This is a genomic window from Micromonospora sp. NPDC005206 (genome assembly GCF_040608175.1).
Lineage (GTDB): Bacteria > Actinomycetota > Actinomycetes > Mycobacteriales > Micromonosporaceae > Micromonospora.
Genome location: NZ_JBEXHU010000021.1, coordinates 57025 through 114695, shown reverse-complemented (window position 1 = coordinate 114695; position 57671 = coordinate 57025). Strand labels below are relative to the sequence as shown.

47 protein-coding genes and 1 pseudogene (2 of these 48 only partly in view) are annotated in these 57671 nt (G+C 71.4%); 8 read left to right on the top strand and 40 right to left on the bottom strand.

What is annotated here, in order from left to right:
• Positions 1–137 carry the start of a TetR/AcrR family transcriptional regulator gene (locus ABZU69_RS28910; RefSeq protein WP_354967463.1) on the bottom strand. The gene continues 469 nt to the left of window position 1, outside the view, so only the first 137 of its 606 coding nucleotides appear in the window; the start codon lies at positions 135–137; its stop codon lies off the left edge, out of view.
• A gap of 143 nt (positions 138–280) precedes the next feature.
• On the opposite strand from ABZU69_RS28910, the gene ABZU69_RS28905 reads away from it, so the two are divergent.
• Positions 281–1384 carry an aldo/keto reductase gene (locus tag ABZU69_RS28905; RefSeq protein ID WP_354967462.1) on the top strand — a complete coding sequence of 368 codons (1104 nt, stop codon included), beginning with the start codon at positions 281–283 and terminating at the stop codon, positions 1382–1384.
• 103 nt (positions 1385–1487) lie between these two features.
• Here the strand turns inward: ABZU69_RS28905 and ABZU69_RS28900 are convergent, their stop codons facing one another.
• Positions 1488–2006: a hypothetical protein gene (locus ABZU69_RS28900; RefSeq protein ID WP_354967461.1), complete on the bottom strand. Its 519-nt coding sequence runs from the start codon at positions 2004–2006 to the stop codon at positions 1488–1490.
• A 122-nt stretch (positions 2007–2128) separates the two neighbouring features.
• Here ABZU69_RS28900 and ABZU69_RS28895 point away from each other — a divergent pair, with 122 nt between their 5' ends.
• Entirely contained in the window at positions 2129–2806 is a 678-nt protein-coding gene (locus ABZU69_RS28895; protein ID WP_354967460.1) for a TetR/AcrR family transcriptional regulator C-terminal domain-containing protein, read from the top strand.
• A 93-nt stretch (positions 2807–2899) separates the two neighbouring features.
• On the opposite strand, the gene ABZU69_RS28890 is transcribed toward ABZU69_RS28895, so the two are convergent.
• The 4 genes from ABZU69_RS28890 to ABZU69_RS28875 form a co-directional block, all read right to left on the bottom strand.
• Entirely contained in the window at positions 2900–3916 is a 1017-nt protein-coding gene (locus ABZU69_RS28890; RefSeq protein ID WP_354967459.1) for an alpha/beta fold hydrolase, read from the bottom strand.
• Positions 3917–4045: 129 nt separating this feature from the next.
• Complete coding sequence (locus ABZU69_RS28885) at positions 4046–4978, bottom strand: acetyltransferase (protein WP_354967458.1); 933 nt, start codon at positions 4976–4978, stop codon at positions 4046–4048.
• Positions 4979–5177: 199 nt separating this feature from the next.
• Complete coding sequence (locus ABZU69_RS28880) at positions 5178–6377, bottom strand: low temperature requirement protein A (RefSeq protein ID WP_354967457.1); 1200 nt, start codon at positions 6375–6377, stop codon at positions 5178–5180.
• Between the two features lie 216 nt (positions 6378–6593).
• Positions 6594–8129 (bottom strand): NAD(P)/FAD-dependent oxidoreductase, encoded by a 1536-nt coding sequence (locus ABZU69_RS28875; protein WP_354967456.1) that lies wholly within the window; start codon positions 8127–8129, stop codon positions 6594–6596.
• Between the two features lie 245 nt (positions 8130–8374).
• On the opposite strand from ABZU69_RS28875, the gene ABZU69_RS28870 reads away from it, so the two are divergent.
• The gene (locus ABZU69_RS28870) at positions 8375–9328 is read left to right on the top strand and encodes an AraC family transcriptional regulator (RefSeq protein ID WP_354967455.1); all 954 of its coding nucleotides are present in this window, start codon (positions 8375–8377) and stop codon (positions 9326–9328) included.
• A 28-nt stretch (positions 9329–9356) separates the two neighbouring features.
• Here the strand turns inward: ABZU69_RS28870 and ABZU69_RS28865 are convergent, their stop codons facing one another.
• From ABZU69_RS28865 to ABZU69_RS28805, 13 genes are all read right to left on the bottom strand, one after another.
• Positions 9357–10298 carry a sensor histidine kinase gene (locus tag ABZU69_RS28865; RefSeq protein ID WP_354967454.1) on the bottom strand — a complete coding sequence of 314 codons (942 nt, stop codon included), beginning with the start codon at positions 10296–10298 and terminating at the stop codon, positions 9357–9359.
• Between the two features lie 127 nt (positions 10299–10425).
• The gene (locus tag ABZU69_RS28860) at positions 10426–11643 is read right to left on the bottom strand and encodes a GAF domain-containing SpoIIE family protein phosphatase (RefSeq protein WP_354967453.1); all 1218 of its coding nucleotides are present in this window, start codon (positions 11641–11643) and stop codon (positions 10426–10428) included.
• 209 nt (positions 11644–11852) lie between these two features.
• Positions 11853–12380, bottom strand: a complete 528-nt coding sequence (locus ABZU69_RS28855) for a hypothetical protein (protein WP_354967452.1) — start codon at positions 12378–12380, stop codon at positions 11853–11855.
• Between the two features lie 14 nt (positions 12381–12394).
• Positions 12395–13177 (bottom strand): hypothetical protein, encoded by a 783-nt coding sequence (locus ABZU69_RS28850; RefSeq protein ID WP_354967451.1) that lies wholly within the window; start codon positions 13175–13177, stop codon positions 12395–12397.
• On the bottom strand, positions 13174–14427 hold the full coding sequence (locus ABZU69_RS28845; RefSeq protein WP_354967450.1) for an MlaD family protein: 1254 nt from the start codon (positions 14425–14427) through the stop codon (positions 13174–13176). Before ABZU69_RS28845 ends, ABZU69_RS28850 begins: the two co-directional genes overlap by 4 nt.
• Positions 14424–15842 (bottom strand): MCE family protein, encoded by a 1419-nt coding sequence (locus ABZU69_RS28840; protein ID WP_354967449.1) that lies wholly within the window; start codon positions 15840–15842, stop codon positions 14424–14426. Before ABZU69_RS28840 ends, ABZU69_RS28845 begins: the two co-directional genes overlap by 4 nt.
• Positions 15839–17089, bottom strand: a complete 1251-nt coding sequence (locus ABZU69_RS28835) for an MCE family protein (RefSeq protein WP_354967448.1) — start codon at positions 17087–17089, stop codon at positions 15839–15841. Before ABZU69_RS28835 ends, ABZU69_RS28840 begins: the two co-directional genes overlap by 4 nt.
• Entirely contained in the window at positions 17089–18069 is a 981-nt protein-coding gene (locus ABZU69_RS28830) for an MCE family protein (RefSeq protein ID WP_354967447.1), read from the bottom strand. The genes ABZU69_RS28835 and ABZU69_RS28830 overlap by 1 nt, the downstream gene beginning before the upstream one ends.
• Positions 18066–19097, bottom strand: coding sequence for an MCE family protein (locus ABZU69_RS28825; protein WP_354967446.1), 1032 nt, complete (start codon positions 19095–19097; stop codon positions 18066–18068). The genes ABZU69_RS28830 and ABZU69_RS28825 overlap by 4 nt, the downstream gene beginning before the upstream one ends.
• On the bottom strand, positions 19094–20377 hold the full coding sequence (locus ABZU69_RS28820; RefSeq protein ID WP_354967445.1) for an MCE family protein: 1284 nt from the start codon (positions 20375–20377) through the stop codon (positions 19094–19096). Before ABZU69_RS28820 ends, ABZU69_RS28825 begins: the two co-directional genes overlap by 4 nt.
• Before the next feature lie 2 nt (positions 20378–20379).
• Positions 20380–21183, bottom strand: a complete 804-nt coding sequence (locus ABZU69_RS28815) for an ABC transporter permease (RefSeq protein WP_354967444.1) — start codon at positions 21181–21183, stop codon at positions 20380–20382.
• A gap of 1 nt (position 21184) precedes the next feature.
• Positions 21185–21955, bottom strand: coding sequence for an ABC transporter permease (locus ABZU69_RS28810; RefSeq protein ID WP_354967443.1), 771 nt, complete (start codon positions 21953–21955; stop codon positions 21185–21187).
• A 5-nt stretch (positions 21956–21960) separates the two neighbouring features.
• Complete coding sequence (locus ABZU69_RS28805) at positions 21961–22947, bottom strand: ABC transporter ATP-binding protein (RefSeq protein ID WP_354967442.1); 987 nt, start codon at positions 22945–22947, stop codon at positions 21961–21963.
• 163 nt (positions 22948–23110) lie between these two features.
• On the opposite strand from ABZU69_RS28805, the gene shbA reads away from it, so the two are divergent.
• The 3 genes from shbA to ABZU69_RS28790 all read left to right on the top strand — a co-directional run bounded on the left by shbA (position 23111) and on the right by ABZU69_RS28790 (position 26087).
• On the top strand, positions 23111–23683 hold the full coding sequence (gene shbA, locus ABZU69_RS28800; protein WP_354967441.1) for an RNA polymerase sigma factor ShbA: 573 nt from the start codon (positions 23111–23113) through the stop codon (positions 23681–23683).
• Positions 23680–24564 (top strand): anti-sigma-D factor RsdA, encoded by an 885-nt coding sequence (locus tag ABZU69_RS28795; protein WP_354967440.1) that lies wholly within the window; start codon positions 23680–23682, stop codon positions 24562–24564. Before shbA ends, ABZU69_RS28795 begins: the two co-directional genes overlap by 4 nt.
• Before the next feature lie 365 nt (positions 24565–24929).
• Positions 24930–26087 carry a D-alanyl-D-alanine carboxypeptidase gene (locus tag ABZU69_RS28790; protein ID WP_354967480.1) on the top strand — a complete coding sequence of 386 codons (1158 nt, stop codon included), beginning with the start codon at positions 24930–24932 and terminating at the stop codon, positions 26085–26087.
• Between the two features lie 35 nt (positions 26088–26122).
• On the opposite strand, the gene ABZU69_RS28785 is transcribed toward ABZU69_RS28790, so the two are convergent.
• From ABZU69_RS28785 to ABZU69_RS28695, 19 genes and pseudogenes are all read right to left on the bottom strand, one after another.
• Positions 26123–26962: an amino acid ABC transporter ATP-binding protein gene (locus tag ABZU69_RS28785; protein WP_354967439.1), complete on the bottom strand. Its 840-nt coding sequence runs from the start codon at positions 26960–26962 to the stop codon at positions 26123–26125.
• A gap of 5 nt (positions 26963–26967) precedes the next feature.
• A complete protein-coding gene (locus ABZU69_RS28780; protein WP_074311141.1) occupies positions 26968–27762 on the bottom strand; it encodes an amino acid ABC transporter permease in 795 nt (264 codons plus the stop codon).
• A gap of 76 nt (positions 27763–27838) precedes the next feature.
• Positions 27839–28657, bottom strand: coding sequence for a basic amino acid ABC transporter substrate-binding protein (locus ABZU69_RS28775; RefSeq protein WP_354967438.1), 819 nt, complete (start codon positions 28655–28657; stop codon positions 27839–27841).
• 210 nt (positions 28658–28867) lie between these two features.
• Positions 28868–29470, bottom strand: a complete 603-nt coding sequence (locus ABZU69_RS28770) for an LUD domain-containing protein (RefSeq protein WP_354967437.1) — start codon at positions 29468–29470, stop codon at positions 28868–28870.
• Positions 29467–30900, bottom strand: coding sequence for a lactate utilization protein B (locus tag ABZU69_RS28765; RefSeq protein ID WP_354967479.1), 1434 nt, complete (start codon positions 30898–30900; stop codon positions 29467–29469). Before ABZU69_RS28765 ends, ABZU69_RS28770 begins: the two co-directional genes overlap by 4 nt.
• Before the next feature lie 17 nt (positions 30901–30917).
• A complete protein-coding gene (locus ABZU69_RS28760; protein ID WP_354967436.1) occupies positions 30918–31694 on the bottom strand; it encodes a (Fe-S)-binding protein in 777 nt (258 codons plus the stop codon).
• A 2-nt stretch (positions 31695–31696) separates the two neighbouring features.
• Positions 31697–32146, bottom strand: coding sequence for an FGGY-family carbohydrate kinase (locus ABZU69_RS28755; RefSeq protein ID WP_354967435.1), 450 nt, complete (start codon positions 32144–32146; stop codon positions 31697–31699).
• A gap of 84 nt (positions 32147–32230) precedes the next feature.
• A complete protein-coding gene (locus ABZU69_RS28750; protein ID WP_354967434.1) occupies positions 32231–35302 on the bottom strand; it encodes an alpha-L-rhamnosidase C-terminal domain-containing protein in 3072 nt (1023 codons plus the stop codon).
• A 124-nt stretch (positions 35303–35426) separates the two neighbouring features.
• Positions 35427–35615 carry a hypothetical protein gene (locus ABZU69_RS28745; RefSeq protein ID WP_354967433.1) on the bottom strand — a complete coding sequence of 63 codons (189 nt, stop codon included), beginning with the start codon at positions 35613–35615 and terminating at the stop codon, positions 35427–35429.
• Between the two features lie 877 nt (positions 35616–36492).
• Positions 36493–36747 (bottom strand): annotated as a pseudogene (locus tag ABZU69_RS28740) ((Fe-S)-binding protein); the annotation flags it as partial.
• A 2-nt stretch (positions 36748–36749) separates the two neighbouring features.
• A complete protein-coding gene (locus ABZU69_RS28735; RefSeq protein ID WP_354967432.1) occupies positions 36750–38180 on the bottom strand; it encodes a rhamnulokinase family protein in 1431 nt (476 codons plus the stop codon).
• Positions 38177–38377 carry a LuxR C-terminal-related transcriptional regulator gene (locus tag ABZU69_RS28730; RefSeq protein WP_354967431.1) on the bottom strand — a complete coding sequence of 67 codons (201 nt, stop codon included), beginning with the start codon at positions 38375–38377 and terminating at the stop codon, positions 38177–38179. The genes ABZU69_RS28735 and ABZU69_RS28730 overlap by 4 nt, the downstream gene beginning before the upstream one ends.
• Positions 38378–38411: 34 nt before the next feature.
• Positions 38412–40445: a bifunctional aldolase/short-chain dehydrogenase gene (locus ABZU69_RS28725; protein WP_354967478.1), complete on the bottom strand. Its 2034-nt coding sequence runs from the start codon at positions 40443–40445 to the stop codon at positions 38412–38414.
• Positions 40446–40482: 37 nt separating this feature from the next.
• Positions 40483–41664, bottom strand: a complete 1182-nt coding sequence (gene rhaI, locus ABZU69_RS28720; protein ID WP_354967430.1) for an L-rhamnose isomerase — start codon at positions 41662–41664, stop codon at positions 40483–40485.
• Positions 41661–42038 (bottom strand): L-rhamnose mutarotase, encoded by a 378-nt coding sequence (locus tag ABZU69_RS28715; protein ID WP_354967429.1) that lies wholly within the window; start codon positions 42036–42038, stop codon positions 41661–41663. The genes rhaI and ABZU69_RS28715 overlap by 4 nt, the downstream gene beginning before the upstream one ends.
• A 64-nt stretch (positions 42039–42102) precedes the next feature.
• Positions 42103–43188 carry a rhamnose ABC transporter substrate-binding protein gene (rhaS, locus tag ABZU69_RS28710; protein ID WP_354967428.1) on the bottom strand — a complete coding sequence of 362 codons (1086 nt, stop codon included), beginning with the start codon at positions 43186–43188 and terminating at the stop codon, positions 42103–42105.
• 37 nt (positions 43189–43225) lie between these two features.
• Positions 43226–44281 (bottom strand): ABC transporter permease, encoded by a 1056-nt coding sequence (locus tag ABZU69_RS28705; protein ID WP_354967427.1) that lies wholly within the window; start codon positions 44279–44281, stop codon positions 43226–43228.
• Positions 44271–45332, bottom strand: a complete 1062-nt coding sequence (locus ABZU69_RS28700; protein WP_354967426.1) for an ABC transporter permease — start codon at positions 45330–45332, stop codon at positions 44271–44273. Before ABZU69_RS28700 ends, ABZU69_RS28705 begins: the two co-directional genes overlap by 11 nt.
• Entirely contained in the window at positions 45329–46852 is a 1524-nt protein-coding gene (locus tag ABZU69_RS28695; protein ID WP_354967425.1) for a sugar ABC transporter ATP-binding protein, read from the bottom strand. Before ABZU69_RS28695 ends, ABZU69_RS28700 begins: the two co-directional genes overlap by 4 nt.
• 309 nt (positions 46853–47161) lie before the next feature.
• Here ABZU69_RS28695 and ABZU69_RS28690 point away from each other — a divergent pair, with 309 nt between their 5' ends.
• Positions 47162–48193 carry a LacI family DNA-binding transcriptional regulator gene (locus tag ABZU69_RS28690; RefSeq protein ID WP_354967424.1) on the top strand — a complete coding sequence of 344 codons (1032 nt, stop codon included), beginning with the start codon at positions 47162–47164 and terminating at the stop codon, positions 48191–48193.
• Positions 48194–48470: 277 nt separating this feature from the next.
• Here the strand turns inward: ABZU69_RS28690 and ABZU69_RS28685 are convergent, their stop codons facing one another.
• Entirely contained in the window at positions 48471–53111 is a 4641-nt protein-coding gene (locus ABZU69_RS28685) for a family 78 glycoside hydrolase catalytic domain (protein ID WP_354967423.1), read from the bottom strand.
• 65 nt (positions 53112–53176) lie between these two features.
• On the bottom strand, positions 53177–55987 hold the full coding sequence (locus tag ABZU69_RS28680; RefSeq protein ID WP_354967422.1) for a family 78 glycoside hydrolase catalytic domain: 2811 nt from the start codon (positions 55985–55987) through the stop codon (positions 53177–53179).
• A gap of 251 nt (positions 55988–56238) precedes the next feature.
• Between ABZU69_RS28680 and ABZU69_RS28675 the strand changes: the two genes are divergently transcribed.
• A protein-coding gene (locus ABZU69_RS28675; protein WP_354967421.1) for a sigma-70 family RNA polymerase sigma factor crosses the window boundary here: on the top strand, positions 56239–57671 show its 5' portion. It continues 451 nt past the right edge of the window; 1433 of the gene's 1884 nt are visible here — the first part of the coding sequence; it begins with the start codon at positions 56239–56241; its stop codon lies beyond the right edge, outside the window.

Sequence of the window (57671 nt, the reverse complement as noted above, 5' to 3'; positions counted from 1 at the left end):
CCCTTGCTGGTGCCGGTGCGGGCCATCACGTCCTCGAGGCGTGTCTCGTCGACGCCGCGCTCGCGGATCTCGGCGGCGGCGCCGGCGACGATCCGCGCCCGGGTCGCCTCGCCCTTGCGGGTCAACGCGCGCGTCATGAAACCTCCGTCACCGCCTCCTCGTCTGGACCTGGCGGTTCAACCGTAGCTCGCTCTTTGGACTTGCGGGTCCATTTTTGCCGAGCAAAAGTCTGGGCCACGCGGTCCGCTCCGGGCCGGCGAGCGATCGGAAGGACGCAACGATGAACCAGTACTACCTGCTCGGGCGGTCCGGTCTGCGGGTGAGCCGACTGGCGCTGGGCACGATGAACTTCGGCGTGGACGGGTTCCACGCCGCGTACGGCAGGACCGAGGAGGAGGCGGAACCGATCTTCCGCCGTTACCTGGAGGCGGGCGGGAACCTCATCGACACGGCGGACTTCTACACCGCCGGTGAGAGCGAACGCATCCTCGGCCGCCTGATCGACCGGGCCGGTGTCCGGGATCGGCTCGTGCTCACCAGCAAGGCCACCAACACCATCGACCCGACCGACCCGAACGCCAGCGGCAACGGTCGCAAGCACATCGTGCGGGCCGTGGAGGCCTCGCTGCGCCGGCTCGGCACCGACTACATCGACCTGCACCTGCTGCACACCTGGGACCGGATCACACCGGTCGAGGAGGTCGTGCACACCCTCGACGACCTGGTACGCGCCGGCAAGATCCGGTACGCCGGGCTCTCCGACGTACCGGCCTGGTACGCGGCACGGGCGCAGAGCTACGCCGAGGCGCGCGGGCTGGCCCCGATGATCACCGTGCAGCTTCCGTACTCCCTGGTCGCGCGCGACATCGAGGCGGAGTACGTGTCGATGGCCCAGACCCTCGGCATGGGCCTCACGGCGTGGAGCCCGATCGGCGGCGGTCTGCTCAGCGGCAAGTACCGGCGGACCGGCGAGGGCATGAGCGGGACCGGCCGGTTGACCAATCCCGACGCCCCGGGTCGAGAGATCAACCCCAGAGACTGGCAGGTGATCGAGGCGCTCGAGGAGGTGGCGGCGGAGCTGGGCCACAGCATGGCCCAGGTCGCGATCAACTGGGTGGCGACCCAGCCGGCGGTCGCCTCGGTGGTCATCGGGGCGAGCAGCCCGGAGCAGCTGGACAGCAACCTCGGCGCGCTCGACTTCGAGATCCCGGCGGACGCGCGTCGCCGGCTCGAGGAGGCCAGCGCACCGCAGGTCGGGATGCCCTACGGGATGTTCACCCCGCAGTACCAGTCCTGGGTCGTGAGCCCCGGCCTCGGCATCGGCGACAAGCCAGCGGGATACGCCCCGCCGGTGTTCAACGGCGCCACCCCGCCCGTCAACTGACGGAGCACGACAATGGCACAGGGCCTTCGCGGCGACAGCATCGCCGCGAAGGCCCCGTTGCGTGCACCCGCCGGCTCGCCGCCGCAGGATCGGGAGCGAAGGGTCAGACGACGGAGACGGCGACCAGGGCGACGGCGGAGCCGGCGAACACCACCGCGTTGCGGAGGTAGGTCTGGGCGCGCACCCAGCGCGGGAAGGCGCCCTCGGCGGCCGCGAGGAAGGGCTCGACCTGGATGCGGGTCAGCTCCGGGTCGCCCTTGCGGCGGAAGGCGGCCTGGACGGACTTCACGGCGGTGCGGTTGCTGTAGACGATCACCACGTTCATCAGCACGACCAGCGAGGAGAAGATCCAGGTCAGCAGCTGGGCCGGGTCGGCGCCGGCGAGGTTCAGGGCCGCGGTGGCGGTCATCACCGCGGCGACGGCCACCGGGGCGGCGGTCTCGTGGCCACCGGCGTCGAACCGGAGCCTGTTCTCCTCCAGGATCCCCGGGCGGACGTTCTGGCGGCGGAGCTCGGCCTCCGCGGCGGCCTTCGCGACCGGGCCGAAGCGGTGACGGACCAGCGGGATGCTGACGAAGGCTGCGGCGACGAGCAGTTGCATCACGGCGGCGAGGGTGTTCACGAGGGTCTCCCTTGAGTTGCACATTGTTCAAGTAGCTGGCGGTGATGACGGTAGCGGACGAATTGAACAATGTGCAAGACGGTCGTTGAACTTTGTGCAAGCGGGTGCGTACCGTGAGGGGCATGGCACGCGACACCCTCACCCGAGACCAGATCGTCCGCACCGCCGTCGAACTCCTCGACGACGAGGGCCTCGAAGGCCTGAACATGCGCGCCCTGGGCAAACGCCTCGACTCGGCTGCCACGGCCATGTACTGGCACGTCAAGAACAAGGACAACCTCGTGCTTCTCGCCACCGACCGGGTGTGGGGCGAGCTCACGCTGCCCGACCTGGACGCGGTCGACTGGCGGACCGCGGCCACCGCCATGGCCGTCGACCTGTACGAGATGTTCACCCGGCACCCCTGGCTGGTGCAGGCCTTCGCCGCACACGTCCTCTACGGGGAGGGCAAGGCACGGCACGACGACCACACGCTCGCCGTCTACGAGGCCGCCGGCTTCCGCGGCGCCCAGGCCGACCAGGCCGCCTCCACGGTCTTCACCTACGCCCTCGGCAACGCGGCCGGCGCCGCCGCGACCGCCTCGCTCACCCGGAAACTCGCCCGGGACGACACCACCGCCGAGGAACAGTTCCAGGACGCCATGACCAGGGCCCAGGAGATCGCCATGCGCTATCCCCGCCTGCGCGCGCGCCTGGAGACCCCGGCGGCGGCCACCTATGCCGCCGCTCCCGACCGGGCCTTCGAGTTCGGTCTCCAGGCCCTCCTCGACGGCCTGGAGCGGCAACGGGCTGGGAGTTGAACAAGGCCCAGACGCGACCTCGCCGGCCGGTTTTTCCAGCGTGTCCCCACGACCGTGGGCCAGCAGGCGCCCAGTGCCGCCGTCGTCCGACGGCTACTCGGCCGCGCCGGTCGTCCGGGCGAGTCCGGACGTCGGCACCGGGTCTCCCTCGTACAGCGCGACGTACCGCCGGCGCAGGTCGGATCCGTCGGTGCCGAGCGCGCCGAGGTCCAGCACGTCGTGGCGGACGCCCAACGACTCCGGCAGTTCGCAGACCCGCAGTGGGATCGCGTTCGCCTCGGCGATCCGGGCCGGCACCGTCACCGCCGCACGCCGGTCCACCACCCCGTCGAGGGGACTGATCGCGACCGCCGCGGTCAGCAGACCGGTCCGTCGTGGTGGGCGCGGGAAATCGCGCGCGATCGCCAGGTACTGCGCGACCGCGGACAGGGAGTAGCCGCGCGAGGTGACACGGTCGGGCAGGATGCGGCGCCCGTACAGCAGGATGAGCGGCTTGACGGCGAACGCCGGCGCCTGACGCGGGTCAGGGCCGAAGAACGGCGACAGCAGCAGCAGACGCCGCACGACGTCGCCGCGGACCTGGGCCAACCAGGCGGCCAGAACCCCGCCGCCGGAGATCCCCACGACACCGACCTCGTCCCCGAGACCCGCCGCGACGGTCAGCGCCTCGGCGGCGTACGCGGTCAGGTCACCGGCCTCGACCTGATGATGGGCCCGCCGGTCCACCGTGCCGTGGTGGGGAGCGCGCGGAACCCAGACGTTGTAACCACGGGCGAAGAGCTCCTCGGCCATCTCGTCGAACTGGTCCGGCGCGTGGGTGTATCCGTGCAGCAGCAGCACCGCCCGGTCGGTACGGGAGCCGTGGCTCAGCAACCGGCTGCGCGACTCCGGCCGGAGCAGCGGATCCGCGGCCTCGGCCGAGACGATGGTCTCGGCGACGCGGGTGGCGGCGGCGAAGTCGAGCGCGTCCGCGGGCGCGCTACGCGGCTCACGGCGGCGCGACGGCCAGAGAAGGCGCCCGACGACTGCCGCCACGACGAGCGTCAGCCCGTCGCCGATGAGCGCGACCCAGTAGTCGAGGAAGGTGTGGTGCCCACCGAACAGGTCCATCGACGTCAGGCCTGGTGGCAGGGGTTGACAACGATCTTGGACACGGCCAGATCCTCCCACCGGCCGTTCGGTCGATGCGGCGGTGGGTAGGGGTACGCCCTGGTGGCGCCAGGGCGTACCCCCGGTCGGTCAGCCCAGGCGGCCGGCGGCGGCGACCGCCGGATCGGGCGGCGTGCCGGTCGCCGGCGCGAAGAGGACCCGCGAGCGCAGCTGTCGGAACCCGGTCCGTTCCAACTCCGCCAGCACCGCCACCCGGTGGGCGTCCACGTCGGCGATCACCTCCCGCGCGCCACCGGCTGCCAGCACCCGGACCGCCTCGACCAGCAGCTCACTCCGGACGGCCTCGTCGAGCAGACCGAGGTAGGCGATGAGCGGGTAACAGGCGTCGCCCGCTGGTCCGACAAGCCCGACCGGCACGCCGTCGTCCAGCGCGACCCGCCAGTCCCCCGCCGGACCCCGCAGCCAGGCCAGCGGGTCGGTGGCCAGGTCGACGCCGCCGACCGCCCGCGCTATCTCCACACCGGTCAGCACGTCCGGCTCGGCGATCCGGGCGACCAGTGCGTTGATCTCGGTCGGGTCGGCGGCCGGGCGGAAGGCGTACCGCCCGGAGGTGGCCGGCAACGGCGTGCCCGTCCAGGAGCATCTCAGCCGCTCCCCCCGCTCGACCAGCCCGGCGAGCCGAGCCGCCGCCATCGGCGCCTCCACCACGGCCAGCACCTCGGGCCGCCGCCGCCAGTGCGCCGGCATGGCGGCGAAGTACAGGCCGGGACCGCCCAGCGCCTCGTGGGCGGCGCGCAGCAGTGCCGCGCCCACCTCCGGCTCGGCGTCCAGGTCGAACCGCTCCAACCAGGGCGCACCGACGGCACCCGGCGGAAGGAGCCAGGCCGCCCGGGCGACCACCCGGCCGCTTCGGAGGGCGACCCAGGTGGTCTCGGGTCGGTAGCCGCCGCCGGCGATCCCGTCGGCGTAGCCGACCTTGCGCAGTTGGGGCAGCGGATCGGGCATGGAGTCGAACATGTGTTCCTCGCCCGCGACGAGCGGACGGATGACCAGGTCGGTCATAGGTTGATCCTCCGGAAAGCGAGCGCCCCGGGTCAGATCCGCGTGGACGCCGGGGCGCGGAGGGGGCGCAGAACATCGGACATTGTTCTGACCTCCTCCCGGCTCGACGGCGTGCCCCAGAACCTATCCGAGGTTCTCGCCGGCGGCAAGACGCGCTCGGGCTGCCGTGCCCGCGCGGAGAGGTGTACCCCGAGGCCGGCTACAGCTGCGGATTGGTTTCCGGTCCGCGCCGGTGGGCGAACCCGTCGGAGATGGCGATCCCGGCCAGGATCGACCCGGCGGTGACAACCGCCGCGATCGGCGGAAGGAACACCATCGGCGGCGCGGCCACGACCAGCGCCAGCGCCCCGAGCAACAGCACCCGGCAGCGCGCCCCGGTGCGGGACAGTTGCTCCAGGTAGGTCCGCCCGATCAGGAACAGCGCCGGGCCGCCGAAGATGACGACCACCAGGGCCCAGTCGATCGGCGGATCCGGGTCCTCCATGATCTGTCCGAAGCCGACCGCGAGGCAGATGATGCCGCCGACGATGAGCAGCAGGCTGAAGCTCGCCCACCGGGACAGTTGCATCCCCTCCCCGGCCGAGCTGGCGGTCGTGTCCCGACCCGGGCCCGCGTGGTAGAAGTAGATCCGCCAGAACGCCACCACCGCCACGAACGCGGCGACAAGGGTGATGGTCCGCAGGGTCGAGAAGCCCGGGAAACTGATGGTGAGGCCGGCTTCGAGCACCACCTCGGCGAGCGCGATCATGAAGAACTGGTTGTACCGCTCGGCGAGGTGCATGTAGGAGACCCCGGACAGGGCGTTGCGGCGTGCCCCGGCAATCCCGAGGGCGGGCCAGTTGGTGGCCGCCCCGACGACCTCGATGGAGAGGGCGACGGTCCAGAAGACGCCGCGGCCGAGCCCTCCGCTGATGCCGCCGCCGATCCACAGCACGCCGGACACCGCGTGCCAGCTCAGCACCCGGGCCGAGACCTCCCGTATCGGATGGCCTCGCAGGGCCCACGTCAGGTAGAGCGGGCGGCCGACCTGAATGAGGACGTACGCGCACGCGAAGATCACACCGCGCTGCCCGAACGCCTGGGGCAGGGTGACCGACAACACCAGCGTGCCGAACATCGTCGCGAGCAGGAGGATCTGGATGTCGGTTCGGCGCGGGTCGTAGGTGCTCGCCATCAGGGCGTTCAGCGACCAGATCATCCACATCGCCGCGAAGAACAGCAGCGTCTGACCCGCCTCCGACAGCAGCGAGTGCCGGACGATGGTCAGGTCGTCGGCGACCCGTCCGGCGAGACGGGCGAGCGCGAAGACGTAGACGATGTCGAAGAGCAACTCCAGGACGGTTGCCCGTTGCGGGCTCCTGCTGTCCCCGAGCCCTCGGAACGCCGCGCCCGTCAGCACGGAGGGGTTCAGCTACCGGCCAGGGCCGCCGGCACGGGCACCGGGACGTCCAGCTTCCAAGCCTGGTGGCGATGCTCGGTGCTCTGCCCCGCCGCCATCGCCCCCGCGCCTCCTCGCCGACCGGTCCAGCCTCATCTGTGATGAGGCATTTTATCCCGGTATTTACCCCGCCTTGACGGTTATCGCGAATACGCCTTCGGTGACGGTCCAGCCCCCTCACCGCGCTGCGCGAGGGGCCGGGGTCGGTTCGACCCGGTCCGTCGCGCGGCCCTCGGCGGTACGCCGGATCATGCGGGTCGTCACCCTCCGGTAGGAGCGCGGGTCGACGGGCAACAGCCACTGTCGGGCCCGTGCCAACCGGCCGAGGTTGAGCCCCAGCTCATCGAGCACCTCGTCGATGTTGTGCATCGAGAACGGGATGACGTTCGTGCCCCGGGCGTGCCGCCCGCTGGTCCGCGCCGCCATCCAGGCCACCCGCGTGCGAACCTCCTCGCGCATCCGCTCCCGGGGCGGCAGTGCGATCCCGCCCCGCAGGTGGGCGGCGGTCCAGACCGCGGCCATCTCCGCGCTCAGCGGACTGAAGAACGAGGAGTTGTAGCCGGCGAAGGTCAGGCGTGGGACGTCGATCGGCAGGATCTGCCGGTAGAGCATGAAGTTGCCGGCGGCGTCCTGGAGCCGGGCGTGCAGCGCGTCATCGAAGAACGGAACGTGCTGCCGGAAACCGGTGCCACAGATCACCAGGTCCGCGGCGAGCACCGTGCCGTCGTCGAGGCGGGCGGCCGGTCGACCGTCGTCGACCAGGAGTTCTCTGATCGTCCGGTCCCGGTGGACGGTGATGTGGCCGTCCGCGACGCGCTCGAAGAAGCCCTCCGTCGCGAGGCTGACGGTGCTGCGGGCGATGTCCTGGAAGGTGCCGTTCGGCACGAGGCCCAGCTCGCGCAGCTTGAGCTGCCTGGTCGCGACCGACCCGACGCTGTCGAGCATGGTACGGCGCAGACCGTCTCCCGGACCGTGCAGGAACCACTCGACGCCCTTCAGGCTGAGGTAGCGGAACAGCGCCTCACCCATCCTGGTGAGCAGGAGGTACTTGTAGTTGAGTAAGTTGCCGAGCTTCCTGGGCATCTTCCAGAGCAGCTCGCGGGCGACGAGGTGGGTCTGGGCGGCGACGTCGCTCAGCGGGACCGCCACGTCGCAGGAGGACTTGCCGTAGCCGACGACGAGGACGTTCTTTCCCCGGGCCGCCGCGAGGTCGTGGAAATCGCCCGCGGCCAGGACCCGTCCTCCGGCGGCGGTGAAGTCCTCGCGTCCGTCGAAGGACGGGACGAGAGGATCGGAGAAGATGCCGTTGGCGACGATGAGGTGGTCGTACCGCTCCACGGTCACCGGGTCCTGACCCGTCGGGCGCGACGCGAGCAGCCACCCGGTCTCGTCGTCCAGGAGTGCCGCGGAGACGACCTCCGTGGAGAGACGCAGGACAGCGTCGAGCCCGAACATCTCCACGTAGCTTTCCAGGTACTGCTGGACCTGCTCGCCCGTCGGCCACTGCGGGTAGTGCGCGGGCATGGGGAGGTCGGAGAGGTGGTAGGTGCCCTTGTCGTTCTGGGTACGAAGGCCGGGATACCGACGGGTACGGCTCCACACTCCGCCGACGTCGGGCGCCTTCTCGAACACGGTGACGTCGAAGCCACTCTGCCGCAGCACCTTCGCTGCGCTCAGGCCGGCGAATCCAGCGCCGACGACGGCGATCCTCATGGCAGCCTCCGGAGAGTGTGTGTGACCCGCTGGCGAGGTACCGCGGCAGCAGAGGCGCTGGCGGTGTCAGCACGCTAACGGGCACGGCGGACGGGCCGCTATCCGCCGTGCGCGAGGTGTGTCCGCCGCGCGCAGCCGGCACCCGAGCCGTTCCTTGTCGGGTCGGCGGCTTTCCCGTGCTGCCCGCCCGGGTCGCGTCCTAGGGTCAGCGCAGCGGGACGCCCGGGAGGTGTCGGATGGATGCCGTGACGGTCAGGACCGACGACGTCGAGCACGCTCGTGCCGAGGTGGGTCGCGTCTTCTGCCCGCACCGGCTCACACCACAGGCGGGTGTCCGCGACGTTCGACTGCGGATGGCGGCCCGTCGCGCGGGAGGCGTGGGCGTCATCGACCTCGACTACGGCCAGGCGGTCCGGATCCAACCCGGCCCGCTGGAGACCTTCTACCTCGTGCAGATCCCCCGCAGCGGCAGCACGATGGTGCGGCACGCCGGCCATAGCGTGACCTCGACGCCCGACGTCGCCTCCGTCCTCTCCCCCTACGACGCGTCCGACATGCACTGGTCCGCGGGTTCGCCGCACCGGATCTTCTACGCCGACCGGCGCACCGTCGACCGGGAACTCGCCCGCCTGCTGGGCCGGCCGGTGGACGGCCCGGTCCGCTTCGACATCGGCATGACCATGACCACGGCCGCCGCGATGGCGTGGGCACGCGGTGTGGACTTCCTCGCCGACGAGCTGTCGCAGCCGATGGACGCCTCCCTGCTCGACCACCCTCAGGTCGCCGCTCGGTTCCAGCAGGGACTCATCGGCAAGTTGTTGCTGGCCCACCGGCACACCCATTCCGACCAGCTCGCCGAGCCGGCACACCACACGGCCGCCGGGCGCCTCGTGCGCCGGGCCTGCGCCCTGATCGCGGACCACCACGGCGAGGCGCTGACGGTCGGGGATGTCGCGGAGGCGCTCCGGGTGAGCGTACGAACGCTGCAGGACTGCTTCCGCCGCGAGTTGCAGACGACGCCGACGGCGTACCTGCGCGCATGCCGGCTCGATGCGGTCCACCGTGCGCTGCGCGCGGCCGGCCCCGGCGCGTCCGTGACGACCGTTGCCCTGCACCACGGGTTCGTCCATCTTGGCCGCTTTGCCGGCGACTACCGGGTGCGCTTCGGCGAGTCGCCGTCCACGACCCTGCGCGGCTGAGGTCTCCGGCTGCCGGGTCGCTCGGCCGTCAGCGGTGCATGTGCAGGCGGATCGTGGTGGCACCCGGCACGGTGTGGACGCGCACGAGATCGCAGAGCTGGTTGACCAGGAGGAGCCCGCGGCTGCCGGGCTGCTGCGGCGGCACCGGGATCCGGCCGGCGAGTGGATTCGTGATGTGCCCGGTGTCGGTGAGCTGGCAGACCAGCCGGGTGTCGTCGGTCCAGACCGCGAGGGTGCCGCCGCCGGCGGTGTGCTTGATCGTGTTCGCGGCCAGTTCGCTGACCGCCAGGGTGAGGTCGGAGACCCGGTCGGGGGGCAGGCCGGCCGCGGTGGCCTCGGCGGTCACCACCCGACGGATGGCCGAGAGGGCGTGCAGGTCGATGGTGATGGTGGTCGCCTGGGCGGGCGGGTCCTGCAGCGGCAGATTGAACCCCGCGGCCACCGCGACCGGGTCGGCGTAGTGCGGGCTCTCCCGCACCACGCTGCCCAGCTGGACGACGGGATGGGTGCGGTGGGCGTCGTCGAGCCAGCGTCGGTCCAGGTGACGGGTGTCGTAGGGGCAGAGGATGGTGGCCGGCCGGCCGGCGAACGCGGCGTTGATCAGTGCCTCGTGCTGGGCGCAGGCGGGGTACTCGGTCGCGGTACGGCCGGCCCAGATCGGTTCGCCGATGATGCGCACCCGCTTCCCGGCGTGGGCGGCGGCGAAGGCGAGCAGGACACCCGGAATGATCCGGCCCGGGTTGCGCCCGGCCACGCTCATGTCGTGCAGCTGCACCCTGCCCGCGTCGGTGCCGAGCGCGGCGCGGATGTGGTCGAGGTTGTCCCCCGGGACGGCGACCATGACCGGCTCGTCGGCGGCGAGGCCGGCCTGGATGAACGGCAGCGTGCCGGCCAGGTAGTCATCGCGGTAGGCGTAGAAGAGAGCGGGGTGCGCGAAGCTGTCGGTCCTGGTGGCGACGGAGATACTCAAGCTGCGGCCTCCGAGGTGCGTGATCCGGCCGCCGCGTCGGCTCCGGCAGGATCAGTCCGGGGACCTGCGTGGCACCGGTCAGGTGCACTGTATGGGCGACAGCTCTGGAACAGCCGGTCAGAGTCGTTCACGGGACACGTCTGTTGGCCGAGTGGATGGCGAGCAGGGCGATGTCGTCGGTGGCCTGCTCGCCGGCGAGTGTGGTCATGACACGGGCGCAGACTTCCTCGGCGAGACCTGGTTCAACGGCTGCACAGAGCCGGTCGATGCCGACGTCGATGACCTCGCCGCGGCGTTCGACGAGCCCATCGGTGTAGCAGATCAGCAGGGCGTCGGAGGGGAACGCGACGTCGGTGCACCGGCGGGCCGGCTGACGTGAGCCGACACCCAGGGGAAGATCGACGGGAATCTGCAGCGTCTCGGCGGGGTGTCCTGGCCCGGCCAGGACGGGTTGCAGGTGGCCGGCGAGGGAAACCCGGATGACGGTGCGGTCCGGGGAAATCATGGCGTAGAGGACCGTGGCGAGGTTGCCGGTCTCGAAATGCTGGATCTTGCGGTCGAGCAGGGTCAACGCAGTGGCCGGGTCGTCGCAGACCAGCGCGTAGGCGCGCAGTGCGCTGCGGAGACGCCCCATGACGACCGCCGAGCGCAGGCCGTGCCCGGACACGTCGCCGATGACGACACCCAGCCAACCGGAGGGCAGGGTGAACACGTCGTACCAGTCGCCGCCGACGCCGGCGTCGTGGCCGGGCACGTAGCGGGCTGCCATGTCCACACCTGGCGCGTCGGGCAGGTGGGTGGGTAGCAGGCTTCGTTGCAGTGCGAGGGCGGCGCTGCGGTCGAGGCCACTGGCCCGGGTCCGGCTGGCGAGGCTCGCCCGGTCGGCGGTGAGTTGCAACAACTGCACGTCGTCACCGGTGAATTGGTGCCGCCGCAGGCAGCCGACATGCAGGACGCCGATCAGCTCGCCGCCGGCGAACATCGGCACACCCAACAACGAGCGGACTCCGCGACCGAACAGAGCCGGGTCGTCCGCGGCGGTGACGTTCTCCACCAGGACGGGCTGCTTCTCCTGGGCGATCCGGCCGGCGAAGCCGCTGCCGACGGGGATCCGCGCACCTTCGCGGACGTCGTCCCCCAGGCCCTTCGTCGCGGTGGTCACCAACTGCTGGGCGTGCAGGTCCAGCAGCAGGATGGCCGCGGTGTCAACGCCCAGCACCTCGCGGATACGATCAACCAGCTCTTCCAGAAGGTCGTTGACGTCGAGCTGGGACAGCGCGGCGTCGGTAACCGCCTCGATGCGACGCAGCCGCTCGTCGCTCCCGCTCCCCTGCACGTCAATCACGGCAGGAAGCCTAACCCTTGCCCGGCCAGGAGCAGGTCATGAGGACGTCCCGTATCGGTCCGGCCCGTCGAGCGCCCATCAGTCACCCTGGGAGACGGAACTGACCCACCGGGTCGATCATCACGACCATTTGACGCTTTTCACCGTTTTTGACCGATGCCTGGTACGCCGAGAGCCGCCCCGGCCCACGTCAGCCGCACCGGCGCACGTCAGATGGCCGCTGCCTTGGCCACCTTCCACTCCCCGTCCACCGGGACCAGGGTGAGCACCACCCGGTTCTGGTCGACCTTCTCCCCGGCCGTGTTCACGTTGCGCCGGTACTGGTTGAGGTAGACGAGCAACTCGACCCGTTCGGCGGTCGCGGTCACCACGCCCGTCGCGGACACCTCCGCCGCCACGATCGCCTGCTGGGTGGCCGCGGTCTGCTTCAACGCCGTCGTGGTCTGCTCGTACTCCGTGCCGAACTGTCCGGTGGCGAAGGCGCGGCCGTTGGCGACGCTGTCGTCGAACGTGCGGTAGTCGTAGGAGAAGATCGCTTTGGCGGCGGCGGGCGCCGTGGCCAGCGCCTGGCGTACGGCGCTGTCCCGCCGCTCGGCGCGGTGGTCGCCCCACCAGCCGGCGCCGGCGACGGCGGCCGCGAGCACGATCGCGACGACCAGCGCCGGGACGAGCCGGATCCGGGTGGGGCGCAGCCGAGGAACGCGCGGCCGTCGCGGGAATCGGACCAGGGTACGCACGTGTCCTCCCTCTCTCATCCGACGAACTGCAGCCGCGACACGAGCCACCGCCCGGAGGCCTTGTCGTGGACGATGTCCAGCTGGATCCGGTAGTGCGACGGCCGTCCCTCGGGTGCCTTGATGTTCTTGACGGTGGCGTCGACGGCGACCAGTACGACCGCTCGACGGCGATCTCCAGAGACCAGCCCGGCCCGCAGCACCGTTCCGCGCGAGTCGACCTTGTTCTCCACGACCGCGGCGCGGACCTGCGACTGACCTCGGGTGAACTCGTCCTTGAAGTCGCCGGTGGCTCCGGCGGTGATCCGCTGGATGTCCCGGTCGACGCTGGCCGCGCTGACCGAGACAAAGTTGACGCTGGCCTGTTTGGCGGCGGCGAGGGCCTGCTGCCGGGCCTGGTCCGTCGCCCGGTCGACGTACCAGCGGTGCCCGGTCACGCCGCCGGCCACGACCGTGGCGGCGAGCACGGCCACGAGCAGGGTGATCAGCGACCGTCGCCGGGGCGCCGACGGAGCCCGCTCGCCCGTGCGACGGTCGCCCGAGCTGTCCTCCGGCGAGCTGTCCGCGCTCGCGGGGTCGTCTCCTCTCGCCGGGTCCGCGGCATCCGCCGGGTCCTCGACCGGCTCCTGGTCGAGCCGCTTCAGCAGGTCCTCGATCGGCTCGACCGGTCGGGGGAACTGGCGGGGCACGATCCGGCGTTGCGACGCGCGGCCGGGCGCCCCGGGCTTCGCCCCCTTGATGACTTTCAGCGTGTGGTCCCTCCGGGCCCGCATCTGCGCCTCCTTCTTCGCGTCGCTCACGGCGTCACCCCGGCCAGCAGCAACTGCTTCCACGACTGGTCCCCGGCCGTCCGGGACTGGCCCCCGGTGCCGCCGAACTGCAACGGCCGGCCGTCCGAGCCGAGCACCAGGCCGGTCGTCGGGTCGTACCCGGCGGTCGCGGCCCCGGCGGTCGGGGCGCCGCCGGACCGCCCCGGGTCGGGAGCTGGCTCCCGGCCGCCCGGTCGGGGGGCGTTGGCCGCGCCGCGCACGCTGGCGCCGGCCGCCCGCTCCCCCGCGTCGCAGGTGGTTCGCCCCCCGTAAACGCAGGACGGCGGATCGTCGACGTTGAGGACCAGGCCGAGGTGGGCGGTGCCGTCGCCCGGGGTGACGGTGAAACCGCCGGCGACGGCGATCGGGTACACCACCAGCAGTTGCTCGATGCCGGGCAGCCGCCGGGCGGCGATGCCGTTGACGGTCACCAGGTTGCCGAGCAGGGCGCCGACCGTCGGTTCCAGCCCCCGCAGCAACGCGACCAGTTCCCGACCGGCGGGAGGCCCGGCGGCGAGCAGCCGCCGCAGGTCGGGGTCGGCGGCGCGGACGGTGGCCGCCAACTGGGCAAGGCCCGCCGCCCACCGGCGCAGCGCCTGCGCCGACTCGGCCTGGGTGGTGAGCACGGTTCGCCCGTCGTTGATCAGCGCGAGGGTCTCTGGCAGGCGGGTGGTCGCATCGGTCAGCAGCGCGTCCCCGTCGTTCAGGATCCGGGCCAGGGCCAGCTCGTTGCCCTCGAACGCGGCGCCGAGTTCGGTGATCAGGACGGTGAGATCCTCCGGCCCGACGGAGCGCACCAGGGCGTCGAGGTTGCTCAGCAGGACCTCCGGCGCGAGCGGGACACCGGTCCGCTCGACCGGGATCACCGCGCCGTCGGTGAGGTACGGCCCGCTGTCGCGCTCCGGACGCAGGTCCACGTACTGCTCGCCGACGGCGGAGCGGTGCGCCACCACGGCCCGCAGGTCGTCCGGTACCCGGACGTCGCGCTGCAACCGTAGGTCGGCCCGGACCCCGTCACCGCGCAGGGCGACCGCGGCGACCCGGCCGACGGGCACGCCACGGTAGGTGACCGGGGCGTTGGGGAAGATGCCGCCCGCCCGGGCGAGGTCCAGGTGGACGACGTAGCTTCCGCCGAGCAGTCGGTCGCCCAGCCCGACGTAGCCGACGCCGACGTAGCTGACGCCGAGCACGCTCACCAGCAGGAACGCCAGCACCTGCACCTTCGCGGTACGTCCGATCATGGCTTCAACCCTTCGGACAGCAGGTCCGGCAGGGTACCGATCTGTCCGATCACCGCGCCGGTCAGCGGCAGGATGCACTGTGCCGCCAGGACCGTGCCGGCGGGCAGTTCGGTCCCGACGGGAAAGACCGTGCCCGGTGGCACGAGGCCCTTCGGCAGGATCAGCCCGCCGATGGGCACCTTCGAGCCGGGCTTGAGCAGGACGCAGCCCTCCGGCAGCAGACAGTCCTTCGGCGGCGTCCAGGTCGCGGGGAAGTTGAGCGGGTCGGGCAGGCACTTGAGGATCGGCAGGTCGGGCAGCGGGCGGGACCCGCCGCCGGGCCGCGGCACGGTCGGTGCGGCGCCACCGGCAGCCGGTGCCCCGCCGTGGGTGGCCCCCTTTGCCGGTGTGCGCGAACGGGCCGGCGCGGTGGGGGCGGCGGCGACCAGGTTCGCCAGGATCGACGCCGAGTCGAGGTCGGCGGTCATGGAGAGATTGACGAAGTCGCCGACGATCGCGCCGGTGACATTGGGTGGGAACGGGAACGACAGCATGAAGTCCAGCGACTTCGGCAGGTCGTTCCCGGCACGTGTCAGCTGCTCCAGGATCGGTTGCAGCGCCCGTACGTCGGCCAGCGTGTCGTCGCGGCTCCGGTTGACCACCCGGGTGCCGACGTCGCCCAACCGGTCCAGTGCGGTCAGCGCCCGGGTCAGTTGGGCGCGCTGCCCGGCCAGCACGGTCAGGCCCGGGGCGAGGGAGTCCACGGCATCGCCGAGCACCTGCTTCTGACGATCGAGCCGGCCGCTGAGCCGGTCCAGGGCGTCGAGGGCGCGGACCAGGTCGGCCTTCTGCTTGTCCAGCCCGCCAATGAACGTGTCCAGCTCGTCCAGCGCGTCCCGGACGGCGGGCTCCCGTCCGTCGAGTGCGGCGCCGAGCTCCTGGTTGATGGTTCTCAGCTGCGCCAGACCACCTCCGTTGAGCAGCAGCCCGAGGGCGGCGAGGACCTCCTCCACCTCGGCACCGCGAGCGGTCCGCGACAGCGGGATGAGGTCACCGTCGGCGAGTCGACCGGCGGCGGCGCCGGTGGGCGGCGGCGCGACCGTCACGTACTTCTCGCCCAGCAGACTGCTCTGCCGGACGGCGGCTGTCGCGTTGGACGGCAGATGGACGTCTGCGCCGATGCGCAGGGTGACCCGGGCGGTCCAGCCGGCCAGGGAGATCTTCTCCACGCTGCCGACCGTCACGTCGTCGACCTTCACGGCGGCCTGCGGCACCAGGTCGAGCACGTCGCTGAACTCGGCGGTGACGGCGTACCCGTCGCCCCTGGGGGCGCCGCCGGGCAGCGGCAGGTCGGCGAGGTCGGGCAGGCCGCACCCGGCCGGCAGGATCACCACCACGATCGCGCACGCCAGGGTCCGCAGGATGCGTGCGCTCATGACACACCCCGCAGGATGCCGCCGAGGGTGGGGTCGCTGGTGATGCCGGGGCCGCCCGGCGCCTGGTCGGGGATCGGCGCACCGGGGGAACTGAGGGGAGGTTTCCCCGGTGAGGACCCGCCGGTCGCCGGGGCGCCGGGCGGCAGCTTGAGGAGCTTGCGGAGTTGGTCGGTCATGGGCAGCCCGCGGGAGTGCAGGGTCTGCGCGAGTGCCCGGCACTTGGCGGGCACCTGCGCCCCGGGGAGCTGGTCCACTATCAGCGAGCAGGCGAAACCGGCGGGGTCGTAGGGACCCATCACGTTGTCGCGGGTGTCCAGGGTGCCGGAACGCGGGTTGTAGGCCAGGTTGAGGTTGTTCAGGGCCAGCGGGGCGACGTCGAGGATGTCGATGACGGCCTGTTGCTGGCGGACCAGGATGCCGGTGATGTCCGCCAGCGCGGCGACGTTGGACGTCAACGCGTCGCGGTTCTGCCGCACGAACGTGGTCACGTCGGCCAGCGCGGTGGAGAGGTTGCGCAGCGCGGCGGCCAGTTCGTCACGCTCCCCGGCCAGTTGTTGGGCGACGTCGGCCAACTGCTGGTTGAAGGTGCGCACCTCCCGGTCGCTGCGGGCCAGCGCGGTGGTGAAGCGCTGCAGGTTGGCGACCGAACCGAAGAGGTCCTGCCGCCCGTCAGAGAGGGTGGCCAGTGCCCGGGACAGGCCGTCGAGGGTGTCGTGCAGGTTCTGGCCGTTGCCCTCAAGGTTGGCGCGGCCGGTGGCGACCAGGTCGGACAGAGCGCCGTCGCGGTTGGCGCCCTCCGGGCCGAGGGTGCGGTTGAAGTCGTCGAGCGCCTGGTAGATGTCGTCGATCTCCATCGGAGCGGCGGTCCGCTCCAGCGGGATCTCGGCCCTGTCGGCCAGGGCTGCGCCGCCAGCGTAGGCGGGAGTGAGCTGGACGTAGCGGTCGCTGACCACGCTGGGCGGCACGATGAGCGCCTGCGCGTCGGCGGGAACCGTGATCCCCGGGTCGTAGGACATGGTCACCTGGACGGTGCGGCCCTGCGGGGTCACCGCGACCACTTCCCCGACGCGGACGCCCAGCACCCGGACGTCCGATCCGGGGTACACGCCGACGGCGCGGGTGAAGTGGGCGACGACCCGCCGTGTGGGTGTGCCGTCGCGGAGAACGACCACGCCGCCGGCGACGGCTACCAGGAGTGCGGTGGTGACGGCGATCGGCCGTCGCCGCCGCTGGATGGGACCGGGCATCAGCGGCCTCCCGTGGGCTGGTACGGCTGGAGCAGACCGGAGACGTACGAGTCGAACCAGCGGCCGTTGCCCACCACGTTGGCGAACGCGGTCACGAACGGCCCCATCCGCTGGATGGTCTTCTCCAGGTCGTCCCGGTTGCGTTGCAGAATGGCGACGACCTCCCGCAGCTTTTGCAGCGCGGGGGCGAGCTGGGCGCGGTTGTCGCTGACCAGGCCGGACAGTTGGGTGGCGAGTTCGTCGGTGCCGACGAGCAGCTTGTGGATGGCGTCCCGACGCCGACTCACCTCGCTCAGCAGCGCCTCGCCGTCGGTGACCAGTTCGCGGAACTCCTCGTCCCGGGTGGCGAGCACGGCGGTCACCTGGCGGGCACGGTCGAGCAGAGCCCGCAGTTCGGCGTCGCGCCCGGCGACGGTCCGGGAGAGCCGGGAAAGGCCGACCAGGGAGGCGTTGACGCTCCCGGGGGTGTCGGCGAAGGTCTCGGACAGGGTGGTGAAGGCGGCGGCGAGCTGGTCGGTGTCGACCCGGTCGAGCGTGTCGGCCAGCCCGGTGACCGCCTGCACCACGTCGAACGGCGCCGCGGTGCGGGCGAGGGGGATCTGCCCGCCCTCGCGCAGCCGACCCGGTCCGGCGGGCGAGAGGGCCAGATACTTCTGGCCGAGCACCGTCTTGATCCTGATCGTGGCGCCGGTGTCGGTGCCGAGCCGCACGCTGTCGTCGTCCACCCGGAACCCGACCCGTACGTACGCCGCGCTGTCGCGGGCGAGTTCCACGGCGGTCACCTTGCCGACCCGCACCCCGGCGACCCGCACCTCGTTGCCGGTGACGAGGCCGCTGGCGTCGTGGAAGGCCGCCTGGTAGCCGCGTCCGGTGAGGTCGGCCAGCCGGTCGAGCTGGAAGGCGCCCAGCAGCACGGCGACGATCAGCGCCAGCCCGAGCGTGCCGACGATCACCGGGTTGCGTTCCCGAAACGGTGTCACTGGCTGCCTCCGGCGCATCGGGCGGCCGGGGCGCTGAAGGTGGGCAGGTCGAGCGGTGCCCGGCCCGACACCGCCACGTTGCCGTCGAAGTCGCAGAGGTAGAAGTTGAACCACGAGCCGGAGGACGCGACGCGGGTCAGGGACTCGTACCGCTCCGGCAGCCGCCCGAGGGTGCCGTCGATGACGGCCGCGTTGCGGTTGAGGGTGCCGGAGAGCTCGTCCAGGGCGCGCACGTCCGCGGCGAGCGGTGGTCGTACGTCGCGCAGCAGCGACGACGTCGCGGTGGTGAGCTCACCGATGCTGACCAGGGACTCGCCGATGGCCGTGCGGTCGGCGGACAGCCCGGAGACGAACTGCTGGAGCTGGCTGATGCTCTGGTCCAGGTTCTGGTCCCGGTCGGCCAGCGTGCCCAGGACGCCGTTGAGGTTGGTGATGACCCGCCCGATGACGGCGTCCCGGTCGGCGAGGGTGTTGGTCAGCGACGCGGTGCGTTGCAGCAGGCTGCTGACCGTGCCGCCCTCGCCCTGCAGCACCTGGATGATCTCGTAGGCGAGTTTGTTGACGTCCTCGGGACTGAGCGCCGTGAACAGGGGCCGGAACCCGTTGAACAGCACCGTGAGGTCCAGGGCCGGTGTCGTCTGGCCGAGGGGGATGAGGCCGTCAGGCCGCAGTGGACGCCCCTCCCCCGGCCCCTCGCTCAGCGCCACGTACCGCTGGCCCACCAGGTTGCGGTAGCGGATCTTGGCGCGGACGCTGGTGGCCACCGGAACGTCGGAGGTGACCGTGAAGGCCACCTCGGCGAGCGTGTCGTCGACCACCGTGATGCCGCGGACCCGACCGACCTGCACACCGGCGACGCGGACGTCGTCGCCGGGGAGCAGGCCGGTGACGTCGGTGAACCGGGCCCGGTAGGTGACCCCGCCCGGTGGGAAGGCACCGAGGGTCTGCGCGAGCAGCGCCGTCAGCAGCAGGGTCACCGCGGCGAAGACCACCAGCTTCAGCAGGGGTGCCATGGCCTTGTTACTCATCGCGCGTTCACCACCCCTCCTCTCAGCAACGGCCCCCAGAGCAGGACCGCGATGTCGGGGACCTCCGCGGGCAGGATGCCGGTGACGGCACCGACCAGCGGCTTGACCAGCGCGCGCTCCTCGCCGGTGGCGGCCCGGCCCATCGCCGGGGAACCGGCGGCGGGCACGGCCGCCGCCAGGCCGACCGGCAAGGGGTCATGCGGGCGGGCGCCGCCGTGGTCGTAACCGTCGGCGACCGGCACGCTGGGCGCCGGCCGCCCCGGTTGGGGCAGGCCACGGCACTGCGGCCCGTCGTGCGCGCCGTAGACGGGCTCGTCGCGGCCCTTCTCGTACCTGCCGCCGTCGCGGGTGACCTCCAGGGTGACGTGCATCCGCCCGCCGGCGAAGACCTCCTCGACCTGGGGTTGCAGGGCGACCAGCCCGCTCATCAGGCACGGGTACTCGGGGGCGTACGTGGCGAGCAGTTCCAGCACCGGGCGGCTCACCTGGCCGAGCTCGATGATCTGATCGCCGTGTCGGTCGAGGAAGCCGCGGGTGGCGTCGGCGGTGTCGGTGGTGTCGGCGAGGAACGCCGCCAGCTGTGCACGTTGGTCGGTGACGGTGCGGGCGGTGACGGTGACGTCCCGCAGCAGGGCGAGCAGGTCGGGCAGGGCGGCGTCGTAGCTGTCCAGCACGACGGCGAGCTTGCGGACGTCCTCGGCGATGGCCGGCATCGCCGGGTTCAGCTGCCGCAGGTACGCACCGAGCCGCTCGATGTTCGCGCCGAGCTGCTCGCCGCGTCCGTCGAGGGCGGTGGCGATCGCGCCCAGCGTCGCGGCGAGCTGTTCGGGCCGCACCGCCTGGAGCAGCGGCAGCGCCTCGTCGAGGACGCGTTCCAGCTCGACGGCGGTGCGGCTGCGGTCCTGGGTGATGACCGCGCCGTCACGGATCGGTACGCCGTTGCCGCCGGCTGGCGGCACGAGTTCGACGTACCGCTCGCCGAAGAGCGTCTTGGGCAGCAGCCGCGCACTGACGTCGGCGGGGATCCGCGGCGTGGTGGCCGGGTCCAGGGCCAGCCGGATGCTCGCGCCCGCGCCCTCGCTGCCGACCGAGCGCACCTCGCCGACGACGACCCCGCGGACCTTGACGTCGGCGCCCGGGCTGAGCTGCAGGCCGGACCGGCCGGCCTGCAGGGTGACCCAGGTGACCGGCGTGAACGCCTTGCGGTACTGCAGCACGGAGGCGGTCAACGCCGCGGTCAGCACGGCGATGAAGACGATGCCGAGAATGCGATGTCTCATGGTCACCCCGCGATCCGGACGGTGGTGGTGGCGCCCCAGATGGCCAGCGACAGGAAGAAGTCGACGATGTTGACCGCGACGATGGCGAGCCGCACGGCCCGTCCGACCGCGACGCCGACGCCGGCGGGCCCACCACTGGCGGTGTAGCCGTAGTAGCAGTGCACCAGCACCACGATCACGCTGAACACCAGCACCTTGCCGAAGGACCACAGCACGTCCTCCGGCGGCAGGAACAGGTGAAAGTAGTAGTCGTACGTGCCGGCAGACTGTCCGAAGTAGAAGACCGCGATAGTGCGGGTGGCCAGGTAGCTGGCGAGCAGCCCCACCACGTACAGCGGGATGACCGCGACGAACCCGGCGATCATGCGGGTGGTGACCAGGAACGGCAGCGAGGGGATCCCCATCACCTCAAGGGCGTCCACCTCCTCGGAGATCCGCATCGCCCCGAGCTGGGCGGTGAACCCGCAGCCGACGGTGGCCGACAGGGCCAGAGCCGCGACCAGCGGAGAGATCTCCCGGGTGTTGAAGTACGCCGAGACGAAACCGGTGAACGCGCTGCTGCCGAGCTGGTTGAGCGCCTGGTAGCCCTGGAGGCCGACCTCGGTGCCGGTGAAGAAGGTCAGGAAGCAGATGACACCGACGGTGCCGCCGAGCACGGCGAGCGCGCCGGAGCCGAAGCTCACCTCCGCCAGGAGGCGGATCACCTCGCGCTTGTAGCGGCTTACGGTGCGCGGCGCCCAGGCGAACGCCCGCAGGTAGAAGGCGAGCTGTCCGCCCAGGTTGTCGAGGTGGCGCAGCGCCGGCACGTCAGCTTCCCTTCTGCGGTACGACCTGGAAGTACACGGCCGTGACGATGAAGTTCAGCGCGAACAGCAGCATGAAGGTGATCACCACGCTCTGGTTGACCGCGTCGCCGACCCCCTTCGGCCCGCCCTTGGCGGTCATCCCCTTGTACGACGCGACCAGCGCGGCGGCGGCGCCGAAGAGCAGCGCCTTGACCTCGCCGACCAGCAGGTCGGGCAGTTGTCCCAGGGCCTGAAAGCTGGCCAGGTACGCGCCGGGTGTGCCGCCCTGCAGGACCACGTTGAACAGGTAGCCACCGGTCACCCCGACCACACTGACCAGGCCGTTGAGCAGCACGGCGACCAGCATCGAGGCGAGTACGCGGGGCACCACGAGGCGGTGGATGGGGTCGATGCCCAGCACCTGCATGGCGTCGAGCTCCTCGCGGATCTTCCGGGCGCCGAGATCGGCGCAGATCGCCGAGCCACCCGCGCCGGCGATGATCAGCGCGGTGACGATCGGCCCCGCCTCGCGGACCACCGCGAGCACCGACGCCGCGCCGGTGAACGACTGCGCGCCGAGCTGGCGCACCAGCGAGCCGAGCTGCAACGCGATGACCGCGCCGAAGGGGATGGAGACGAGCGCGGCGGGCAGGATCGACACCGAGCTGATGAACCAGGCCTGCTGGACGAACTCGCGGACCTGCACCGGTCGCCGGCCGAGGCCGCGCAGGGTGTCCAGGCAGAACGCGAAGAACTCGCCGGTGTGGCGTACGGCGGTGACGGGTCCGCTCATCGGGGTCACCGCCGCCCGTTTCCGGCCGGCGTGACGGTGGGCGCCCCGGTGTCGGCCAGCCGAGCGAACGAGCCGGGGGGCGGCGTGACGCCGTGCTCCCGGCACCACTGCCCCGGGGGCCGCTCGGCGGCGCGGGGCAACCCGTCCGACGGCGGCAGTTGCAGCGGGATGGGCGGCAGCGGTGGCAGCTCCACGCCGGCGTCCGCCTCGGCCTGCAATTCCTCGGCGTCCTTCTCCTCGGCCATGCCGATCGGTCCGAAGCGCTGGGCGTTGAGGAACTGCCGCACCACCGGCTCCGTGCTGGACAGCAGCAACTCCCGCGACCCGAACATGGCCAGGTGCCCGTGGTAGATCAGGCCGATGTTGTCCGGCACCGTGCGCGCGGTGTTGATGTCGTGCGTGACGATCAGGAAGGTCGCCCCGGTCCGCTGGTTGAGGTCGATGATCAGCTGATTCAGGTACGCGGTGCGCACCGGGTCCAGCCCGGAATCGGGCTCGTCGAAGAGCACGATGCGGGGGTCGAGCACGAGCGCGCGGGCCAGGCCGGCTCGTTTGCGCATCCCACCGGAGATCTCCCCCGGCAGTTTCCGCTCGGCGCCGACCATGCCGACCATGTCGAGCTTCTCGGTGACGACCTCGCGAATCTGGGACTCGGACTTGCGGGTGTGCTCCCGCAGCGGGAAGGCGACGTTGTCGTAGATCGTCATCGAGCCGAACAGCGCGCCGTCCTGGAACAGCACCCCGAACAGCTTGCGCACCTCGTACAACTCCCGCTCGGAGAGCCGGGGCAGATCCTTGTCCTCGATCCAGATCGACCCGGCATCCGGGCGGAGCAGGCCCACCAGTGTCTTGAGGAACACCGACTTGCCGGTGCCGGACGGACCCAGCAGCACGGATATCTCGCCGGCCGGCAGGGTCAGGTTGACGTCCGACCAGACCGGCTGGCCACCGAAGGACTTGGTCAGACCCTGCACCGCCACCTCGACGCCCATCCACCCCCCTCTCGCCTCGCTACCTGTGACATCGCGGCGATCCGGCCAGGCGTAACAACTTCTTTGGGCTACCTCTTCGGCACACAAGGTGAACTAGGCAAAGTGGCGTACGTCTCGATAGCGTGCGGTTAACCGGCCGGTAACGAAGGTGCCTGCATCCCCCATGACCACAGCGATCGAGCCAGAGCTCGTCCACCTGGCCGCCAACGGCGACCGGGCGGCGGTCGCTGCCCTGCTCACCAGTGTGCGGCCGGGGCTGGTCCGGTACTGCCGGGCGCGGCTGGGCCGCGTCGGTGGGGCGTACACCACCGCCGACGACGTAGCCCAGGAGGTCTGCCTGGCGGTGTTGAAGGCGCTTCCCCGCTATCGCGACCAGGGCCGGCCGTTCTCCGCGTTCGTCTACGCAATTGCGGCGAACAAGGTGGCCGACGCCCAGCGCGCGGCGGTCCGCGGCGCGGCCGTCACCGACGCCGACCTGGAGCAGGTGGACACCACACCCGGGCCGGAGCAGCAGGCCGTCGCCACCGATCTGGCCCGACGTCTCTCGGTGCTGCTGCACCGCCTCCCCGACGTCCAGCGGGAGATAATCACCCTCCGCGTGGCGGTTGGTCTCACCGCCGAGGAGGTCGGCTCGATCCTCGGAATGTCGGCGCCGGCCGTACGGGTGGCCCAGTCCCGCGCCCTGGCCCGGCTCCGTAGCCTTGCCGGCGACGGACTTGACGAGGTGGCGGCATGAGCGAGCCCCGACCGGACGGTGGCGAGGACCTGGACCTCGCCGCGATCGACCGCGACGACCTGCTCCTCGACGCGCTCGGCCGCGGCGAGCAGGAGGCCGACGCCGACGGCCTCACGGCGATGCTGGCCGCCTGGCGTGCCGACGTCACCCCGGACCAGCCGGACACCGTGGTCGACGGCGAACTCCACGTCGTCCCGCCACGTCCCGAAGGTTGGGCCCGCACGCTCCGGACCGGCGCCCCCACCGCCCCCGTTCCCGGCCCACCCCGGTGGGAAGCGTCCGGGCGGCGAGCCCTCGGGTTGGCCGCCGCCGTGCTCGCCGTGCTCATGCTGGCGACGGGGCTGGGGGTGGCCAGCCACGACGCCGGGCCGACCAGTCCTCTGTGGTCGCTGACCAAGGTGCTCCATCCTGAGCGGGCCGAGGTGCTCGGCGTCGAACACAGCACCGCCCGTGCCCGCGCGGCCGTCGCGGCGGGACGGTACGACGAGGCCCGGGAGCTGATCGACCAGGCCCAGCGGGACCTGGGCCGAGTCACCGATCCAGCCGACGCCACTCGCCTGCGCGCCGACATCGATGCCGTCCTGCGAGACCTGGCCGCGCACCTGTGCCCCGGCTGGCCTCGCTGTGCGACGTCCCCGGTGGCTCCGGCGCCGTCGCCCGCGATGTCGACGGCCGCCGCCACCGAGCCCTCCGGCGCCGCGCCACCGGGCGGGACGGCACCAGCGCCACAGCGTCCCGCGCCGACGGACTCGCCGACATTCGGCGCCAACCCGACGCTGCCCCGACTTCCGCTGCCGTCGGTGCCGCTCCCGTCGGTGCTGCCGTCGCTACCCGGACTGCCACTGCCGCTGCCACTGCCGACCGGCGATCTGCTCGGTTGACCGAACCACGAGTCCGGTCAGCCCTGCTGCTCGTCCAGCTAGCCGCCGCGCTGGGCATCCAGGTCGAGCAGCGTCGCGACGACCTTGGCCACCCGCCGCTGCCCCCAGTTGTTGGCGCCGTCGACCAACGGCGGCACTCTCTCCCATTCCAAGCAGCGATGGCACTTTTGTGAACAACCGATACCGTCTCGCGAAAAGACACGTAGACGAGTCACCGAGGACGCTAACGGCGCAGACAGCCTGCCCGAACGCGAGGACCCGACGTGCTTTCGCCAATCTGACCGGCGCCAGCCCTGCTGACGATTACGTTCGTTGACGTGACCGACTTTCGGTTTGCCGCCGTGACGCTCAGCGCCATGCTGGTCATGCCCGCTGTGGCGATACCACTACCAGTGCGGGCCTCAGCCGCGCCGTACGTGCCGTGCCCGGCCGTGAAGCCGCCGACTCCACCGCCCGCCATGCCGTCCCCGCCACCGGTCGACCCCGCTGACCGGGCGATCGGCGGGGCGGCGCTGGCGACGACAGGTCTGGCCATTCCGGCGCGCGCGCCGACGGCGCCGGCAGTGACCGCCACCTCCTGGCTCGTGGCGGACCTCAACAGTGGCGAGGTCCTGGGCGGGTGCGGCCCCCACGAGCGCCGAACGCCGGCGAGCGTCCAGAAGCTGCTGCTGGCGGCGTCCCTGATGCCCCGCCTGGACCCGACCCAGATGGTTGAGGTGACCAGGGCCGATCTGCGCGATCTCGACCCGGCCAGTTCGCTGATGGGCGTGGTCGCGGGTGGCCGTTACTCCGTCGAGAGCCTGTGGCTGGGGCTGCTGCTCAAGTCCGGAAACGACGCGGCCAACGTGCTGGCTCGGGTCGGCGGCGGCAGTGCGGGCAGGCCGGGCGGAGTCGAGGCGATGAACGACGAGGCACGCCGGATGCGCGCCAACCAGACCCACGCCGCGACGCCCTCAGGCCTGGACGGCCCCGGTCAGTACACCAGCGCGTACGACCTCGCGCTGATCGCACGGGCCACCTTCGCCAGGGAGGACTTCCGGCGGTACATCGCCACCACGGTGGCCCAGATACCGGCGCAGCCGGGAAACCCGGCATTCGCCATCACTCACGACAACACGCTGCTGGGCCACTATCCCGGGACGCTCGGGGGGAAGACGGGCTTCACCGACCTGGCCCGCCAGACGTACGTCGGTGTGGCCGAACGCGACGGTCGACGGCTCGCAGTGACCCTGCTCGGCGCGGAGACCGCGCCGCTGGGGAGCTTGGGAGAGGCCGCGGCGCTGCTCAACTGGGGCTTCGCCCTGCCTCGTGACGCCTCCGTCGGCCGCCTGGTCACGCCCGAGGAGAAGAAGCACGACAGCCCCGTCGTTCCCGTCAAGGGCGAGCGCCCCGCCTCGACCGGCGGATCCTCAATCCCGCTGCACACCGGGCTCGGTGTCGGCGCTGCCGTCGTACTGGCCGTCCTGTTCCTGGCGGCCCCGTGGCGGCGCAGGGGTGTGCGGCAGGAAGCCGGCCGACGGTAGGGAGCGGGCACCGCCGACCGTCGACCAAACGGCGGTCACACGTTGTGACGGTCGTCAGCCGGCAGGTGTGGCGGCTCCGGGGGCTCCGGGGCCTGGTCGGGCTGACCAAGCTGCGCGACGTGGGTCGGATCGAGGACCCGGGAGAGGAACGAGCGGGTGCGTTCGTGCTGCGGCGCGCCGAGCACCTCCCGCGGCGGCCCCTGCTCGACCACCACGCCGCCGTCCATGAACACGACCCGGTCGGCGACGTCCCGGGCGAACGCCATCTCGTGGGTGACCACCAACATCGTCATGCCGTCCTCGGCCAGCTTGCGCATGACGGTGAGCACGTCGCCGACCAGTTCCGGGTCGAGGGCGGAGGTCGGCTCGTCGAAGAGCATCAGCTTGGGCTCCATCGACAGCGACCGGGCGATCGCCGCGCGCTGCTGCTGCCCGCCGGAGAGCTGGGCGGGGAACGCGGCGGCCTTGTCGGTCAGGCCGACCCGCTCGAGGTTGTCCCGCGCGATCCGCTCGGCCTCGCCACGGCCGCGGCGCAGGACCCGGCGTTGGGCGATGGTGAGGTTGTCCAGCACGGTCAGGTGCGGGAAGAGGTTGAACGACTGGAAGACCATGCCGATGCCGCGGCGTACGGTGTCGATCTCGACATCCGGGTCGGTCATCTCGACACCGTTCACCCAGATCTTGCCGGCGGTCGGCTCCTCCAGCAGGTTGACGCAGCGCAGCAGCGTCGACTTGCCGGACCCGGACGGCCCGATGACGCAGACCACCTCGCCGTGGCCGACCTCGAAGTCGATGCCCTTGAGCACTTCGAGCGGCCCGAACGACTTGTGCAGGTCGCGGATCTCGACGGCGGGCCGGGGTTGAGTGGTCGTCATGCGGGTCACCGGGCCTTGGCGTAGCGGAGTTCGAGGCGTCGTACCACCTGGGACAGGGGCAGGGTGATGGCCAGGTAGGCGAGGCCGGCCACCAGCAGCGGGGTGGCGTTGACCCGGTCGTTCAGCATGTCCCGGCCGAACTTGGTGACCTCGATGGTCTGCGCCGTCACGCCGAGCACGTAGGCGAGCGACGAGTCCTTGGTCAGCAGGATGAGCTCGTTCGTCAGCGGCGGGATCACGATCCGGAACGCCTGCGGAATGACGATGGTGCGCATCGCGGTGAAGTGCGACATGCCGAGGGTGCGCGCCGCCTCCATCTGTCCCTTCGGCACCGCCTGGATGCCCGCCCGGATGGTCTCGGCCATGTACGCCGCGGCGGTCAACCCGAGACCGATCGCGATCGAACCGAACACGCCACCGGGAATCTCCCGCTCGGGGAAGGCGATGGGGATGCCGTACCCGACGAGGAAGAGCACCAGCAGGGCGGGCAGACCCCGGAACAGCTCGATGTACGCCGTCGCCACCCACCGGTACGGAGCCACCCGGGACAGCCGCATCAACGCGAGGATCGTGCCGAACACGAGGCCGAAGGCGAAGGCGCCCAGCGTGTAGAGGATCGTGTTGCGCAGCGCGACGGTGATGATCGTCGGGAACATCGACTCGATGATGTCGACGCGGAAGAACGCCGCTCTGAGCCTGCCCCAGTCCGCGGCGTAGATCGCCACGGCGATGACGGCGATGAAGGCCAGGTACTGGAGCCAGAGGGACAGCCGCTCTCGCTGGCGGCGTCGCAGCTTCACGTTCGCTCCTTGCGTTCCCGGGGGGTGCCTACACGGAGGGCGCGCGAGTCGCGCGCCCTCCTGCCATCAGCTTCGATCACGCGCTCGGCCGCTTGCCGATCCACTTCTCGTAGATCGTGTCGTACGTGCCGTCCTGCTTGGCCTTGCTCAGCGCCTCGTTGATCTTCTTGAGCAGCTCCGGGTTCTCGTCCTTCTTCACCGAGAACCCGTACTGCTCGCCGGTGTCGAACTCGGCCGCGACCGCGAAGCCGCCCGGGTTCTCCTTGAGGTACTCGGTCCAGACCGGCAGGTCGTTGATGGCGGCCTCGACCTGACCGTTGGAGACGGCCTGCTGCAGGGCGGCGAGGTCCTCGAACTCGACGAGTTGGAGGCCCTTCTCCTTCTCGAACTTGCGGGCGTAGTCACGGCCGGTGGTCGCCGCCTGGACGCCGAGCTTCTTACCCCTGAGGTCGTCGAGCGACTTGTAGGGCTTGCCGGTCTTGACCAGCATCGCCTGCGTGGCGTCGAAGTAGGGATCGGAGAAGTTCATGACCTTCTGCCGTTCCTCGGTGATCGTCATGCCGGCGGCGGCAGCGTCGCACTTGCCCGTGTTGAGGTCCTGGCCGGACTTGATCCCCTCGAACGGGGTGTCGACGATCGTCTGCTCGACGCCCAGTTCCTTGGCGACCAGGTCCATCAGGTCGACGTCGAACCCGACGACCTTGCTGCTGGCGTCCTTCGACTGGAACGGCGGGTACGGCAGGTGGGTGCAGACGGTCAGCTTGCCGGCCTGGACGAGCTTGACCCCGTTCGCCTGGACCTGGCCCTCGTCCTTCTTGGCGCATCCAGCGCTCAGCGACAGGGCGGCGATCGCCGCGACGAGGCCGGCCTTGCGGGCTGCGCTGTGAAACCTCACGGCTGTGTCCCTCCGGTTCGGCTCCCCGTGCGGGCGGGCAGCCAGGGTTGGTGCGAAGACGGTGTGACAGGCGACGCTACCTGATCGGCCAAGCCGTACCTAGATCACGTCGAGCCGTTGTGAGCAGTGCGGCACCCGTCACGGTCAGTACACCCGACAGTCGGTCCGTAACGGGACGGCGGTGCCGGATCCGCCACCCACGGTGACTGGTCAGCCGGGAACGATGACCACGTGCAGGCGCCGGGGGCCGTGGACGCCCTCGACCCGGTTGAGTTCGATGTCGCTGGTGGCGGACGGGCCGCTGACCCAGGTGAGCGGGCGGTCCGGGTCCAGACGCGCGAGGGCGTCCGGCACCCCGGCGACGACCTGATCGGTACGGAGCACGCAGATGTGCACGTCGGGCAGGAGCGTGATGACCCGCCTCCCCTGGGCCGGACCTGCGTCGAGGATGACGGTCCCGGTCTCGGCGACGGCCACCGCCGCCGCGGTGACCACCCCGTCGGCCGCGTCGACCTGGTCCCTCGGAAGATCGTCGTCGGTCAGCACCTCGACGGTGTCGGGCAGCCAGTGCCGGGGCAGCCCCGGCGGAACCACGACACGTCGGCCGCCGAGGACCGCGTCGACGACCTGAGCCACCTCGTCGTCGGAACACCGGTGCACGGTGGCCCGGTAGTCGGTGAGCCGGTGCACCAGGACGTCGAGGTCGACCGCGCCGCCGGCCGGCCGGTAGTCCCGCGCCACCTCGGCGGGGGTGGTCGGGGAAGGGCCGAGAGTGGCGCGGAGGCGGCCGAGGATCAACTCGCGGGAGGTCATCGTTGGGCCCACCATTCCCGGAAGGTCTGCGGCGGCGGCTGCGGTAGGTCCCGGCCGATGGTCCAGCCGGACAGCGGCGGGGGAAGGCCGCCACCTCGCCGGCCGGCGAAGCGGCTGACCCGCGCGGCGCGCTGGGCAGCCTCGTACAACGGCAGGTGGTCCATGGTGTACGCGGCCGCGGCCATGGTGACCGCCTCGGCGCTCGGCAGGCGGTGCTCGCTCCGGTAGGCCGCCGTGTGCTGGGCACGAAGGTGCACCAGGATCGACGGGATGTCGATCATCACGGGGCAGGCGTCGAAGCACGCGCCGCAGAGCGAGGAGGCGAAGGGCAGGGAGGCGTTGTCCTCCACGCCGGTCAGCTGCGGTGAGAGCACGGCGCCGATCGGCCCGGGATAGACCGAACCGTACGCGTGCCCGCCGGTGCGCTCGTAGACGGGACAGACGTTCAGGCAGGCGGAGCAGCGGATGCAGTGCAGCGCCTGACGGCCGACCTCGTCGGCGAGGACCGCGCTGCGGCCGTTGTCCAGCAGCACGAGGTGGAACGCCTGCGGCCCGTCGCCGGGCGTGACACCGGTCCACATGGAGGTGTACGGGTTCATCCGCTCCCCGGTGGAGGCCCGGGGCAGCAGTTGCAGGAACACTTCAAGGTCCGCCCAGGTGGGGATGACCTTCTCGATGCCCATCACCGTGATCAGGGTGTCCGGCAGGGTGAGGCACATCCGGCCGTTGCCCTCCGATTCGACCACCGCGAGGGTGCCGGTCTCGGCTACCGCGAAGTTCGCACCGGAGACGGCGACCCGGGTGCTGAGGAACGTGCGGCGCAGGTGACGCCGGGCGGCCGCCGCCAGGATCGCCGGCTCGTCGGTCAGCGCCGGGTCGACGCCGGGCATCTCGCGCAGGAAGATCTCCCGGATCTCCGCCCGGTTGCGGTGGATCGCCGGTACCAGAATGTGGCTGGGCTTGTCCCGCCCGAGCTGGACGATCAGCTCGGCGAGGTCGGTCTCCACCGGTTCGATGCCGGCGGCCTCCAGCGCCTCGTTGAGGCCGATCTCCTGGGTGGCCATCGACTTGACCTTCATGACCCGGTCGCTGCCGGTGGCCCGGACCAGGTCGGTGACGATCCGGTTGGCCTCGACGGCGTCGGCGGCCCAGTGCACGGTGCCACCGGCGGCGGTGACCGCCGCCTCCAGTTGTTCGAGCAGCTCGGGCAGGCGGGCCATCACGTCGGTCTTGATGGCCCGGCCGGCCTCGCGCAGCTCCTGCCAGTCGGGGACCTCGTCGATCACCGCCGCCGACTTCGCGCGGATCGTGGCGGTGGCGTGGCCGAGGTTGCGGCGCAGTTGGGCGTCGGCGAGGCTGCGCCGGGCCGCGACGGGGAAGGGCTCGTCTCCGCGCAGATGCCCGACGCCGCGCGGCGCGGTGGCCGGCATGCCGAGGAAGATCTCGCTCACGCCGTCACCCCGTCCCGCTGCGCCTGCTCGGCCGCGTTGCCGGCGGGCTCGGTGCTGGCCAGGATCTCCGCGAGGTGCACGGTCCGTACGCCGGCCCGGAGCCGGGACAGTCCACCGCCGATGTGCATCAGGCAGGAGGCGTCCCCGGCGGTGCAGACGTCGGCCCGGGTGGACAGCACGTGGCGCATCTTGTCGGCCAGCATCGCCGTCGACGTGTCCGCGTTCTTCACGGCGAACGTGCCGCCGAAGCCGCAGCACTGCTCGGCCTGCGGCAGCTCCACCAGGTCCAGGCCGCGCACCTGGCGCAGCAGCCGCAGCGGCCTGTCCCCCACCCGGATCATCCGCAGTGAGTGGCAGGTCGGGTGGTACGTCACGCGGTGCGGATAGAAGGCGCCCACGTCGGTCACCCCGAGCACGTCGACGAGCAGCTCCGACAGCTCGTACGTGCGTCGGGCGACCTCCTCGGCGCGGCTGGCCAGGCGCTCGTCGCCGGCCCCCCGGGCCACCATGGCGTGCTGGTGCCGCACGGAACCTACGCACGAGCCGGACGGGGCCACCACCACGTCGTACGGCGCGAAGGTCCGTACGTGCCGGCGAACCAGGCGCAGCGCGTCATCCGGATAGCCGGTGTTGATGTGCATCTGCCCGCAGCAGGTCTGATCCTGCGGAAAGACGACCTCGTGACCGAGCCGTTCCAGCAGCCGCACCGTCGCCTTGGCCGCCTCGGGGAACAGGGTGTCGGCCAGACAGGTGACGAACAGGGCTATTCGCATACTCAGTCCTCCCATCCGAGGCGCCGGGCAGCGGCCCGCCAGGCCGCCTGGGTGGCGCGTGGCTCGTACCGGACGATCTGTTGGGTGTCGCGAAGCACGGCCCGCAACGCCGCCAGGTCGCCGCCGACCACGCCGAGGGCGCGGGCCTGCACCAGAACGTTACCCAGCGCGGTGGCCTCGACGGGCCCCGCGAGCACGGGCAGTCCGCAGGCATCGGCGGTGAGCTGGCACAGCAGGTCGTTGCGCGCGCCGCCGCCGACGACGTGCACGGCGTCGACGTGCCGACCGGCGAGCAGTTGCGCCTGGTTGACGGCGCGCCGGTGCGCCAGCGCGAGGCTGTCGAGGATGCACCGCACGGTGGCCTCCGGGGTGGCCGGCACCGGCTCTGCGGTGCGGCGGCAGGCGTCGGCGATGTGCGCGGGCATGTCGCGTCGGCCGCGGCAATCAAGCATGTGATGACCTCGGTGGCTGAGGAGATGCAAGAGGTGGGTCCCTCCCCGAGGACGGGCCCACCTCTTACATGGACGAGGATGTTCCTACTCCTTGGCCACCTTGCCCGTCGTGTCGGTCTGGACCGTCAGCGGCGGACGGGTCCCGAAGGAACCGGTGACTTCGACGTAGATCCGGCGGTTCTTGTCCCGGTCGGTGAGCACGTAGCTGTCCGACGTACCCGACTGGATCGGAGTCGGCGCGCCGATCCGGTACCAGTCGTAGGTGAGCTGGGTGCTGTTCGGCGACCAGTCACCTGTCACGGTCAAGGTGCCTCCGACCTTGAGGTCACCCTCGATCACGGGCGTGTCGGCCTTGATCGTGACCGCCGACGTGAACGAGTAGTCTCCGCCGTGCGCGACCTCGTAGACGTCATATCCGCCCTCACGGCCCTTGAAGGTCGCGCCTTCGGAACCCACGCTGACGCTGTTCTCGGCCGCCAACGGCACCCAGATCTCTCCGCTCGTCCCGTCGGGAACGGTGACGTCGAGCTCGACTACTTCGTCGTCGTCCTGAGACCACTTGACCTTGATGTCGCCACTCGGCGTGGGCACCTGGCCTTCGCTCCACTCGAGGTCCGAGAGATGCGGCTTGACCGTCCAAGTCGCGAACCCGGGCTCGACCGGCTTCACGCCGAGAAGGTACGCCGACATGTTCCAGGTCGGGCCGCTCGCCCAGCTGTGCGCGAGGCTCTTGTTCGCATCGGTCAGGTCGCCGTTCTGCTGGTGGTTCTCCCAGAAGGCGCCGGTGTAGAACGGGTCGCTCGGATTCGCCATCCGCGCCCAGAGCGTCTTGGTCAGCGCCAGGGCGTCCTCAGTGTTCCCGGCCTCGTAGCGCGCGGCGAGCTCGAACCCGGAGATGTGGGTGCTGATTAAGGTCGAGTTGTTCGCATCCGGTGAGAACGGTTGCGGACCCTGCTCACCCCACAGGTTGTTCTTGAGGTAGTCGAGGATGCCCGAGACCTTCTCCTCGGGCGCGACGCCCCAGAGCACGGCCATAGAGTTCGCGTCCTGCGGCACTGCGTTCCCCGACCTGTTACCCGTATTGACGTTGGACATCCTGTAAACGCCGCGTTCGGCATCGAAGAGGGTCGCATTGATCGAGGCCTTCACCTGATTCGCACGCGCTTCCCAGGCGGCCTTGTCAGCTGCCCAAGTGGCTGCTTCGGCGTTCGTCGAAACGTCCTCGATCATGTGACCGGCAAGCCATGCCGCCTCCGAGAGCGCGCGGTAGTACAGCACGTTCGTCGCGGTCACCGTTCCCGCACGACCGCCGTCGTAGAAGTCCCAATCGCGACCGTCGCTGCCCGAGGTTGTGACGATGAGACCATCCGCGTTCGTCAGGCTCAGGTTGTAATCCATCTGCGCCCTGAGCCTGCCGTACTGGGAGATCGCGAAGTCGAGATCTCCCGTGTAGCGGTAGTTGTCGACGAGTCCGACCGGGAAGTAGATCGAGTAGGCCGTCGAGTAGAACTGTGCGACCGCCGGGACCGAGGTCCAGTTGGCCGACTCACCCGGCACCGATCCGTTCGCCGCCTGGCGCGATCCGAGGACCCCGATCGAGTTGCTGATGTACTCCGATCCCTGAGGACCGTACCCGAATGCCGTGTAGGTCGACCGCCCTGCGTTGAAAAGGTCGCCGGCCCAGATGCGCCGGTCCCGCTTCGCGCCATCAAGGATCACGGGGAGGGTGCTGTTGTTCTGCGCGCCCGCCGGCACCATGTTGGTGTCGACCGTGTACGCGCCCGTGTACCAGATGTCGTTCAGGACCTCGTCGCTGGAGAGGAACCATCCCTTGTAGTCGTCCGGTCCGTAATTCGGGAACTTCGAGACCACGCCGACGTCAGAGATCGACACCGTGCCGGGCGTCGTCAGCGTCACGGCGTGGAAGCGGATGCCGCCCTGAAGCGCGTTCGCCGGTGTCGTGTAGGTCCCTGCACCCGACACCTGCGTGACGCGGTTGCGCGGCGACCCCACTCCGGCGCCGAGATAGCCGGCGTTGTCGCCGACGACGTTCCCGGGCGAACTGGTCACCGCGCTGTCCGTGGCGTGGTCTTTGGTGAGCGGGCTGACCGTGACGCCGGTCCGCGGGTTCCGGAGCGTGGTGCCGGCGTCGAACGCCGCAGTGACGGCAGGGGTGAACGAGAGGCCCGAGCCGTGGAAGATGACCGGTGACGTGGCGACGTGGTTCGCGGTCAGCGCGGTCACCCCGAGCCCGGTGCCTGCGGCACCGGCGGTCCCCACACTGGTGACCGTCACGTTCTCTCCGCCCACATCCAGGACGTCGCCGACCTGACGGCCGACAACCGATGCAACCTTGATGTTGGTCGCGCCAGCCGAGGCATCCGCGACCAGCGTGGTCTGGCTCGAAGTCCGGCCCACTGCCGTGATGGTGACCGACTGCTGGGCAGCGCCGGTGCCGATGAGCAGCTCGGCCCCCACCGGGAGGTTGGCCGTTGTGGTCACCTCGACGTTGGTCGCACCTGCAGCGATCGGCGCGAATGCCGTCGTCGTGACGGCGGCCTGTCCGACGGCGAGAACCGTCGCAGACTCTTGGTTCTCGCCAGTGCCGATCAGGAGCGACTGGCCGACGGTCATCTGGGTGGTGTTGGTCACGTAGACCGTCTCCGCTCCTGCGGAGGCGGCCTTCACCAACTGTGATTCGTTCTTGCGAATCACGTATTTGAGGCTCTCGCTGTACGCGGTGCGAACGCCGACGTCGCCCGACGTCGATTCGACCGTGAAGTACGGCAACCCGCCGACGACCGGCCCGTAGTCGAGGATGACGTACGGGGCGACGCCGGTGCCATCCCAGGTCAGGGTCGCGGAGCCGCTTCCTCCGGCGGTGAGCGCCTCAGCGTTGGCCACATCTCCGAACGCGCCGGCGACGACTTCGGGTCGGAGATCGGTCTCCCCGGTACCGAGGACCTCGCCTTGCCATTCTGGCTCCTCGGCTGCGTGTGCCGGCAGAGCGTCGGCTGCGTGTGCCGGCAGAGCGGCGAGCGTCGTGAACGCCATGGCCGCGGCAACGGTTCCCGCGGTGCACAGACGCCCGAAGCGAATACCTGTCGAGGGTGGCCGCTCGACCGTTGGTCGAGTCGACTTGCTGTTCGATCGCATGTTTTCTCTCCCTTGAGACGGCTGGAAGTTCGCCGCACGGAGCTGCAGGGTCGATCTCCCACCGGCTCGGATTGTGGTTGAACTGAGTTGAATGGATTCATTCTTGGGTCCTGTTAGGAGCCGGTCAGTGGGTGGGCGTTGCTCGGCTGCCCCCACCGTTGGTGTAGCGGTGCAGGGTCGGGTTGAAGAACCGTGCGTTCAACGCATCCCTGCTGGCATCAGCGAACTCTCGCAACTCGGCCGCATCCTCATGCTTGCCCAACGCCTCCGCGAGCCCGGCCAGCTTGTCGGCCATGGTGTAGTAGCCGGCCATTCCGTGAGAAGTCCGCTGGTACGCAAGTCGACGGCGGCCCAGTCGGCGAGCCCGCCGTTCACCCGGTGGGCGGCCGTGACAACCGCGATCGCTGTGGGCAGGTGGTACGGATGGCTACCCCGTGGCGCGGCGCCTCCTCCGGTGACCTCTTGCATCGGCCTGAATCGTTTCATGCATGTTACGTGCCGGGATCATGCCGGTGAAGACGTGGCGAGTGGCCGGATCCGGTCACACGCGCCGAGTCGCCAGGCGTGAAGGGCTCGAATACTCGGTTAAGCATTGAGCCTTTTCCAACTTCATGATCCAGTGCCCCGTTCGAGGACGAGCCTGTGTTCAACCTCGACGTGTGGGGCTCGTAAATCTGGTCCGTAGGCTGTGACGTGCGGTTTTGTACGAGGTCCACCAAGCGACGTCGACGAAAGTCCGGACCATGAGTGCGTCGCTGGTGTACCTGCTCCTGCGTCAGATTCTGCCGATGTTGACACAGCTCGCCGGGACGGTGGCGCAAAGGACGTCGAGCTGCTGGTGCTACGGCATCAGGTGGCCGTGCTGCGCCGGCAGGTGCACCGCCCCGACCTGCAGCCCGCTGACCAGGTGGTGTTGGCGGCGCTGTCGCGGCTGCTGCCCCGGCAACGCTGGACGGCGTTCTTCGTCACCCCCGCGACCCTGCTGCGCTGGCACCGGCAGTTGATCGCCCGACATTGGACCTATTCGAACACGCGACCCGGCCGGCCACCGGTCGGTAAGGGTCTTCGTGAGTTGGTGCTGCGCCCGGCAGCTGAGAATCCGACCTTGGGCCACCGCCGCGTGCAGGGCGAGCTGGCTCGTCTGGGCTACCAGATCGCGGCCAGCACCGTATGGAAGATCCTGCACCACGCTGGTGCCGCACCGACCCGACGCATGAGCCGGACGGGGCCACCACGTCGTACGGGGCGAAGACGCGCACGTGCCGGCGTACCAGCCGCACCGCCTCGTCCGGGTAGCCGGTGTTCACGTGCATCTGCCCGCAGCAGGTCTGGTCGGCGGGGAACACCACCTCGTGGCCGAGGCGCTCCAACAGCCGTACGATCGCCTTCGCCGCCTCGGGAAAGAGCGTGTCGGCAAGGCAGGTGACGAACAGCGCGACGCGCATCTTCAACCACCCATCCGGTCCTCGGCGGCCCGCCAGGCCACCTCGTCACCGCACGGCTCGTACCTCACGATCTGCTCAGTTTCGCGCAGAACGGTCCGCAGGGCAGCCAGGTCACCGTTGATCACACCGGCGGCGCGGGCCTGTACCAGGATGTTGCCCAGCGCGGTGGCCTCGACGGGACCGGCGAGCACCGGCAGTCCGCAGGCGTCGGCGGTGAGCTGGCACAGCAGTTCGTTGCGGGCGCCGCCGCCGACGATGTGCACGGCGTCGACGTGCCGGCCGGAGAGCTGCTGGGCCTGTCGGACGGCCCGCCGGTGCGCCAGCGCGAGGCTGTCCATGATGCAGCGGACGGTAGCCGCTGGGCCTGCGGGCACCGGCTCGCCGGCGCGCCGGCAGGCGTCGGCGATACGCGTGGGCATGTCGCCGGGCGGCAGGAACGCCGGGTCGTCCGGGTCCACGACGGAGCGGAAGGCCGGTTCACGGGCCGCCCGGCGCAGCAGGTCGGTCAGGTCACCGCCGCCCCAGGCGCGCAGCGCTTCCTGCAGCAGCCACAGGCCCATCACGTTGCGCAGGTATCGGAACGTGCCGTCGACGCCAGACTCGTTGGTGAAGTTGGCCCGGCGGCTCGCCTCGCTGAGTACCGGGGCGTCGAGTTCGACGCCCACGAGAGACCAGGTTCCGCACGAGATGTAGGCGAAGTGGTGCCCCGCCGCCGGCACGCCCACCACCGCCGATGCCGTGTCGTGCGAGCCGACGGCCACCACCTGCGGTGAGCCCGGCAGGGCCAGGTCGGGCCGGACCGGGCCGATCCGGGTGCCCGGCTCGCGCAGCGGCGGGAACAGCTCGCTGCGGATGCCCGCGTCTGCCATCAGGCCGGTGGCCCAGGCCCGCCGCCGTAGGTCGTACAGCTGGGTCGTGGAGGCGTTGGTGAGCTCGGCGCCGAGCTGGCCGGTGAGCCAGTACGCGATGAGGTCCGGGATCAGCAGCAGCCGGTGGGCGACGTCCAGCTGCGGCGTGCCGGCGGCCGCGGCGAGCTGGTAGAGCGTGTTGAACGGCAGCTGCTGCAGGCCCGTGGTCGTGTAGAGCCGCTCCTCGCCCAGCTGTTTGGCGACCCGCTCGGCGACCCCGTCGGTGCGGCCGTCCCGGTAGTGCACCGGGTTGCCGAGCAGCGTCCCGGAGGCGTCGACCAGCCCGTAGTCGACCGCCCATGAGTCGACGCCGATGCTGGTCACCGGCCCGGCGGCCCGCAGGCCGTCGAGGACGCCCCGCCAGAGGGCGAGGATGTCCCAGTGCAGGGTGTTCCCGACGCGCACGGGTTCGTTGGCGAACCGGTGCACCTCGGTCAGGTCCAGGCGGCCCGGTCCGACCTGTCCGAGCATGACCCGGCCGCTGGACGCGCCCAGGTCCACGGCGGCGAGCTGGACGCGGCTCACAGCATCCCCCGCCGGACTGCCCACACGACCGCCTGGATCGGGGCGGTCACGCCGAGGCGGTCGCAGATGGCGCGGATCCGCCGCCGCACGGTCCGCTCGGACAGGCCCGACCGGCGGGCCACCGTCTCGAGCGGCAGGCCCGTGGCGAGCAGCCGCAGCAGCCGCAGGTCCGCCTCGTCGAGCACGGGATTCTCCACGGGAATCGTCGTCCTCACCCGGCACCGCCGCGGATCACCGGAGAAAGGCCGCGGCGACGCCGGCGTCCACGGGCACGTGCAGACCCGTCGTGTGGGACAGGTCTCCGCCGGTGAGCACGAAGACGGCGTTGGCGACGTGCTCGGGCAGCACCTCACGCTTGAGCAGCGTGCGCTGGGCGTAGAACTCGCCGAGCTTCTCCTCCGGCACGCCGTAGACGGCGGCCCGCTTGGCGCCCCAGCCGCCGGCGAAGATGCCGGAACCGCGGACCACGCCGTCCGGGTTGACGCCGTTGACCCGGATGCCGTGGCCGCCCAGCTCCGCGGCGAGCAGCCGGACCTGGTGCGCCTGGTCGGCCTTGGCCGCGCCGTAGGCCACGTTGTTCGGGCCGGCGAACAGGGAGTTCTTGCTGGAGATGTAGACGATGTCCCCGCCCATCCCCTGTGCCAGCAGCACCCGCGCGGCCTCGCGGGAGACGAGGAAGGAGCCCTTGGCCATCACGTCGTGCTGGATGTCCCAGTCCGCCTCGGTCGTCTCCAGCAGCGACTTGGACAGCGACAGCCCGGCGTTGTTCACCACCAGGTCCACCCCGCCGAAGGCGAGCACCGCGTCGCGCAGGGCGCCGGCGACCGCGTCGCCGTCACTGACGTCGGCGGCGACGGCGACCGCCACGTCGGTGGTGCCGATCTCCGCGGCGACGGCGGCGGCCGCCTCCGCGTCACGGTCGGCGACGACGACGCAGGCGCCCTCCACGGCGAGCCGGTGGGCGATCGCCCGGCCGATGCCGGAGCCACCGCCGGTGACGAACGCGATCCGAGTGGCGAGAGCCTTCGGCTTCGGCATGCGCTGGAGCTTCGCCTCCTCCAGGGCCCAGTACTCGATCCGGAACTTCTCGGCCTCGTTGATCGGCGCGTACCGCGAGACGGACTCCGCGCCGCGCATCACGTTGATGGCGTTGACGTAGAACTCCCCGGCGACACGGGCGGTCTGCTTGTTGGCCCCGAAGCTGAACATGCCCACACCCGGCACCAGGACGACGGCCGGGTCGGCGCCGCGCATCGGAGGGCTGTCCGGGCCGAAGTGCCGCTCGTAGTAGGCGCGGTAGTCGTCGCGGTAGGAGGCGTGCAGTTCCTTGAGGCGGGCGATCACGGCCTCGATCGGGGCGGTGGGTGGCAGGTCGAGCACCATCGGGCGGACCTTGGTACGCAGGAAGTGGTCCGGGCACGAGGTGCCGAGGGCCGCGAGCGCGGGGTGCTTCTCCCGGGCGACGAAGTCGAGCACCACGTCGCTGTCGGTGAAGTGGCCGACCTGCGGCCGGTCGGTGGACGCGAGGCCCCGCAGCACCGGGAACAGCGCCGCCGCCCGACGTCGACGGTCGTCGGCCGGCAGCGGCTCGTAGCCGTCGATGACCGGGCCGAGCGGCTCGGCCCGACCCCGCTCGTCGAGGAAGGCCTGCGCACTGCGGATGATCTCCAACGAGTTGCGCTCGCACTCGTCGCTCGTCGCGCCCCACGCGGTGATGCCGTGCCCACCGAGGATCACGCCGATCGCCTGCGGGTTGGCCCGCGCCACGGCGGCGATGTCCAGACCGAGCTGGAAGCCGGGCCGCCGCCAGGGGACCCACAGCACCCGCTCGCCGAAGATCTCCTTGGTCAGTTCGGGCCCGTCGGCGGCGGCGGCGATCGCGATGCCCGCGTCGGGGTGCAGGTGGTCGACGTGCGCCGCGTCGACCAGGCCGTGCATCGCCGTGTCGATGGACGGTGCGGCGCCGCCGCGGCCGTGCAGGCAGTAGTCGAACGCGCCGACCATCTCGTCCTCGCGCTCGATCCCGGGGTACACGTCGACGAGAGCGCGGAGCCGGTCCAGCCGCAGCGCGGCCAGACCGGACCGGGTCAGGGTGCCGAGATCGCCGCCCGAACCCTTGACCCACAGCAGTTCGACGGGCCCACCGGTGACCGGATCGGTGTCCGCGCCCTTGGCGGAGGTGTTGCCCCCGGCGTAGTTCGTGGTGGTCGGGTCGGCGCCGAGCCGGTTGCTGCGCGCGATCAGCGCCTGAACCTCGGGTTGCATCGTCCTCACGTCCCCAGTCTGCGTTCTTCGGTGGTGGTCAGGCGCCCCAGCCGGCCTGCTGGCCGTCGGCACGTTCGGCGCGGATCTTGTCGAAGTAGCCGGAGCGGGCGTACGCGGCCATCGGGTCCGGGTCCAGGCCCAGGTCCGTACGCAGCTCGGCGAGCAGCGGCCGGACGTCGGTGTTGTACGCGTCCATCAGCACCGCGTTGGCGGCGAGCACGTCGCCGGTCCGCTGCGCGGCGGCCAGCGCGTCCGGGTCGACGAGCAGCGCCTTCGCCGTCGCCTCCTGCACGTTGAGCACCGAACGGATGATGGCCGGGATCTTCGGCTCGATGTTGTGGCACTGGTCGAGCATGAAGGCGATGCCGGCCTCCGGCGCCAACGCGTCGCCCCGGACGATCTCATGCATGATCCGGAACAGCTGGAACGGGTCCGCGGAGCCGACCATCAGGTCGTCGTCGGCGTAGAAGCGGGAGTTGAAGTCGAAGGCGCCGAGCTTCCCGACGCGCAGCAGGAACGCCACGATGAACTCGATGTTCGTGCCCGGCGCGTGGTGCCCGGTGTCGATGACCACCTGCGCCTTCGGGCCCAACTCCAGGCAGTGCGCGTACGCGGTGCCCCAGTCCGGCACGTCCGTGGCGTAGAAGGCCGGCTCGAACAGCTTGTACTCCAGCAGCAGCCGTTGGCCGTCACCGAGCCGGTCGTAGGTCTCCCGCAGCGCCGTCGCCAGCCGGTCCTGCCGGGCGCGAAGGTCGTCCTGGCCGGGATAGTTCGTCCCGTCGGAGAACCAGAGCTTCAGGTCCCGGGAGCCGGTGCGGTCCATGATGTCCACGCACTCGAGCAGGTGGTCGATCGCCTTGCGTCGTACACCCGGATCCGGGTTGGTGACGCTGCCCAGCTTGTAGTCGTTGTCCTGGAAGACGTTGGCGTTGATCGCGCCCAGGCTGACTCCCTGGTCGGTCGCGTACGCGGCCAGGTCGGCGTAGTCGTCGACGCGGTCCCACGGAATGTGCAGGGCGACCGTCGGCGCGACGCCGGTGAGCCGGTGCACCACCGCCGCGTCGGCGATCTTCTCGTACGGGTCGCGCGGCACGCCCTCCTGGGGGAACACCTTGAACCGGGTGCCGGAGTTGGCGTACGCCCAGGACGGGGTCTCGATGCGCTGCGCGCGCAGGGCTGACCGGACCCGCTCAAGGGTCTGCGCGTCGAACTGCGTCATGGGGTTTCTCCCGTCTGTGCGGCGAGCCGCGTCTCACGCTCTGCGCTGAGCTGCGCCTCAAGGTTGAAGACCTCGTCCAGCGGCCGGATGGCCCGGTCGGCGGCGCCGTGGTCGAGGCCGACGAAGTAGGGCGCCATCTCCGCCTGCCAGCGGGTGTTGACGTCGCTGGTCTGCATGGCGGCCTGGGCCGCCGCGAAGTCGTCGGTGACCAGGTAGCCCACGAGCAGGCCGTCGTCGCGGAGGAAGAGCGAGTAGTCGTGCCAACCGCTCTCGGCCAGGGCGGCGAGCATCTCCGGCCAGACCCGTGCATGGCGGGCGCGGTACTCGTCCAGTCGGTCGGGGTCTACCTGGAGGGTGAAGCAGACGCGGGGCATGGTTCTCCCGTCGGCTCCCCCGGTCGGTGCGGCGCGGTGTACGCCGCACCGACCGGGAGGGCGATCAGAACTGGAACTGGTCGATGTTGCTCTTGTCGAAGACGGTGGGCGGGCCGAGGATGACCACCCCCTCCTTGCCGACGGTGAACTCGCCGAGCTTGCCGGCCTTGAACTTGTCGCCCTCGGCGCCGGTGATCTGGCCGGAGGCCAGCGCCGCGCCGGCGTACGCCGCGAGGTAGCCGAGGTCGGCCGGGCTCCACAGGGCGAACGCGTCGACGGTGCCGTCCTTGACGTACTGGCGCATCTGGTTGGGGGTGCCCAGACCGGTCAGCTTGACCTTGCCCTTGTACTGCGATCCGCTGAGGTAGCGCCCGGCAGCCGCGACGCCGACGGTGGTCGGGGAGATGATGCCCTTGAGGTTCGGGTACGACTGGAGCAGACCCTGGGTCTCCTGGAAGGACTTCTGGTCGTCGTCGTTGCCGTACGCCACGGTGACCAGCTTGATCTTGCTGTACTCGGGCTTCTTCAGCTCCTCCTTCATCAGCGCGATCCAGGCGTTCTGGTTGGTCGCGTTGGCGGTCGCGGAGAGGATCGCGATCTCGCCCTCGCCGCCGATCTGCTGCGAGATCAGCTTGACCTGGTTCTCCGCGATGCCTTCGGCGGTGACCTGGTTGACGAAGATCTGCCGGCACTCCGGCTTGGTGTCGGAGTCGAAGGTGACGATCTTCGCGCCGGCCGCCTTCGCCTGGTTGAGCGCGCCGCAGATGGCGTTCGGGTCGTTGGCCGAGGTGACGATCACGTCCATGCCCTGCTGGGACAGGGTGTTGATGTAGCTGACCTGCGACGAGGCGCTCGCCTCGGACGGGCCGACCTCCTTGAACTCACCCTTGAACTCGGTGACCGCGTCCTTGCCGCCGTTGTCCGAGACGGTGAAGTAGGGGTTGTTCAGCTGCTTCGGCAGGAAGGCGATCTTGAGACCTTCCTTGATGGCGGCGTCGGGGTTGGCGGCGCCGCTCGCCTGGTTGCCGGCGCCGGCGTCGTTACCGGAGTTGTCACGGGTGGTGCCGCCGCACGCTGCGGCGCTGAGCAGCAGTGCGGCCAGGGCGAGGCTGGTGGCCCCGACACGGAGGCCTCTGCGGTATGCGGACATCGTCATCCTTCCGGGGGTGGTTGGTGAGCGGGGGACCTCACGAAGCGACGGAGTGCCGCTGTCGTCGACGGTGCAGCCGGGCGCGGATGTCCGCGACGGCGTTGGGCAGCACCACGGATGCGATGAGCAGGGTGCCGGTGACGATCGTCAGGGCGTTGGCGTCGACGTCGGCGAGCTGCAACGCGTTGCGCAGGACGCCGAGGAGCAGGACGCCGGCCAGCACACCGAGCAGGGCGCCCCGGCCGCCGAAGATCGAGACCCCGCCGAGCAGCACAGCGGTGACGACGGTCAGCTCCAGGCCGGTGGCGTTGTCGCCGCGGGCGCTGGCGTACCGCAGGGTCCAGAAGATGCCGACCAGCCCGCACACGGCGCCGGAGACCACGAAGAGCCAGAACTTCGTCCGGGCCACCGAGACGCCGGTGAACGTGGCGGCCTGGTCGTTGTTGCCCATGGCGTAGAGCGCCCGGCCGGCTGGGGTGGCGTGCAGCACGACCCCGAAGACCAGGGCGAGCAGCAGCAGCGGCACCAGCACGACCGGGATCGACGTGCCGGGGATGTTCCGCACCACGGCGGCCGTCCAGTCGGCCGGGAAGTCCGCGACCGCCTGGTCGCCGAGCACGACGAAGGACAGCCCCCGGTAGAGGGCGAGCGTGCCGATGGTGACCGCCAGGGACGGCAGGCCGAAACCGGTGACGAAGAGACCGTTCACCGCGCCGAGCGCCGCCCCGAGCAGCACCACGAGGACGCAGATCAGCTCCAGCGACAGTCCACTGGAGAGCCAGAGCTGTCCCATCAACGTGCTGCACAGGCCCACCATGCTGGCCACGGACAGGTCGATCTCGCCGGTGATCACGATCAGCGTCATCGGCAGCGCGATGAACGCCAGCGGCACCAGGTCGAGCAGCAGGAACTGGGCGTTGCGGCCGGTGGCGAAGTTCTCCACGGTCAACCCGGCGACCAGCACTGCCACCACGAGGGCGCCGACGATCACCGCGTCCCAGGAGCCGAACAGCCCGCGCAGGGTGGCGAGTCGGCCCGCGCCGGGCTCGGCCTCGACGGTGGGTGGTGCGGCGTACAGGCTGTCATGCGCCATGGGCGCTTCTCCCTCGGAGGCGGGCCGCCACCCGCAGGGCCAGGAGCCGGTCCAGCCCGATGGCGGCGAGGATGAGCGCGCCGACCACGGCCTGCTGCCAGAACGGGTCGATGCGCAGGACGGCGAGCGAGCTGCCGATCGTGGTCAGCAGCACGGCGCCGAGCGCCGCGCCGTAGGCGCTGCCGCTGCCGCCGAAGATCGCCACCCCGCCGACCACGGCGGCGGCGACGACCTGGAGTTCCAGGCCGGTGCCGGCGGCCGCGTCGAGGGTGCCGAACCGGGCCGCGTACAGCACGCCGGCGAGGCCGGCGAGCGCGCCGTTGGCGACGAAGACGGCGAACACCCGCCGGCCCACCGGGATGCCGGAGAGCCGCGCGGCGGCCGGTTCCGAGCCGATCGCGTAGAGCTCGCGGCCGCTGCGGTAGGAGCGCAGGTAGAACCCGACGACGGCGACGACGACCAACGCGATGAGGAACAGCACGGGTACGCCGAGCACGGTCTGGTTGCCCAGCTGCAGGAACGACGAGGGCATGTCGGCGGCGTTGATCTGCCGCCCGGACGCCCAGTAGTAGTCGACGCCGCGGAAGGCGTAGAGGGTGCCCAGGGTGATGACCAGGGCGGGCACCCGGGCCACCGCGATCAGGCCGCCGTTGACCACGCCGCAGAACGCGCCCAGCGCGATACCCAGGACGAGCGCCACCGGCCACGGGGTGCCGGGCGCGGAGAGGAACAGCGAGCCGGTGGCGAAGGCGACCAGACCGAGGATCGAGCTGACGGAGAGGTCGACGTTGCGGGTGACGATGACCAGGGTCTGCCCGACCGCCAGGATCACCAGGATCGCGCAGCCCAGCAGCAGGTCCTTGACGCTCTGGCCGCTCAGGAACCGGTCGTTGCGCACGGTGGTCACCAGGATCAGCAGCCCGAGCGCGATCAGGAGGCTCAGCTCGCGTACGGCGAGCAGCCGCTCGGCGAGGCCGCGGCGCTGCCGACCGCGGTCGGTCGGGGCGTTCCCGGCGACCTGCTCGGGCGCGGCGGCGTCGGTGCGGCTCATGCGGGCACTCCTTGACCGGTGGCGGCGAACATGATGGAGGTCTCGTCCGCCTCGGCCCGGGACAGCTCACGGACCAGTCGCCCCTCGTGCATGACCAGGACCCGGTCGGCCATGCCGAGCACCTCGGGCAGTTCGCTGCTGATCATGAGGATGGCCAGGCCCTCGCCGGCCAGCTCCGAGAGCAGCCGGTGCACCTCGGCCTTGGTGCCGACGTCGATGCCACGGGTGGGCTCGTCGACGATCAGGATCCGTGGTTCGGTGGCCAGCCACTTGGCGAGCACGACCTTCTGCTGGTTGCCGCCGGAGAGGGTCGCCACCGGGGCGCCGAGCCGGGCGGCCTTCACCTGCAGCCGCCGCGTCCAGCTGCGGGCCTCGGCGCGCTCCGCGCCGCCGAGCAGGAGGCCGAGGCGGCTCAGCGCCCGGCGGCGGGCCAGCGTCGCGTTGCGCTCCACCGACAGCTCCATGACCAGGCCCTGCTGCCGCCGGTCCTCGGGGACCAGCGCCATGCCGGCGGCGATCGCCCGGCCCGGCCTGCCCGCCGGGACACCTCGCCCGGCCACCAGCACCTCGCCCGCGTCGTAGCGGTCGACGCCGAAGACGGCGCGGGCGACCTCGCTGCGGCCGGCGCCGACCAGGCCGGCGAGCGCGACGATCTCCCCACCCCGGACGGAGAACGACACGTCGGTGAAGACGCCGGCCCGGGTCAGCCCACGGACCTCGAGAAGCGTGTCGCGCGGCTCGGCGGCCTGCTTGGGGTAGAGCGAGGAGACGTCCCGGCCCACCATGCGCCGCACCACCTCGTCGACGGTGAGGTCGGCGGCCCGGTCGCTGGAGACCCAGGCGCCGTCGCGCAGCACGGTGACGCGGTGGCAGAGGTCGAACACCTCGTCGAACCGGTGCGAGATGAACAGCACCGCCGCGCCGCGTTCGCAGAGCGACCGGGCGACCGCGAAGAGCCGCTCGACCTCCACACCGGAGAGCGCGGCGGTGGGTTCGTCCATGACCAGGACGCGGGCGTCGAAGGAGATCGCCTTGGCGATCTCGACGAGCTGCTGGTCGGCGATGGAGAGCCCTCGGGCGGGGCGGGTCGGGTCGATCCGGACCCCGAGCCGCTGGAACAGCCGCTCGGCGTCGCGGTGCATCGCCGCGCTGTCGATGCGGCGCAGGCCGCGAAGCGGTTGCCGGCCCATGAAGATGTTCTCCGCCACGGACAGATCCGGAAAGAGCGTCGGCTCCTGGTAGATGACGGCGATGCCGGCGGCCCGGGCGTCCGCGGGACCGCGCAGCCGCAGCGGTTGCCCGTCCAGGGTCATCTCGCCAGCGTCCGGCGGATGCGCGCCGGCCAGGATCTTCACCAGGGTGGACTTGCCCGCGCCGTTCTCGCCGACCAGGGCGTGGGCCTCACCGGCGTGCAGCGCCAGGTGCACCCCACGCAGCGCGACGACGGCCCCGAAGGACTTCGTCACGCCGTCGAGTACCAGCAGCGGAGCGCCGTCCGTGCCCGGTGCGTCGGCGGTCATCCGATCCCTCCTGAATCGTTTCATGAGTCGTGCATGGACCGTAGGGGGAGGCATTCGCGAGCGTCAAGGGTTTCGCCATGATTTCCTCCCTGTTGCTGATGCGGGCTCCAGGCCCCATCCGACCCGTGCCGTCGTTCGGCGACGCGACGCGCGGGGCCGCCGGGCGGCTGGATGAAACGTTTTAGCCGCTATACACTGCCGGAACTACCCGGTCCAGCCGTCCCCGCGACGGGCTTTCCGGGGATCACCGCGACCGCGACCCGCGCCGGGCTCGGGGCCGCGACCACCGCACGGAACGTCGAGGGAGTCATGGCAACGGCGAACATCAAGGAGGTCGCCCGGCACGCCGGCGTCTCCCTCGGCACGGTGAGCAACGTGCTCAACCGGCCCGACACGGTCGCCCCCGCCACCCGACAGCGGGTGCTCGACGCCATCAGCACGCTCGGCTACGTCCGCAACGACTCCGCGCGCCAACTACGCGCCGGGCACAGCCGCACCGTCGCCATCGTCGTCCTGGACGTGGCCAACCCGTTCTTCACCGACGTCGTGCGCGGCGCCGAACAGGTGGTCGAGGAGGCCGGCGCCATGCTCGTCGTCTGCAACAGCGGCGAGGACAGCGCCCGCGAGCGCCGCCACCTGGAGCTGCTGGAGGAACAGCGGGTCCGCGGCGTCCTCATCACCCCGGTCGGCCACGGCCCCCAGCCCAACCTGGACAAGCTCATCGACCGGGGCATCCCGGTGGTGCTGGTGGACCGGGGCACGGGCCGGGCGAACCGTTGCTCGGTGGCGGTCGACGACGTCCTCGGCGGCCGGCTCGCCATGGACCACCTGCTGGACCAGGGCCACCACCGCATCGCCTACCTCGGCGGCCCGCTCTCCCTCGCCCAGGTCGCCGACCGGCACGCCGGTGCCGCAGCGGCCCTGGAGGAACGCGGCAACGGCGCCGAACTCCGGGTGGCGGTGACCACCAGCCTGACCGTCGCCGCCGGCCGGCGCGCCGCCGAGGAGTTGCTGACGCTGCCGGCCCGGCAGCGCCCCACCGCCGTCTTCTGCGCCAACGATCTGATCGCACTCGGCGTACTGCAGGAGCTGACCGCGCGCGGCCTGCGGGTGCCGGCCGACGTGGCCATCGTCGGCTACGACGACATCGAGTTCGCCGACGCGGCGGCGGTGCCGCTGTCATCGGTACGCCAGCCCCGCGACCAGCTCGGCCGCACCGCGGCTCAGCTGCTGCTGGAGGAGGCCGAGCCCGGCGACACGCACCGGCACCGGCACGTGGTCTTCCAGCCGGAGCTGGTCGTCCGCCGCTCCAGCGACCACCCCCGGCGCACCCGGCGCTGACCGCCCGAACCGCACCAGTGGCTGGAGCGGCGGCCTCCGGTGGCCGGGCTGACCGAGCTGACCGGGTGGCCGGGGTGGCCGAGCTGACCGGGGTGGCCGAGCTGACCGGGGTGGCCGAGCTGGCCGCCCTTTGCTCTGCTTCAACGGGCGCAACGACAAGGCACCGCCGGTGTTGCGCCGATTGAAGCAGAGCAAAGGGCGTCTGGGCCAACCCGGGCATGGGGACGGCGAGAGGCAACGGGTCTGGCGTCGGGAGGACGACAGCGGCGCGGGTGCGTCAGGCCGCCGGGACCGGCGTAGCCCAGACGTCGGCGACCGACGGGTCATAGCCGTCACCCGTGTCCCGGAAGCGCACCCGCACCGCCCCGTCGCGGGTCGCGTCCGGCAGGTCGACCACGAACTGGTAGCTGACCGTGCCGGCTCCACCCACCGTCCGTCGCCACGAGCGGCTGTACGCCACCACCCCGTCCACGACCACCTCGTAGTCCTTCAGCTGCGGCCCGTCGTAGGTCTCGATCGAGCGCAACACGAACGGCTCGCCGGGCTCGACGGCGAGGTCGAACTCGAACCAGCCACCGGGGCGGGTCGTGTCGGTGTACCGGCGGGTCAGGCCGGCCTCGGTGCTGGTGGCCGAGTAGGTCGAGGCGGTGAGGCCGTGGGCCTGCTCGGAGGCCGGATCGCCGAGGTCGACGTGGTCGTACGCGCCCGGCGGCGGATTGTCGAACCGGACCGGGATCGCGAGCGTACGCCGTTCGGCCGCCGTGTCGCCGGTGGCCACCGTGATTTCCACCGGCCCCTGCGTCACGGACACCGGCGCGGTGAGGACGGTCGACACGGTGGTCTGCGCGCCGGGGGCGAGGTCGTACCCGGCGGTGGCCGGCGCCACCCGCCAGCCGTCCGGCGCGATGACGGTCAGCTGCCCCGTCACCCGCACGGCGGCCCGGTTGCGCAGCACCGTGCCGACCGTCGTCGCGGCGCCCGGCGCGACGTCGGCCGGGACCGGGACCGCCGACACGACCTGCACCGCCGGCGCGACGGTGACCGTTCCCGCGACGGGCAGTGTGGCGGCGCCACCCCGGTGGCGGTAGCTGGCGGAGCCGTCGATGGCCCCGCTCACCGGCGCCTGACCGGCGGGGATCCGCAGGTCGTAGCCGTGGCTGACGGTGCCGCCCGGTGCGACCGTGGCGGCCCGCCTGCCGACCGGCGTGACCGTCCAGCCGTCGGGTGCCCGCAGATCGGAGGTCACGCCGGTCAGCGGGTCCCGCCCGCCGTTGGTCACCGTGACGGTGGCGCGTACGACCGCGCCGGGCAGCCGCTCCCCCACCGGCAGGTCGAGTCTGACCACGGCGCCGACCAGGGTCGACGACGCCGCGGAGAGCCGCTGATCGACCCGGGTGAGCAGCACGGTGAACCGGTCCGCGTGGGCCTGGTCGAGGCGACCCGCGGCGACCTGGGTGCGCAGCCACCGGGCCGTGTCGGCGGCGCTCGCCAGGGCTCGGTGCACGTCACCGGCGGCGGAACGGGAATTGCCCGCCAGGTACGCCGTGCGCGCCGCCGTCGTCTCCGCGGCGAGTCGGCTGAACCGGCCGCGCAGGTACTCGGCCACCGGTCGGCCCAGCTCACCGGCGAGCTGGTCGGTGAGCGTCACCAGCTCCCGCACCGTGTCGCCGGCGTCGCCCAGGTCGCCGAGCACCCGGTCGATCGCGAAGGAGTACGAACCGGAGCCGATCTCGTAGACGGCGACCGTGCCGTCCATCCGGACGAACCGCACGCCGTCGGCCTGATCCGCCGGCCGGCCGCCCTCGGTGACCGCGTTCCGCCCCGGTGCCGGCAGGCGTACGGTCGCGGTGGTGTTCGCCGGCACGGTGAGCCGCAGCCGCATGTCCCCGCGCGCGTCGAGATCCCAGTCGCTGCCGATCGTCCCGTACGCCGAGCGGTACGACGCCCTGGCCGAGGTGAGGTCTCCACCCGGCTGCGGGGCGAACGTGAGGTGCGCGTACCCGGGATTGCCGGCGTCGGGTTGGATGCCGGCCACGGTCCGGTACATCCAGTCGCCCACCGCGCCGTACGCGTAGTGGTTGAAGGAGTTCATCCCCACGTCGCCGAAGCTGCCGTCGGGTTTGATCGAGTCCCAACGCTCCCAGATCGTGGTCGCGCCCTTGGCGATCTCGTAACCCCACGACGGATACGTGTCGTTGAGCAGCAGCCGGTACGCGACGTCCAGATGCCCGGTCTCACTGAGCGCCGGCAGCAGGTCCGGGGTGCCGAGGAAGCCGGTGGAGAGGTGCCAGTCGTGCCGTTGCACGTTGGCGACCAGCCGGTCGGCGGCCTTGGCCCGCAGCGTGTCGGGCAGCAGGCCCATGCCGATGGCCAGCACGTACCCGGTCTGGCTGTCGCCCTGCACCGTGCCGTCGGCGGAGACGTACGCGTCGACGAACGCCTGCGCGATGTCCTTGGACAGCGCCGCGTAGCGGGCCGCGTCGGCGTCCTTGCCGATGGCGCCGGCCAACTGGCCCAACAGCCGGATGCTGTAGGCGTAGTAGGCCGTTCCGACGACGCCGGCGGGCGTCGGATCGTCGAGGTTGAGCCAGTCGAGGTACGGGCCGGCGTTGGTACGCAGGTGACCCGAGCTGGTGCTCTCCAGCCAGGACGCGTACCGCACCATCGACGCGTAGTGCTCCTCGACGACCCGGGTGTCGCCGTAGCGCTGCCAGAGGGCGTACGGCACGGTGATCCCGGCGTCGGCCCATCCGGTCGCGCCGTCCCCGCAGCAGGCCCGGGGCGCGACGTCGGGGTAGGCGCCGTTGGCCGACTGCGCGTCCCGCAGGTCCTGCAACCACTTGGTGAGGAACGTCAGGCTGTCCATGTTGAACGTGGCGGTGTTGGCGAAGACGTTGATGTCGCCGGTCCAGCCGAGCCGCTCGTCCCGGGCCGGGGTGTCGGTCGGGATGGACAGGAAGTTGCCGCGCTGCCCCCAGGTGATGTTGCTGTGCAGCTTGTTGACCATCGCGTTGGAGGTCTCGAACTCGCTGGTGAGCTCCCCGTCGGTGTGCATGACCAGGCCGGTGACGGTGGACAGATCGGGCGTGCCCGGATAGCCGGTCAGCTCGACGTAGCGGAAGCCGTGGAAGGTGAACGTGGGCTGGTAGACCTCGGCCCCGCCGCCGCGCAGCGTGTAGTGGTCGGTGGCCCGGGCCGTGCGCAGGTTGGCGGTGTACGCGGTGCCGTCCGGGTTGAGCACCTCGGCGTGCCGGACGCGGACCGTCGCGCCGGCCGGGCCGTCGACCTTCAGCCGGACCTTGCCCACCATGTTCTGGCCGAGGTCGACGATCCAGGTGCCGGGGGTGGGCTGGGTCAGCGCCTTGGCCGGCAGCTCCTGCGTGACCCGCACCGGCGGGTCGACCTGGGCGACGATCCGGTCGGTGGCGTCGACGTCGTCGACGGTGGCGGGCGACCAGGCGGAGTCGTCGAACCCGGGCCGGTCCCAGCCGGCCGGCAGTCGCCGCGCGTCGTAGGTCTCACCATGGATGAGGTCGCTCTGCAGGAAGGGCCCGGCGGTGGCGCGCCACGAGCCGTCGGTGCCGATCGTCTCGCTGCGCCCGTCGGTGTAGTCGATGACCAGCTGCGCGCTGAGGTGCGGCCGGGAGCCGTAGTTGTCGGTGCCGAACCAGGCGATGCTGCCGGCGTACCAGCCGTCGCCGAGCAGCGCGCCGAGCGCGTTGTCGCCCGCGCGGAGCTGGCGGGTGACGTCGTACGTCTGGTACTGCACCCGCTTGTCGAAGTCCGTCCAGCCGGGTGCCAACTCGTGGTCGCCGACCCGCTGGCCGTTGAGTGACAGCTGGTAGACACCGAGTGCGGTGGCGTAGACCCGGGCCCGGGAGACCGTACCGTCGACCCGGAAGCCCCGGCGCAGCAGCGGGTTCGCGTCCAGCGCGGTGAGCATGGCCTCGGCGTCGCCGCTGACCCGCAGGCCGCCCGGGGTGGCCGTGCCCGCCCCGAACGGGTTCGCGCCGTCGGTGAGCGGGGCCGCGTAGAGGGTGTCGCTGCCGCTGGTCACCGAGAAGTCGGAGAAAACCCCGCTCTCCACCCCGTTGGTGCGCAGGCCCACCGACCCGGCCCGGTGCGCGGTGCTGCGGGTGACGTCGACCTGGGTGCCGTCGACCCAGGTGGTGATGGTGTCGCCGGCCGCGGTGATGCGCAGGATGTGCGGCGCGGTCAGCTTGTCGGCCGGTACGACCGCACCGAGCGGCACCTCCTTGAGCAGGGTCCAGGCGCCGTCGACCCGTACGTGCGGGCGCAGTTTCGCGCTGCCGCCGGTGCTGGAGAACTGCCACATGTACGCGTTGCCCGCGCCACGGGCCCGCAGGAAGATCCCCGCCGCGTCGCGTTCGAGCCGGACCGTCGTCTGCACCGTGTAGTCGGCCCAGGACTCGGTGGGCGACGGCATGCCGACCCAGTCGGCCTGCCAGCCGTCACCACCCCGTACGCCGGTCTCCCAGGACGCCGGCGCGCTCCACCCCGAACCGCGGCCCGCGGTGTCCCAGACGCGGACCTGCCAGGCGTACCGGGTGCGGGGTCGCAGCTGCGGGCCCGCGTACGGGACCAGGGTGCTCTGTCGCGACCGGACCCGGCCGCTGTCCCAGACGTCCGCGTCGCCCAGCCGGTCCGGACTGGTGGCGACGCGCACCTGGTACGACTCCTGGAGCACGCCCCGGGTGGTGGCCTCGATGCGCCAGCCGAGGCGGGGCTTCTCCACGTCCAGCCCGATCGGCTCGATGGCCCGTTCGGTGGTCAGGCCGGTCACCGTCGGCGCGGGGGCCGCCGGCGCGGCGGCCGCGGCCGGGCCCGGCACCACCGTCGGCGTCAGGCCGAGCAGCAGCACGAGAAGCGCGGAGGGTGCGGCGCGGCGCCGCGTCATGCGCATCATTCCTGGTCCTCATCCTTCCGGTGGTGGCGGGCCGGTGACCGGCCCCGAACGGGACGTCAGCGGGGCTGGGCCGCCGGACCGGCGACCGGGTGGAAGCTGGACCGGCCGGAGCCGACCTGGAAGACGGCCCGGCCGTCCTCGATCCCGACGAAGGTCGCCTTGCTCGGACCGGCCGCCCGGTAGGACTTTCCGGGGATGACCGGCAGGGCAACCCGGGCGGTGACGTTGACCGGCACGTCGAGGTCGACGCGGAGGCCGCCCTCGGTACGCCGCCAGTCCAGGCGGACCGGTCCGCGCTGGGTGGACACCGTGCCGCTCGCCCGGTCGAGCCCGGCGGCGGGCGGCACGACGTCGACCACGGCGGCCCCAGGGCTGGCGGTGCGGACGCCGAGCAGGGTCTCCTGCACGTCGACCACCGCCTGCGCTCCCCAGCCGTGCGACTGGCTGAAGTTGCTGCCGGGATCGAGGGTCCAGGCCTCCCAGGTGAAGGTGCCGCCCTGGGCGAGGATGTTCGCCCAGCCCAGGTCATCCGGGTTGGTCAGCAGCCGCAGCACCGCCTCGGGCCGGTCGGCGTCGGCGAGCGCCCGCAGCAGCCAGTGGGCGGTCATCGGCCCCTGCTTCATCCCCATGGACGCGACGTGGTCGGCCAGCGCGGGCAGGTCGGCCCGCGGGGCCAGCCCGTGCGCGATGGCGTACGACGTGGCGTGCTGCCCGGCGTGGGCACTGCGCGCACCGGTGGCCGACAGCCCGTCGACGTAGCTGCCGTCGGCGGCGCGCAGCGTGGCGTTGACCGCGTCGGTGAGGTCGGCGGCCCGCCCGTCGTACGCGGTCACCTCGGCGGCGGGCCGACCGACTGCCTCGGCCATCCGGGCGGTGGTCCGCAGCACGTCGACGCTCTGGGCGTTGATGGTGGTCCGCGCGGCGGCGGTCATGTCGTAGCCGAAGCGGCCCGGCTCGGGCCAGTCGATGATGCCGAAGCGGTAGGCGCCGCTGCCGCCGGACAGGTCGGTGACCAGGCCGGCGGTGGGGCCGGTGGCCGGAATGTGGCGCAGCACGTACTCGGCGGTGTCCCGGATCGCCGGGTACGCCTCCGCCAGCAGCTCCCGGTCGCCGGTCTCGGTCCAGTACCGCCACACCCAGTCCACGAACATCAGCGAGTAGTCGGGGATGTCCCGCTTGCCGTCGCCGTTGGGATAGACGGCGTTGTAGCGGCCACGGTCGCCCTCGGCGGTCCAGTAGCGGGCGGCCGAGCGGAGGAACTCGCGGATGGCCTGCTGGGTGGCGTCGCGCTCGCCGAAGGCGGACATCGTGGCGTACGAGATGTTCGCGGCGTCGCCGAGGAACTGGCCCTTCTCCCGGGTGGGAGTGTCGACGAACGCCTCTTGGACGGAGTAGATCGCGGACCGTTTCATCATCGTCCACACCGCGTCGAGGGTGGCGTTCGAGCTGGTGAAGCTCGCCTCCCGGCCGGACGGGACGTCGGTGTGCACCACGACGGCGGAGACGTCGTGCGCCGAGATCTGCTCGCCGGCGCCGGGGATCTCCAGGTAGCGGAAGCCGAGGTGGGTGAAGGCGTGGAACTCCTGCGGCCCGTCCTTCTGAAGGTACGGGAAGCTCATGGTGGTGCCCTGCGACTGGAGGGTGGACGTGTCGACCCGGCCGGTGTCGGTGAGGGTGTATCCGGCCCGCAGGTCGACCGTGCGCCCGGCGACACCGGCGTCGAACCGGACGACCGGGCGCGCGGGGATGACCACGCCGAAGTCGGCGACGACCGTGCCGTCGGCGGCGGTACGCAGCGCGACCGGCTCGACGGAGGTCTCGACCAGCCGGGTCTCCTGCCCGATCAGATGCGGAGACGACGCGGTCGGATGCGCGCCGAGCACCTCGGCGGCGGCGAACCCGGCGGCGCTGTCGTCGTAGCCGGGCCGCATCCAGCCGGCGACCTCGGCGCGGGCGTCCTGCCGCTCGACCCGGTCGCCCTCGCCGTTGCGGCGCTCGGCGTTCGCGACGAACTGGGTGTCCCGGGCGACCCGCCAGGAGCCGTCCGTGCCGTACACCTCCCGGGAGCCGTCGGCGTGCTCGACGACCAGCTTCACCAGCAGGCCACGGGCACCGGCGGGGCGGCCCTGACCGCTGCCGTACCAGTGGTAACGCACCCCGATGACCAGCGGCGCACCGGCTTTCACCAGCCTGGTGACGTCGGCAGCCTGGTAGTAGTCCTCCCCCGGGTAGCCGAAGGACGTGCCCCGGTCGGCGCGGGTGCCGTTGAGGTAGAGCTCGTAGGTGTGGTCGGCGGCGGTGTAGGCGCGGGCCCGGACCACGCGGCTGGCGTTGGGGCGTACCTCGGTGCGGGCCAGGGTGTAGTCGTCGGCCTCGGTGGTGGCGCGCCGGATCCAGCTGGCGCCCTCCCACTGGCTGTCGTCGATGCCGGTCTCGAACGCGCCAGCGGCGGGCGGGGACTGCCGGCCGGTGCGGTCCCAGGTGCGGACCGTCCACTCGTACGCCGTGCCCGCACGCAGGGCCGGTCCGACGTACGGCACGTAGGACTGCTGGCCGGAGGCGACCTTGCCGGAGTCCCAGACCCGGTCGCCGCCGGTCGCGGTGACGGTGATCCGGTAGGCGGTCTGCGCCTCACCGGGGTCGGCGTCGCGGGGCAGCCAACCGAACCGCGGGACGCCCTCGACGTTGAGCGGGCGACTCCGGTCGCCGACCGTCAGCGAGGCCGGTGCGCCCGGCGCGTGCCCCCGTGCGGCCAGCGCCGGCGGCGCCCCGCCGAGGACCACCGCGACGACGGTCGTCGCCGCCAGGAGCACCGCTGTCCGGCGCCGCCGGGCAGCCGGCCAGAATCCGAGAGTACGACGAGTCACGCGGGCCTCCGCTCTATGAATCGTTTCAGGCAGGCTACGCGCTCGTTGTGGCCAAGTGAAGACGTTCACTGTGATGGATCCGAAATCGACGGACGGGCGGGAGAGCGACCGCCGCGCCTGGTTCCGTCCGGCCCGGCCGTGGAAACTGTTATCCCGCTGCGGCCCGCCGGTCTCCTGAGGGGAGGCATTGGTGGTGAACCACCACGGTCTTCCACTGGGTAGCGATGCGACCACACGAAGGAGTGGAAACGATGCGCGGAACCGGTCGAGGTGAAGCCGACACCGACCTGGTGGTGGCCGCCCGCAACGGCGATCCGCAGGCGCTCGACGCCCTGGTGGCAGCGTCGCTCCCCCTCGTCTACAACGTGGTCGGCCGGGCGCTGCGGGGGCACGCCGACGTCGACGACGTGGTCCAGGAGACCCTGCTACGCGTCGTCCGGCACCTGCCCGACCTGCGAGATCCGACCGCGTACCGGTCCTGGCTGATCGCCATCACCGTGCGGCAGGTGCGCGACCGCGAGCAGCAGCGCCGCGACGCGCTGACCCACACCGCCGACCTCGACACCGCGTACGGGGTGCCCGACCCGGCCGCGGACTTCGCCGGGATCACGATCCTCCGGCTCGGCCTGACCGACCAGCGCCGCGAGGTGGCCGAGGCGACCCGCTGGCTCGACGACGACGACCAGACGCTGCTCGCCCTCTGGTGGCTGGAGGCCACCGGCAACCTCGACCGAGCCGACCTCGCCTCGGCACTCGGCCTGACCGAGGGCCACGCGGCGGTACGGATCCAGCGAATGAAAGAACAGCTGGAGGTGTCCCGGAGCGTGGTCCGCGCGCTGCGCGCCACCGCCGCCTGCCCCGCCCTGCGCGACGTGACCCAGACGTGGGACGGCCGACCGAGCCCGCTGTGGCGCAAGCGCCTTGCCCGCCACGTACGGGAATGCGGTGCCTGCGGCTCCTGGGCCCGCGACCTGCTCCCGGTCGAACGCCCGCTCGCCGGGCTTCCGCTACTGCCGATCCCACCCGGAATGGCCGAGAACCTCGCGGCCGGCATCCCGGCGGCGACCGCCCTGCCCACGCCCGCCGAGCCCCTTGCCGGCGGTGCGCTCCGGGGCACCGGCGGGCTGCGCAACCGCTTCTCGTTCGGGTCGAAGGGCGTACTGGGGCCGATCTCCGCAGCCGCCGCGGTCGCCGCACTGGTGATCGGGGCGATCGTCGTGGCACAACCGACCGGATCAACCCCCGCCCCCGCGGCGGCCCCGGCGGTCGAGGCGCTGCCGGCCACCACCCCACCGGCCAGCGCGCCCGCCGCGACCACGCCAGCCACCACCACGCCCTCAGCGGCGACCCCGAAGCCGAAGCCGACGACGGCCCGCCCGGCCGCGCCGGCGCCCGCGGTGACCTCGAAGAAGAAGGGCGTCGGCGTCTGGACCTTCAACGGCGTCAGCGAGGCGCTGGCCAACTCCACGGCTCGTTGGTACTACACCTGGAACGTGGGCCACCCGGGCGTCACCAGCCCGAAGGGCAGCGAGTTCGTCCCCATGATCTGGGGCGCGAAAAGCGTCACCGCCAATAGCCTGCAACAGGCCAAGAAGAACGGGCGACAGCTGCTCGGCTTCAACGAGCCGGACATGGGCGGTCAGGCGAACATGAGCGTGGAACAGGCGCTGGACCTGTGGCCGCA

Bases quoted from the DNA above. Each gene is read 5' to 3' on its own strand.
- ABZU69_RS28905 (WP_354967462.1), top strand. From the start codon at position 281: ATGAACCAGTACTACCTGCTCGGGCGGTCCGGTCTGCGGGTGAGCCGA.
- ABZU69_RS28895 (WP_354967460.1), top strand. From the start codon at position 2,129: ATGGCACGCGACACCCTCACCCGAGACCAGATCGTCCGCACCGCCGTC.
- ABZU69_RS28890 (WP_354967459.1), bottom strand. From the start codon at position 3,916: ATGGACCTGTTCGGTGGGCACCACACCTTCCTCGACTACTGGGTCGCG.
- ABZU69_RS28885 (WP_354967458.1), bottom strand. From the start codon at position 4,978: ATGACCGACCTGGTCATCCGTCCGCTCGTCGCGGGCGAGGAACACATG.
- ABZU69_RS28875 (WP_354967456.1), bottom strand. From the start codon at position 8,129: ATGAGGATCGCCGTCGTCGGCGCTGGATTCGCCGGCCTGAGCGCAGCG.
- ABZU69_RS28845 (WP_354967450.1), bottom strand. From the start codon at position 14,427: ATGATCGGACGTACCGCGAAGGTGCAGGTGCTGGCGTTCCTGCTGGTG.
- ABZU69_RS28840 (WP_354967449.1), bottom strand. From the start codon at position 15,842: ATGAGCGCACGCATCCTGCGGACCCTGGCGTGCGCGATCGTGGTGGTG.
- ABZU69_RS28835 (WP_354967448.1), bottom strand. From the start codon at position 17,089: ATGCCCGGTCCCATCCAGCGGCGGCGACGGCCGATCGCCGTCACCACC.
- ABZU69_RS28825 (WP_354967446.1), bottom strand. From the start codon at position 19,097: ATGAGTAACAAGGCCATGGCACCCCTGCTGAAGCTGGTGGTCTTCGCC.
- ABZU69_RS28820 (WP_354967445.1), bottom strand. From the start codon at position 20,377: ATGAGACATCGCATTCTCGGCATCGTCTTCATCGCCGTGCTGACCGCG.
- ABZU69_RS28810 (WP_354967443.1), bottom strand. From the start codon at position 21,955: ATGAGCGGACCCGTCACCGCCGTACGCCACACCGGCGAGTTCTTCGCG.
- ABZU69_RS28805 (WP_354967442.1), bottom strand. From the start codon at position 22,947: ATGGGCGTCGAGGTGGCGGTGCAGGGTCTGACCAAGTCCTTCGGTGGC.
- shbA (WP_354967441.1), top strand. From the start codon at position 23,111: ATGACCACAGCGATCGAGCCAGAGCTCGTCCACCTGGCCGCCAACGGC.
- ABZU69_RS28795 (WP_354967440.1), top strand. From the start codon at position 23,680: ATGAGCGAGCCCCGACCGGACGGTGGCGAGGACCTGGACCTCGCCGCG.
- ABZU69_RS28790 (WP_354967480.1), top strand. From the start codon at position 24,930: ATGCCCGCTGTGGCGATACCACTACCAGTGCGGGCCTCAGCCGCGCCG.
- ABZU69_RS28785 (WP_354967439.1), bottom strand. From the start codon at position 26,962: ATGACGACCACTCAACCCCGGCCCGCCGTCGAGATCCGCGACCTGCAC.
- ABZU69_RS28770 (WP_354967437.1), bottom strand. From the start codon at position 29,470: ATGACCTCCCGCGAGTTGATCCTCGGCCGCCTCCGCGCCACTCTCGGC.
- ABZU69_RS28765 (WP_354967479.1), bottom strand. From the start codon at position 30,900: ATGCCGGCCACCGCGCCGCGCGGCGTCGGGCATCTGCGCGGAGACGAG.
- ABZU69_RS28760 (WP_354967436.1), bottom strand. From the start codon at position 31,694: ATGCGAATAGCCCTGTTCGTCACCTGTCTGGCCGACACCCTGTTCCCC.
- ABZU69_RS28755 (WP_354967435.1), bottom strand. From the start codon at position 32,146: ATGCTTGATTGCCGCGGCCGACGCGACATGCCCGCGCACATCGCCGAC.
- ABZU69_RS28750 (WP_354967434.1), bottom strand. From the start codon at position 35,302: ATGCGATCGAACAGCAAGTCGACTCGACCAACGGTCGAGCGGCCACCC.
- ABZU69_RS28745 (WP_354967433.1), bottom strand. From the start codon at position 35,615: ATGGCCGGCTACTACACCATGGCCGACAAGCTGGCCGGGCTCGCGGAG.
- ABZU69_RS28725 (WP_354967478.1), bottom strand. From the start codon at position 40,445: ATGCAACCCGAGGTTCAGGCGCTGATCGCGCGCAGCAACCGGCTCGGC.
- rhaI (WP_354967430.1), bottom strand. From the start codon at position 41,664: ATGACGCAGTTCGACGCGCAGACCCTTGAGCGGGTCCGGTCAGCCCTG.
- ABZU69_RS28715 (WP_354967429.1), bottom strand. From the start codon at position 42,038: ATGCCCCGCGTCTGCTTCACCCTCCAGGTAGACCCCGACCGACTGGAC.
- rhaS (WP_354967428.1), bottom strand. From the start codon at position 43,188: ATGTCCGCATACCGCAGAGGCCTCCGTGTCGGGGCCACCAGCCTCGCC.
- ABZU69_RS28705 (WP_354967427.1), bottom strand. From the start codon at position 44,281: ATGGCGCATGACAGCCTGTACGCCGCACCACCCACCGTCGAGGCCGAG.
- ABZU69_RS28700 (WP_354967426.1), bottom strand. From the start codon at position 45,332: ATGAGCCGCACCGACGCCGCCGCGCCCGAGCAGGTCGCCGGGAACGCC.
- ABZU69_RS28695 (WP_354967425.1), bottom strand. From the start codon at position 46,852: ATGACCGCCGACGCACCGGGCACGGACGGCGCTCCGCTGCTGGTACTC.
- ABZU69_RS28690 (WP_354967424.1), top strand. From the start codon at position 47,162: ATGGCAACGGCGAACATCAAGGAGGTCGCCCGGCACGCCGGCGTCTCC.
- ABZU69_RS28685 (WP_354967423.1), bottom strand. From the start codon at position 53,111: ATGACGCGGCGCCGCGCCGCACCCTCCGCGCTTCTCGTGCTGCTGCTC.